We start from the raw sequence: 54,754 nt of genomic DNA on the forward strand, positions 1-54,754 counted from the left end.
GGGGCTTCTGGGGCTTCTGGCCGGTGGCGGGCGAGGAGGCGCTGGGCGCGACCGCCTTCCGGGCCGGGGATCCCTTGGTCGCCTTGGGGGCCTTCGCGGGCTTCGGGGCCTTGCCCAGGGCGCGGCGCTCCACGGTCCGGGTGGTCATGAAGAGCAGCCAGGCCAGGCCCAGCAGGCCGAAGCCGATCCAGACGGTCGGCCTGAAGACGACCCCGGCCGCCCACTGCACGAGGCCGGTCATCACCAGGCCGACCGGCACCAGCGCGTACGCCGCGATCCGCGTGGCGGCGAGGAACCGCCTGCGGTACGCGGTGAGCGCGGCGATGCCCAGGCCGGCCGCGGACACCGCGGAACATATGGTCTCGGCAAGCATGCGGGCCTCCGGCTCTCGGCGCGTGGGTGATCGGTCCCTTCCATCCTGCACCGGTCACGGCCGTTCGGGCCATGCCCGCAGGGCCGGCCGTGCGGATCTCCGGGGCATCTCCGGGTCCGGCCTCCTCCCCAGGTCCCGGTCGGTACCCCTGGCGCGGCCTGGGAGACTGTCCGTATGACCGATTCCGTGATCCTCGACGTCTGGTGCGAACTCCAGTGTCCGGACTGCCACAGCGCCCTGGACGACGTACGCGCCCTGCGGGCCCGCTACGGCGACCGGCTGGACATCCGGCTGCGCCACTTCCCGCTGGACAAGCACAAGCACTCCTTCGCCGCCGCCCAGGCCGCCGAGGAGGCCGCGGAGCAGGGGCATGGCTGGCCGTACGCCGAGGCCGTGCTGGCGAAGGCCGCCGAGCTGGGCGAGCGCGGCGAGGCCGTGCTGCTCGACGTGGCGCGCGAACTGGGCCTGGATGTCGAGGAGTTCGACACGGCCCTGATCGACGGCCGGCACATCCTGATCGTCGACGCCGACCACGCCGAGGGCAAGGCCATCGGCGTGACCGGCACCCCGACCTACGTGATCGGCGGCGAGCGCCTCGACGGCGGCAAGAGCCAGGAGGGCCTGCGCGCCCGGATCGAGGAGATCGCGGACCGCCTGCTGGCCGGGGCCGACGAGGCCTAGTGGTGCTGTGAACCTCGCCGGTCACAGCACTAGATCAGGTCCTTGGCGTGGTTGATGGTGGTGGGCCGGTAGCCGAGGGACTCGTAGAGCCGCAGGGCCGGGGTGTTGCCGGCGAAGACCTGGAGGGCCAGGAGGCGGTAGCCCCCGGCGAGGGCAAGGCGCTCGGCCAGGAGCATCAGGTGGCGGCCGTGCCCCCGGCCCCGGTGCTCGGCTGCGACCTCGATGTCGTAGATGTACGAGCCTTCCTCGTACGGCGCGGTCCAGACGTGGCCGACGGGGGTGCCCGCCGCCTCCAGGACGGCGATGGTGACGCCCGGGGAGGCCAGTCCCCGCGGGAGGTTCCTCTCGTGGTCGGCCGCGGACTTCGCGCGGGCGGCGTCCGCCGGCATGCCGCGGGTGATCCATTCGTCGGCGTACGCCTCCAGCGCCCCGGCGTACCAGACCTCGTACTCGACTTCGGTCATGGGGCGCCCGGCGACCCCCTCGGGCAGGGCGGGCGGCTCGGCCGGGAGGTCCTTGGCCAGGTACCGGCTGTACTCGGTGTACCCGAGGGCCTCGGCCATCCGCAGCCCGCCCGCCGAGCCGGCCGGGACCGCGACCCGTACCCGGCGGCAGCCCCAGCCGCGCAGTACCTCCTCGGCGGCGAGCGCCGCGACCGTCGCCCGGCCGCGCCGCCGGTCGGGTTCGTCGATGGCCAGGTCACGGATCTCGCCGACCGCCGGCCCGAAGGGCGTGTCGGAGGCGATCAGCAGCGCGCCGACGCGCCTGCTGTTGACGCGGACCTCGTACGGGCGCGAGCGCCCGCCGCCGTCGCTCTGCTGAAGCGGCCCGCTCGGCCGCAGGGTGGTGGTCATCAGTCGAGTTCTACCCGCCCTGCGGCCCTGTGGCTACGGAGTTGCCCGGTTACGGGTCGAGGTCGGAGGCGGCCCGCTCGTCGAAGACCCGCATCGCCTTGGCGGTGACGGGGCCGGGGGCGGCCGCCAGGACGCGCCCGTCGAGCCGGTGGACGGCCTGTACGTCGCGCAGGGTCGAGGTCAGGAAGATCTCCTCGGCCTGCTCCAGCGCCTCGAAGGGCAGGTCGGTCTCCTTCGCTCCGGTCCACTGGACGGCGAGGGCCCGGGTGATGCCCGCGAGGCAGCCAGAGGCCACGGGCGGGGTGTGCAGTTCGCCGTCCAGGACGACGAAGACGTTGGAGCCCGTGCCCTCGCAGAGCCGCCCGACGGTGTTGGCGAAGAGGGCCTCGGAGGCACCCGCCCGGTGCGCCCGGTCCAGGGCGACCACGTTCTCCGCGTACGAGGTGGTCTTCAGGCCGGTCAGCGCGGAGCGCTCGTTGCGCACCCACGGCACGGTGATCACGGCGGTGCTGTCGGGGCGCCGGGCGGTCTCGCCGACGGCGACGACCAGGGTGGGCCCGGCCTCGCCGCGGTCGGAGCCGAGCGGGGACAGGCCGCCGGTGTAGGTGATCCGCAGCCGGCCGAGCGGCATCGGGTTGGCCTCCAGGACGGCGGCGCAGGCGCGGCGCACCTCGTCGAGGTCCGGGTCGGGCAGGCCCAGGCCGCGGGCCGAGCGGGTCAGCCGGTCCAGGTGGCGGGTGAGTGCGAAGAGCGTCCCGTGCTGGGCCTTGAGGGTCTCGAAGACACCGTCCCCCACGGTCAGCCCGTGGTCCAGTACGGACACCTTGGCGTCCTCGGCGTCCCGCAGTGTTCCGTCGAGCCAGATCCTCACCGTACGGTCCCTCCACTTTCACTCAGCCCGGGGGCGTGTGTGCCCGACGCTACCGCGAGCAGCCGGGCGGCCTTGAGCTCGGTCTCCGCCCACTCGCGGTCGGGGTCGGAGCCCCAGGTGATCCCGGCGCCCGTGCCGAAGCAGAGCCGGGGGCCGCCGGGCGCCTCGCGGTCGATCCAGAAGGTACGGATGCCGACGGCGAGCCCGGCGGTGCGCCGGTCCGCGTCGACCCAGCCGATGCCGCCGCAGTAGGGGCCGCGGGGGGCGGTCTCCAGGGCCTCGATGATCCGCAGCGCGGAGGACTTGGGCGCGCCGGTGACGGAGCCGGGCGGGAAGGTGGCGGCCAGCAGCTCGGGCCAGCCGGCCCCGTCGGCGAGCTCGCCGCTGACGGTGGAGACGAGGTGCACCAGGCCCGGATGCTCCTCCACGGCGCACAGCTCGGGGACGGTGACGGTGCCGGTGGCGCAGACACGGCCGAGGTCGTTGCGTACGAGGTCCACGATCATCACGTTCTCGGCGTGGTCCTTGGGCAGCAGGTCGGAGACGGTGCGGCCGGTGCCCTTGATGGGGCCGGACGTGACGTGACGGCCGGAGCGGCTCAGGTACAGCTCCGGGGAGGCGGTGGCGATCTCCACGCCGTGGGCGGGAAGCCGAATCGTTCCGGCGTAGGGGGCCGGGTTGCCGCGCGCGAGGACGGCGGTGAGCGCGTCGACGTCGCCGTCCAGGCCGGTCGCGGAGGTCCGCGGGAGCGGCGCGGACATCACCCGGCAGAGATTGGCCTGGTAGACGTCGCCGGCGGCTATGTGCTCGCGGATGCGGCGGACGCCGGCGACGTACGCGGCACGGTCGAGCGAGGAGGACCACTGGTCGGGGTCGGGGCCGCGCCAGGCCCCGGGGACGGGCGCGGGCACGGGATCGGGGCGCACGTCCCCGAAGCGCGCGCAGACGAGCCGACCTTCGAAGTCGGCGGCCACCGCCCAGAACCCTGTGGAGTCGAGGGCGGCGGGGTCACTGGTGACATCTCGGAGGTCGGTCGCGAGAAGGCCGCCGAAGCGGGCCAGAGGAGGCAGGTCGTGCACGGCTGCGAGTCTATGACCGGTGACGCGATGGCGCCGGTGAGGTGATGGCGAGGTGATGGCTAGGTGACTGCTGGTGATCGAGCGGCAGCACGCTGCGGAAACGCGTTTTTGAGCTGGCCCGGGAATCCGCTAGAGTTCAACTCGTCGCCAGGGAGCGAAGGGGCAAACCCCCGGAGCGACCACGGTGACCTGCGGACGTAGCTCAGTTGGTAGAGCACCACCTTGCCAAGGTGGATGTCGCGAGTTCGAGTCTCGTCGTCCGCTCGAAGTGGGGGATTTCTTCCCGAGAACCCCTGCGGCTCCATGGTGGAGTGGCCGAGAGGCGAGGCAACGGCCTGCAAAGCCGTCTACACGGGTTCAAATCCCGTCTCCACCTCCAAGGACGATTAGCTCAGCGGGAGAGCGCTTCCCTGACACGGAAGAGGTCACTGGTTCAATCCCAGTATCGTCCACTGGTCCGCGAGGATCCCCGCGCGATTAGCTCAGCGGGAGAGCGCTTCCCTGACACGGAAGAGGTCACTGGTTCAATCCCAGTATCGCGCACGCAGCACCCGCAGTACTCGCTTCACCTGTTCCACCTGCGGCTTTCCAGCCGTGCCCGCGCGATTAGCTCAGCGGGAGAGCGCTTCCCTGACACGGAAGAGGTCACTGGTTCAATCCCAGTATCGCGCACCATCCGAAAGCCCCGGCCGTCTCGACGGCCGGGGCTTTCGCGTTCGGCGCCACGAAGGGCGTGAGAAAGGGTGCTGCCCGTCCGACTCCCCAGCCGTACGGGCAGCACCCTTCACCTGCCGTCCGCCGCTCCCCCGTCCCCACGGGGTACGACGGGCCGATGTCGCGGCCCGGGCCGCTCTCCCGGGCCTGGAGCGCCGCTCAGCGCCCCAGCATCACGCCCACGGACGACGCCTGCGCCACCACCTGCTCGAAACCTCCGAAGAGGAAGAGCAGGACAGCGGCCAGGGGGAGCACCATGGCCGCGGCCACCAGTGGGTGGCGCGTACCGGACTCATGGCCGTTGAACGCGAATGCCTTGCGTCCCTGCCGTGCGATGTCCGCCATGGTCCTCTCCCTGTCGTCTGGCAGCGGCGGGCTTGTGACCTCGGGGGACGAGTGCTCCACCCGCCGCTTGTCCTCAACACTAGGCGCGCGCAAGGCCCCTGGCCTCATGCCCTCGTACCCATTGCCAGGCCTCCGGGAGGATGAGGCCCGGCCCCCCGCGTACTCCCCTGGGTGGAGACCGGTCCCCCGGTATGAGGGTCTTCCCGGAGGGGATGAGCGGAGGGTGGTGACTTCGCTCACTTCCGTCACTCCCCGCACACGCGCGCCCTCCTGCGCCGCGTGGACGCGCCCCTGCGGCCGCCTGCGCCGGTCCGGCCGGCGAAGGCCCGCCGCGTAGGACCGTTCCGGCGCCAATCACCGTGGGGCCAGGGCCGTTTGGGCGTACGGCCGGTCCGTGGCCGATGGTGGCCGCTCCGGCGTCGAAACCCTCAAGTGGCCTGCCCGTACTGACAATCGAATCCCGCGGCGAGGGCGCGGCCTCTGAGCGCGCATGCCGGATGGTCCGTAAGCTGTGCAAGGTCAACAGGACGACCGGTCAGCGGGGTGGACATGGCGATGATGCGGCTCCGGCGCGAGGACCCGCGTGTCGTCGGCTCGTTCAGACTGCACCGACGGCTCGGCGCGGGCGGCATGGGCGTGGTCTACCTGGGATCCGACCGGCGCGGACAGCGCGTCGCGCTCAAGGTGATCCGGCCTGATCTGGCCGAGGACCAGGAGTTCCGCTCCCGTTTCGCACGCGAGGTCTCCGCCGCCCGAAGGATCCGGGGCGGGTGTACGGCGCGGCTGGTGGCCGCCGACCTGGACGCCGAGCGTCCCTGGTTCGCCACCCAGTACGTGCCCGGCCCCTCCCTGCACGACAAGGTGGCCGAGGAAGGCGCCCTGACGGCCGCCCAGATCGCCGCCATCGGCGCCGCGCTCTCCGAGGGGCTCGTCGCCGTGCACGAGGCGGGAGTGGTCCACCGGGACCTGAAGCCGTCGAACATCCTGCTGTCCCCCAAGGGCCCCCGGATCATCGACTTCGGCATCGCCTGGGCCACCGGCGCCAGCACGCTCACCCATGTGGGCACCGCCGTCGGCTCCCCCGGCTTCCTCGCGCCCGAACAGGTGCGCGGCGCCGCCGTCACCCCGGCCACCGACGTCTTCGCGCTCGGCGCCACCCTCGCGTACGCGGCGACCGCCGACTCGCCCTTCGGGCACGGCAGTTCCGAGGTCATGCTCTACCGCGTGGTGCACGAGGAGCCCGCGCTCCAGGGGGTGCCGGACGCCCTCGCGCCCCTGGTCCGCGCCTGCCTGGCCAAGGATCCCGAGGAGCGGCCCAGCACGCTCCAGCTGTCGATGCGGCTGAAGGAGATCGCGGCCCGCGAGGCACAGGGGCTCGGCGACGGGCGCCCGCCGGCGCAGCGCGTGCGCGCCGAGCGGCCCGCGGGCCGGCCGGGCGAGGGGACGGAGCGGACGGAGCGGGCCGACCGGGCCGACCACTACGCAGACCAGCGCACGGAGCGTCGTACGGGGGACGCCACCCCCACCCCGAGAGCGCGGGGGCCGCACAGCGGGCCGCACTCGCGGCCCTCGTCCCCCCGCAACCCCGGCTCCACGGCAGGCCGTACGGGCGGGCGCCCCGCTCCGCGGACGACCGGCACGGGGCGGCGCCCCGCCCGGCCGGATCCGAGGCTGCTGCGGCAGCGGCTGATCGTGTTCGTCGTGGTGACCCTGATCGTGGCGCTGGGCATCGCCTTCGCGCAGAAGATCTAGTAGTAGGTCCGGGGGACCGGCTACGGGCGGCGGGCGGCGGCCACCGCGTAGAAGGCGACGGCCGCCGCCGCGCCCACGTTCAGCGAGTCCACCCCGTGTGCCATGGGGATCCGTACCCATTCGTCGGCGGCGACCAGCGCCTGCGTGGACAGGCCGTCGCCCTCCGCGCCGAGCATCAGCGCGACCCGGTCCTGGGACTGGCGGACGGCCTCGTCGATCGGCGAGGCCTTCTCGTGCGGAGTGAGGGCGAGCAGCTTGAAGCCGGCCTCCCGCACCGAGTCCAGGCTCCTGGGCCAGGCTTCGAGGCGGGCGTAGGGGACGGAGAACACCGCGCCCATGGAGACCTTCACCGACCGGCGGTAGAGCGGGTCCGCGCAGTCGGGCGACAGCAGGACCGCGTCCATTCCGAGGGCGGCGGCGCTGCGGAAGATGGCCCCGATGTTGGTGTGGTCGTTGACCGCTTCCATGATGGCCACGCGCCGGGTCGTGGTGAGGAGTTCCTCGGCCGTCGGCAGCGGCTTGCGCTGCATCGAGGCGAGGGCGCCGCGGTGCACGTGGTAGCCGGTGACGCGCTCGGCGAGCTCCGGGGTGACGGCGTAGACCGGGGCCGGGAGTTCGTCGATGACGTCGCGCATGACGTCGACCCACTTGGCGGAGAGCAGCATCGACCGCATCTCGTAACCGGCGTCCTTGGCCCGTCTGATGACCTTCTCGCCCTCGGCGATGAAGAGGCCTTCCGCGGGCTCGCGCCGACGCCGGAGTTCGACGTCGGTCAGGCCCGTGTAGTCGCGCAGGCGCGGGTCGTCGGGGTCTTCGACGGTGATGAGATCAGCCACAGGGTGATACTGCCTTGTCCTGGGTGCGGTGCCAACGGCCTGTCAGGCGCTGGTGGTGGGGGCGGTGGGGACCGCGGGGGCCGCCGGGACGGCCGGGGTTCCCACGCGGACGACCTCGCCGATGACGATGACCGCGGGCGGGCGGATCTCCTCGGCGCGGACGGTCGCGCCGACGGTGGCGAGGGTGGCGTCCACCCGGCGCTGGGTGGCCGTGGTGCCCTCCTGGATCACCGCGACCGGAGTGTCGGCGGAGCGGCCGTGACGGACCAGGGCCTCGGCGATCAGGCCGATCTTGTCGACGCCCATGAGGATCACCAGGGTGCCGGTGAGCTTGGCGAGGGAGGCCCAGTCCACGAGGGAGCGCGGGTCGTCGGGGCCGACGTGGCCGCTGACCACGGTGAACTCGTGCGCCACACCGCGGTGCGTGACCGGGATCCCGGCCGCGCCGGGCACGGAGATGGAGCTGGAGATGCCGGGGACGACGGTGCAGGAGATGCCGGCCTCGGCGAGGGCCTGGAGTTCCTCCATGCCGCGGCCGAAGACGTACGGGTCCCCGCCCTTGAGCCGGACCACGGCCTTGCCCGCCTTGGCGTGCTCGATCAGGGCGTTGTTGATGGCCTCCTGGGCCATGAAACGGCCGTACGGGATCTTCGCGGCGTCGATGACCTCGACGTGCGGGGGGAGCTCGTCGAGGAGGTCGCGGGGGCCGAGCCGGTCGGCGATGACCACGTCGGCCTCGGCCAGCAGGCGGCGGCCGCGCACGGTGATCAGGTCCGGGTCGCCGGGGCCGCCGCCGACGAGGGCGACGCCGGGGGTGTGGGCGCGGCGGTGGGCGGGCGCGACCAGGGAGCCGTCGCGCAGGCCCTCCACGACCGCGTCCCGGACGGCGGCGGAACGGCGCGGGTCGTTGCCGGTCAGTACGGCCACGGTGACGCCGTCGACGCGGCCGGTGGCCGGGGTCCAGGCGGTGGCCGCCTCGGCGTCGTCGGCGCGCACGCACCACACGCGCCGTGCCTCGGCCTCGGCGGAGGCCCGGTCGTTGGCCGCGCGGTCCCGGGTGGCGATCAGGACGTACCAGGCGTCGGTGAGGTCGCCGTCCTCGTAGCGGCGGCGCTCCCAGCGGATCTCGCCGGTCTCCGCCATCGCGTCCACCGAGGGGGTCGCGGAGGGGGAGATCAGCAGGACGTCGGCGCCGGCCGCGATGAGCGAGGGGAGGCGGCGCTGCGCGACCTGGCCGCCGCCGATGACGACGACGCGGCGCCCGGCCAGGCGGAGTCCGACGGGATAGGCGGGGTATGCCGGGTTTGCCATGGCGGTTGCGGCTCCTGATGCGGCGAGTCTGGGTCAGCGGGGCCGCTGCTGCGCTGGAGCGGCGTGTCGGGGCGTGAGGTGCGGTCGCCCGTCCGGGACCACGATACGACCCATCCCCGCCGGTGGTCCCTGCGGGGCGGCTGCTTTCCCCCGAAACCGGAGCCTGCCGGTGCCCGTGGGCGGGCCTCGCCCGGGGCGGGGGCGGCGGGCCCGGGGCTGCTGCTGCGCGGCGCTCCCCTGACCCCGCCCGGTCCGGCCCGGGCGGCGGCCGGGGGCGGACGGTCGGGGGTGCCGCTGCGCGGGGTGTGTCTCCCGCCGCCCGGGGCGGGTCGGTGCGGGCGTCGTGCCCTGGGGCCGCCTGACAGCCCCGCCCGAGGCTGTCTCCGGAGTTCCGCCCGGGGACGGAACGTGCGGCCTCGACCGCGGCCGGGCCAGGGGCGGCGGGGTCGGGGATGCCGCTGCACCGGGCCTGTCCCCTGGCTGCCCCCGGGACTGGGGCGTTGCTGCCGCCAGGCCGAACCACGGCGGGCCCTGGGCTGCGACTGCCGGGGGCTGGGGGCCGCTGCGCGCGGCTGTCCCGTACCCGGCCTTCCACCATCCCCCGGACTCCGTCCGGGGGGACCCCCAGCCGGGCTCCGCCCGGACCCAGGCCGACCGCCGGCTCCGCCGGACGGGCCGGTGCGGGGGGGTGGCGCGGGGCTGTCCCGTACCCGGCCCGCCACCGTCCCCCCACACTCCGTCCGGGGGGACCGCCAGCCGGGCTCCGCCCGGACCCGGCCGGGCAGGTGCGGGTCTCGGCTGCGGGCGGAGGCGGAGGCGTCGCGCCCCCCACGGGCGGCGGAGGGCGGCGGCGCGGCAGGGGTTATTTCTCCGTGACGCCCGCCGAGTCGAACGTGGCGACCTCGTGCATCGCGCGGGCCGCGCTCTGGACCAGGGGGAGGGCCAGAAGGGCGCCCGTACCCTCGCCGAGGCGCAGGTCCAGGTCGACCAGGGGACGCAGGCCGAGCTTGTTCAGGGCGGCCACGTGGCCCGGTTCCGCGCTGCGGTGGCCCGCGATGCAGGCCGACAGGGACTCGGGGGCGATGGCCCGGGCCACCAGGGCGGCGGCGCCGGCGCTCACGCCGTCCAGGATGACCGGCGTACGCAGGGATGCTCCGCCCAGGAGGAGGCCGACGATCGCCGCGTGCTCCAGGCCGCCGATCGCGGCCAGGACGCCGATCGGGTCCGCCGGGTCCGGCTGGTGGAGTTCGAGGGCGCGGCGTACGACCTCGACCTTGCGGGCGTGGGTCTCGTCGTTGATCCCGGTGCCGCGACCGGTGACTTCCGCCGGGTCGACCCCGGTGAAGACGGAGATCAGCGCCGCGGACACCGTGGTGTTCGCGATGCCCATCTCGCCGGTGAGCAGCGCCTTGTTGCCCGCCGCGACCAGGTCGCGGGCGGTCTCGATGCCGACCTCGATGGCCGCGACGGCCTCTTCGCGGGTCATCGCCGGGCCGACCGACAGGTCCGCGGTGCCCGGGCGGATCTTGCGCGGGAGCAGGCCCGGGGTGGAGGGCAGGTCCCCGGCCACGCCGACGTCGATGACGCAGACCTCGGCTCCGACCTGGTTGGCGAAGGCGTTGCAGACCGCCCCGCCGCCCAGGAAGTTGGCCACCATCTGGGTCGTGACCTCCTGCGGCCACGGCGTGACGCCCTGGGCGTGCACCCCGTGGTCACCGGCGAAGATCGCGACGGCCGCGGGCTCCGGGATCGGCGGCGGGCAGACCCGGGACAGGCCGGACAGCTGCGCGGAGATGATCTCCAGCATGCCGAGCGCGCCGGACGGCTTGGTCATGCGCCGCTGGCGCTCCCACGCCTCGCCGAGCGCCTTCGCGTCGAGCGGGCGGATGCTGGCGACGGTCTCCGAGAGCAGGTCGTGCGGCTCCTCGCCGGGCAGCGCGCGACGCCCGTACGTCTCCTCGTGCACGACCCAGGCCAGTGGACGCCGCTGGGACCAGCCGGCCTGCGCGAGTTCGGGCTCGTCCGGGAACTCGTCGACGTACCCGACGCACAGGTACGCGACGACCTCCAGGTGCTCCGGCAGGCCGAGCTCGCGGACCATCTCGCGCTCGTCGAAGAAGCTGACCCAGCCGACACCGAGGCCTTCGGCGCGGGCGGCGAGCCAGAGGTTCTCGACCGCGAGGGCGGAGGAGTACGGGGCCATCTGCGGCTGGGTGTGCCGGCCGAGGGTGTGGCGGCCGCCGCGGGTGGGGTCGGCGGTGACGACGATGTTCACCGGGGTGTCGAGGATGGCCTCGATCTTGATTTCCTTGAACTGCTTCGCCCGGCCCTTGGGCAGCGACTTGGCGTAGGCCTCGCGCTGGCGCGCGGCGAGTTCGTGCATCGTCCGGCGGGTCTCGGCGGAGCGGATGACGACGAAGTCCCAGGGCTGCGAGTGGCCCACGCTGGGGGCGGTGTGGGCTGCCTCCAGGACGCGGAGCAGCACCTCGTGCGGGATGGGGTCGGTGCGGAAGCCCTTGCGGATGTCGCGGCGCTCGCGCATGACGCGCAGCACGGCCTCGCGCTCGGCGTCGGCGTAGGCGGGGGCCGCCGGCTCGCCTGCGGCGGGGACGGGCTGCTCGGCGGCCACGGGCTCGGCGATGACCGGTTCGGCGGGGACCGGCTCGGCGGCTACGGGCTCGGCGGGCGGCTCGACCGGCTCGGGCCGGTGTTCGGCCGGGACCGGCTCGGGCTCCTCGACGGCCTGGGGCTCAGGAGCGGCCTCCCCGGCGGGTTCCGGCTCCGGCTCCGGCTCGGGCTCCGGCGCTTCGGCGGGGGCCTGGACCACTACCGTTTCCGCCGGGACGGGCTCGACCGTCGCCGCCACGGGTGCGGTCTCAACCGCCGGTGCCTGCGGCTCGGGCTCGGGAGCGGGCTCGACGGGGGGCTCGGGGGCCACCGGCTCCGTCGGGACCTGGGCTGCGGTCTCGGGCTCAGGGGTCTCGGGGGCCGCCTGAACCTCGACGGGCTGCGGGATCTCGACGGGCTGCGGGATCTCGACAGCCTCCACGACGGGGGCCGCCACGGGCTCGGGCTGCGGCTCGGGCGAGGGCTCCGGCTCGACGACGGCTTCGACGACGGGCTCGGCTTCAGCTGCGGCTTCGGGCACGGCCGCCACCAGCTCCGCCGTCCACGGGGTCCCGGCCTGCGGCGGGATCTCGGCGAGCTGCTGCTGCGGCGGCGCGGGCGGGGCCACGGGGGCCTCGGCGCGCGGGATGTCCAGGTACTCGGGGCCGGTGGTCGGCGGACCGGCCTGACGCATCGGCATCGGCATCGGCATCGCCGGCAGGCTCGGCGCGGCCACGGCGGCCGGTCCGCGGTCCGCGAGGGACCGTACGACTCCCCCGGTGGCATCGGGCACGGGCGGGCCCATGTGCAGCGGTCGGCGGGCGGGGGTCACGGGCGCCGCGAGCGGCTCCGGCGCGGCTGCGGCGGGGGCCTGCGGCGGGACGATGAGGCCGCCGAGGTCGAGCGCGCCGGAGTCACGGCCGCCCGTCTCGTGCGCGTCAGCGCCGTACGTGTCGGGATACGAGGCGTCGGGGTACGAGGCGTCCGGGTACGAGGCGTCCGGGTACGACGGCGCCTCGGGGAAGCCGGTATAGCCGACCGCCGGGGGCTGCGAGTACTCCGGGTAAGCGGACTCGGCGGGGTATTCGGCCGGGTACTCGCCGGGGAAGGCGGGTACCGGCGGGACCACCTGCGGGTCGCTCCACGAGCCCTGGCCGCTCGGCATCAGGAGCAGTTCCTCGTCCTCCGCCTCGGCCGGGTCGTCCACGAGGTCCTGGAAGGCGTAGCCCGCCGGAGCGTGTGGCGTCAGGGGCGGCAGCGGGGGAAGGGACGGGACCGGAGCGGGGATGCCCTGCTGATCCACCATGCCCCCGTTGTCCGGGTGGCCCTCGCCCGGAACCTGGCCGGTGTCAGTCATGCGTACCCCTCGCCCATCGGTGTTGCCTCTTCGCACAACAACTCCTGAGCATTGTCGCGCTCGTCAGCCACCATGACGTCCATAAACCGGCACGGTCCGTTGTGGACTGCGCCACGTCGAGGATCAGTCAGGGCAGTACGACGATCGGCCAGCCTACCCCGGCCCGCGCTCGGACACCTTCTGACGGTTCGCGGGGCGTTCGGCTGCCAGCAGGAACACGACGGAACGGTCCTGTTCGGCCCAGGTCCGGGTGTCGAGGCCGACGGACTGGAGCAGCGCGCACTCGACGGCGTACCCGTGTTCGGTGAGTACACGGCCGATGGCCTCGGCTTCGTCGCGCGTGGAGGCGTGGCTGACGATCCGTTCGGGACGGCGGTCGGCGACGGCCGCGACGACCTCGGCGCCCCCGCCGCCGACGCGGACGACATCGGGCTCGGGCAGGCTTTCCAGTACGTGCGGCGCGCGGCCGGGGACGACCTGGAGCTGCACACCGCGCAGACGGGCGGCGGCGGTTACGCGTTCGCAGGCGCGGGGGTCGGCGTCGACGGCGATGACGGCGGCGCCGAGCGCGGCGGCGTCCACGGCGAGGGCTCCGGAACCGGCGCCGATGTCCCAGAGGAGGTCGCCGGTGCGCGGGCCGAGCCGGGCGAGCTGGACCGCGCGCAGTTGCGCCGACTCCCCTTCCCCCGCGTCCTTTCCCGCGTCGGCCCGCGGCCGTGCCCAGCCGCGCCCGCCGGCGAGGCCCTGGTTCTGGTTCTGCCCCTGGCCGAGCAGCCAACCCGCTTCGTCGGTGGCGGAGAGCTGTCCCCCGCCGCCGATGACGATGACGACGTTGGGGTCGCGCCAGCTGTGGTCGGCGGCCTTGTCGGAGGTGAGGACGGTGACGCGTTCCTTGGCGGTGCCCAGTTCCTCGCAGATGACGAAGGTCCGGTGGACTCCGTCGAGCAGCAGGGCGAGTTCGGCGGGGCCGGCGCCCGGTGAGGTGAGGACGGCGACCTTGCTGTGGGCCCGGCAGACGTTGACGGCGCGGCGCAGGGTACGGGGGTGGGCGACGACCACGTGGGCGTCGTCCCAGGGCATCCCGGCGCGGGCGAAGGCGGCGGCGACGGCGGAAACGGCCGGGACGACCTCGACCTCCAACCCGTGCTCCGGGGCGCGCAGCGTGCGTACGACGCCGAAGAAGCCGGGGTCGCCGTCGGCGAGGACGACGGCGGTGCCGCGGTGGCCGGCGATCCGGCGGGCGGCGAGGCCGAGGCTGCCGAGGCGTACGCGTTCGGCGCCGGGCGGGACTTCGGGGAGCGCGAGGTGGTGGGCGGCGCCGGCCACCAGGGTGGCGGCGGAGAGCGCGGACCGGGCGGCCGCGGTCAGGGGCGAGCCGTCCCAGCCGATCACCGTGACCCGGTCGGCCATCGTCTCAGTCTCCTGGGGTGGGGGCAGGCGAAAAGTCGTCAGGGGGTCGGGCACGGTGAGACTACCTGGTCATCGGGTCAGTTCCAGTCGGCGCCGACGGCGTAGCCGTTGGCGTCGGCCCGCTGCCGGAAGGCGTACCGGTCGTCGTAGCCGGGGTAGCCGTGGGCGCCCTCGTAGCCGGGGTACTCGTCCTCGGCGTCGTCGAGGTCCTCGGGAACCAGGCTCCAGACGATGAGGTCGGTGCGGGTGTCGGCCCAGCTGCCGTCGGCCGCCTGGGTACGCACTATCCAGGCGTTGCGCAGGACGCCCTCGCTGATGCAGCCGATCTTCTGGGCGACCTGCTGGGAGGCGGTGTTGTCGGCCGCGGTGCGCACTTCGAGGCGCTCGAAGCCCTGGTCGCGGAAGAGCCATTGGGCGACGGCGAGTACGGACTCGCTCGCGTAGCCCTCGCCCCGGGCCCAGGGGGCGGTGACGTAGCCCGCCTCGGTGGTGCGGGTGCGCCAGTTGGTGTTGTGGAGGTGGACGATGCCGACGAGGCGCTGGGTGAGGAATTCGGTGACGGCGAAGACGATGCCGCGGCCCTCGGTGCGCTGCGCGTGGGACTGCCGGGTGGCCCAGTCGTGGGCGTCGGCGCGGGTATAGGGGTGGGGTACGGAGGTCCAGGCGGTGATGTGCTCGTCGTTCATCATCTCGGCGAGCGCGGTGACGTCCTCTTCCTCGAAGGAGCGCAGCACCAGCCGGTCAGTGCTGATGGTGACGTCCGGGAAGGTGGTAGTCATGCGCAGCTCCATGCCTGAGACCGTGGTGCGACCGTGGTGCGGGACCGTTCGTGCGGGTCGTAGGCCACAGCATGCAGCATCGGCCCGGGGATGTGCAGGGTCGGGTTGCCCGGAAGCGGGCAGCGCTCGGCCCCGCGCCCCCTGGTGGGTGCGCGGGGCCGGAGATCAGGCCTCGACCAGGCAGTTTTTGGTCAGATGCCCGTCAGACGGTGCCCGTCAGAAGACCCGTCGGCAGCAGTCCGTCAGGAGGCGGCCGGGGCGCCGAAGGCCGGGGTGACCGAGCCCTGGTACTTGTCGGCGATGAACTTCTTGACCTCGTCGGAGTTCAGGAGCTTGGCGAGCTTCTGGACGCGCGGGTCGTTCTGGTTGCCGTCCTTGACCGCCAGGAAGTTGGCGTACGGGTTGCCCTCGGCCTTCTCCAGGATCAGGGCGTCCTTGGCGGGCGCGAGGTCGGCCTCGATGGCGTAGTTGCCGTTGATGACGGCGGCGTCCACGTCGTTCAGTGCGCGCGGGACCGTGGCGGCCTCCAGCTCCTTGAACTCCAGGCCCTTCTTGTCGGTGATGTCGGACAGCTTCGCGCTGGTGCCGACACCCTCCTTGAGGGTGATCAGGTTGTTCGCGGCGAGCAGCTGGAGCGCGCGGCCCTCGTTGGTGGTGTCGTTGGGGACGGCGATGGTCTGGCCGGCCTTGATGTCGGTGAGGGCCTTGACCTTCTTGGAGTAGAGGCCGAGGGGCTCCAGGTGCACGTTCACGACGGGCACGACGTGCGTGCCGTTCTTCTTGTTGAAGTCGTCGAGGTACGGCTTGTGCTGGAAGTAGTTGCCGTCGACCTGGCCCTGCTCGGTGGCGGTGTTGGGCAGGACGTAGTCCGTGAACTCCTTCACCTCCAGCTTGAGGCCTTCCTTGGCCGCCAGCTGGTCCTTGACGAAGTTCAGGATGTCGGCGTGCGGGCTCGGGGAGGCCGCGATGACGAGCGGCTTGCTCTCGTCGGCCTTGCCGCCGTCGGCCTTGGCGGAGGACGGGTCCGAGGAGCTGCCGCAGGCGGTGAGGCCGAGGGCGAGCGCGGCGGAGGCGGCGGCGAAAGCGGTGAGCTTGATGTTCTTACGCACGAAGAGTGCCTTTCTTGCTGCACAAGTACGGAGACTTGCTGGTGGGGTCGGCCCAAGCACGACAAGTGCGGGCTCTTTGAGGGGAAAGTCTGTTCAGGCGGTCCGGCCGCGCCGGGCGAGGACGCGGACCACGCCGTCGCCGATCAGCTGGATCACCGTGACGAGGGCGATCAGGACCACGACGGTGGCGACCATGAAGCCGGTCTCGAAGCGCTGGAAGCCGTACGTGATGGCCTTGGAGCCGAGTCCTTCGCCGCCGACCGCGCCGGCCATGGCGGAGTAGCCGACCAGGGTGATCACGGTGGTGGTGACCGCCGCGACCAGGGAGGGCAGGGCCTGCGGGAGCAGCACCTTGCCGACGAGGGTCGGGATGCCGCCGCCCATGGACTCGACGGCCTCGACCAGGCCGTGGTCCACCTCGCGGACGGCCGTCTCGACGAGCCGGGCGAAGAAGGGGATGGCGCCGATGGCGAGCGGGACGATCATGGCGGTGGGGCCGATGAAGGTGCCGACGACGGCCGTGGTGACCGGGATCAGGAAGATCAGCAGGATGATGAACGGCAGCGAGCGGCCGATGTTCACGATCACGCCGAGCACCTTGTTGAGCGGCTGGTTGCTCAGGAGGCCGCCCTTGTCGGTGAGGACCAGCAGGATGCCGATGGGCAGTCCGCCGAGAACGGTCACCAGGGTGGACCACAGCACCATGTAGAGGGTGTCGTAGGTGCCCTGGGTGAGCAGGGGCTGCATCTCGGACCAGGTCACTTGGCACCATCCTTGACCAGCTCGGCCAGTTCGTCGTCGATGTCGTCGACCACGTCGACCTGGAGGCCCTGCTCGCGCAGGAAGCCGACCGGGACCACGTTGTCCTCGTAGCGGCCGGGCAGCTCGATGCGCATGCGGCCGATCTGGCGGCCGGCGACGGTGTCCATCGCGGCGCCGAGGATCGAGATGTCGATGTTGTAGGTCCGCGACAGCTGGGAGATGACCGGCTGGGTGGCGGCTTCGCCGTGGAAGGTGACGTCGACGACGGTGTGGTCGGGGCCGGTGGCGGCGCCGCTGACCGGGAAGAGTTCGGCGGCGAGCTCGGATCCGGGGGTGGCGAGCAGTTCGGCGACGGTGCCGGACTCGATGATCCGGCCCCGCTTCATCAGGGCGGCGGAGTCGCAGACGGCCTTGACGACGTCCATCTCGTGCGTGATGAGCAGGACGGTCAGGCCGAGCTGCTGGTTGAGGTCGCGCAGCAGTTGGAGGATCGAGCGGGTGGTCTCGGGGTCCAGGGCGCTGGTGGCCTCGTCGGAGAGCAGCACCTTGGGGTCGCCGGCCAGGGCGCGGGCGATGCCGACGCGCTGCTTCTGGCCGCCGGAGAGCTGGGTGGGGTAGGCCTTGGCCTTGTCGGCGAGGCCGACCAGGTCGAGGAGTTCGGCGGCCTTGCGGGAGCGCTCGCGGCCACAAACGCCGAGGATCTCCAGGGGCAGCTCGACGTTGCCCTGGACGGTGCGCGAGGACAGCAGGTTGAAGTGCTGGAAGACCATGCCGATGCGGCTGCGCGCCTCGCGGAGTTCCTTGCCGGCTCGCCGGCCGCGGCCGGCGAGCGCGGTGAGGTCGACGCCGTCGACGGTCACGGTGCCGGTGGTGGGGCGCTCCAGCAGGTTCACGCAGCGGATCAGGGAGGATTTGCCGGCGCCGCTCTGGCCGATGACTCCGTAGACCTCGCCCTCGCGGACGTGCAGGTCGACGCCGTCCAGGGCGGTGACCTCACGGCCACGGGACTGGTAGACCTTCGTGAGGCCCGATGTGGTGATCACAGGATTTCCGTCGCTGTCGAGTGCACGGCGCAGCGGGGTGCCGTGGCACGGGGCAAACATCTGGGACGCGATACGGGTCGAACCGTCACCCATGGATTACGTCGACGCGTGCGCGGGGCATGAGCGGTCCGTACTGCCGGTCAACGGGTGACGGAGCGGCTCGGCCGGTCTCGCTTCGGGGCGCGAGACTGCGGGAAAGGGGCCCTCAGAAGGCGCGCATTCGACACATACAACGAGCACCGGGCGTCATCGTCGCCTCGGTCGCAAGGGTGCGGCTGCTCGTCGTGGTCATGGGCCAAGTAAAGCAGACCAGATGACTCACCGATCAATGCTGTCCGCATAGCGGACGGAATCCGGCCGCATTCCGGACGAGACCGGTCAGTGCGAGCCGTCGGTCCCCACCGTCACTCCGGCGTCCGCGACCAGCGCCGACACGGCCGGGAAGCCCTCCGTACGGCCACGCCCGCGTCGGGCTTCGCGGCGGCGTGCGCTGTGGCCAAGGCCACGGTCCGCCTCCTCCTGGGGCTGTCCGGGCGGCCCGGGGCGAGGGGTGAGCGCATCGGGCCTTTCAGCCCGTAATACCCTCGCTGCATGTTCGACGCCCTGACGGTCGCCATCGGTGTGGCCGCTCTCGCCCTCGCCGCCTGGTGCGGCCACGCCGCATGGCGCGACCAGCCGACCAAGGACTGGCACTTCATCGGCATGGCCGTGGTGACCGTCCTGGTCCTGGCCCAGCTGGTGGTCGGCCTGGTCCGGCTGTCCGGCGGCGAGAAGCCCGACGAGGGCACGGTGATCTTCGTGGCCTACCTGCTGGGCGCCTTCGCGGCGGTTCCGGCCGCCGGGATGCTCTCGCTGACCGAGCGGACCAAGTGGGGTTCGGTGACGGTGGCCGCCGGCGCGGTCGTCCTCGCCGTGCTCGAAGTACGGCTCTACGACATCTGGGGAACCGCCGGTGCCTGACACCAAGACCAGCACTCCCGCCGGGCGCAAGCGACTGGTCTCCGGGCCGGGGCTGCTGCTGGTGTGGCTGTACGGGGTGATGGTGGTCGGCGCGGTCTCGCGGTCGGCCTACGAGATGTCCACCAAGTTCGGCCAGGCGCCGCTGGCGTACTCGCTGTCCGGGGCGGCGGCCCTGGCCTACGCCTTCATCACGTACTCGCTGGTGCGCGGCGGGGAGAAGGCCCGCAAGGCGGCGCTGGCGTGCTGCGCCGCCGAGCTGGCCGGCGTCCTGGCCGTGGGCACCTGGACGCTGGCGAGCCCCGAGGCCTTCCCCGACACCACGGTGTGGTCGCAGTTCGGGATGGGCTACCTGTTCATCCCGGTGATCCTGCCGGTCACCGGGATGCTCTGGCTGCGCGCGCGCCGCTAAGGGCTGTCCCTGGCCGTGCCCCGGCCAGGGTCAGGCGCTGACCGCGAAGTCGGTGGCGTCCTCGGCTTCCTTCTCCAGGATCACCAGGTGCACGCCGTCCGAGGCGGTGCGGTTGCCGACCGCCAGGTAGCCGGCCTTGCGGTAGAGCCTCAGGTTCGACTCGCTCTTGTGGCCCGTGTGCAGGCGGAAGCGGGTCGTGCCGCCGCGGCCCGCGAGGGCCTCCTCGACTCCGCGCAGCAGACGGCCGCCGAGCCCGTGGCCTTGCAGGCGCGGGTGGACGCACAGCTTGGTGATGCTCGCCGTGCCGTCCTCGCCGACGCTGCCGCGCACCGCGCCGACCACCTCGTCGCCGAGCCGGGCCACCAGGACGCAGTCCGTGGCGAGTTCCGCCTTCAGGGAGTCGAGGGACTGGGTGAGCGGCTGGATGAGGTAGTTGCCGTACAACTCGGCCTCACGCTGGAACGCCAGATACTGCAGCTTGAAAATCTGCTCGGCGTCTTCGGCGGTCGCCGCCGAAATGTTCACGCTCATGCCCATGTGTGCATGCCTCCCGCTCACCTGGTGGCCTTCTGGTCTACCGCTCCTTTCCCCGAAGGCCAGGAGCCGCAACCTCTGCAGCGAGCATTCTGCGCAGACATCCCAGGCAACGGGAACGGACGGGCCCCAAACTTCCTTGTGAGATACCCAACTCTCCTGCGATTTCACGGTAGGTGAGGTCTCTGGGCGAAAGAAGTGCGCCCATCAGCTCCGGACAGCGCCCCGGCAACCGGGCGACGGCCGATCGGAGAGCGCGGTTCTCCTCGCCGTGCAGGAGGGCATCCTCCGGTTCGCCGTCCGCGACGCGGGTGCGGTGACGGTCGGCCGACTGGTGGCGGTGGTCGTCCACGGAGTGATGACGGTAGTCATACGGGATCTCCCGCCGCGCCCGCCGCCGGGCGACGCGGACCTCCGCCCGCACCGCCCGGCGCAGCCACCGGGCCCGGCCGGTGGCGTCGGGGTCGTCGCGCGGGCCGTGCTCCAGCAGCCTTACCCAGACCGCTTGTTCCAGGTCGGCGGCTTCCATGCCGGCGCCCGGGGCTTCCGCTGCCGCCTCGGCGGAGAGCAGTGGGCCCAGTTCGTCCAGCCAGTCCAGTTCTTCTCGCACGTCCATGCCGGGCGGGACGCGCGGGCCGGGCCGGGCGGTTTCCCCGCCGGGCCCGGCCCACCCGTACGGGGACGCGGGGCTACCGGTTGACGCCGCGGCCCGGGCGGAACGCCTCCGCCGCGAGCAGCCCGGTGTCCGGGTTGTCGGTGAAGATGCCGTCGATGCCCAGTTCGAAGTACGTGCGGAAGGCTCCGAGGGAGTCACCGTAGGCGGCCGGATCGGTGCCCTTGCGGTACTCGGCCGGCAGGAAGCTGTTCTCGTTGCGCGCGGTGTAGGGGTGCAGCACCAGGCCGCGGGCGTGCGCGTCCTTCACGAGGGTGGTGGGGGCGCCGAGCCGGCCGTCCGCGCCGCGCGGCACGACCAGGTCCAGGGTGGGGCCGATGCCCTGGGCGAAACCGGCGATCCAGCTGAGCCCCTCGGGCTTGACGAGGTCGGCGACCGTGCGGGGGTCCTTGGCCACCTCGAAGTCCCAGGGCCGGGTGTCCGCGGCGGAGAGCAGCACCACGCGCGGCGCGGAGACGAGCCGGGAGAGCCGCCGCACGCTGGACGGCTCGAAGGACTGGAGGAAGAGGGCGGCATTGCGGCCGTCGCGGCCGTAGCGGCGCAGCAGCTTGGCGAGGGGCTCCTCCAGGGCGAGTCCGAGGCCGCGGAAGTAGCTGGGGTGCTTGGTCTCGACGTGCAGCCAGACCCGCTTGCCGCGCCGCTTGCCTTCACGGTCGGCCCAGCGCAGCACCTCCTCGAAGGTGGGTACCGCCCACTGGCCGTCGTAGAGGGTGTTGCGCTGGCGGACGGCGGGGATACGTTCCTTCGCGCGCAGGGTCTTCAGCTCGGCGAGCGTGAAGTCCTCGGTGAACCAGCCGGTGACCGAGACCCCGTCGATGGACTTGGTGGTCCGCCGGGCCGCGAATCCGGGGTGGTCGGCGACGTCGGTGGTGCCGCCGATCTCGTTCTCGTGCCGGCAGACCAGGTGGCCGTCCTTGGTGGGGACGAGGTCCTGTTCGACGATGTCGGCGCCGAGGTCGAGGGCGAGCTGGTAGGCGCCGAGCGTGTGCTCGGGCCGGTAGCCGCTGGCACCCCGGTGGCCGATGACGGTCGGGACGGGGAGTTCCCGGTAGCCGCCGTGGTCCCGGCCGTGGCCGCCGCCGGTCGCGGACGCGGTGCCCGCCGCGAAGGCGGTCATTCCGGTCCCGGCCGCCAGGACCGCCGCTCCCAGGACCGTGCGCCGCGCTGCCCCACCCTGCGTCATGAGTGCCACTCCTCGTTCTGACCGGGCCCGCGGTCCGGGATCTCGGATGTCCCGGCGTCCTGCGGCCCGAATCGGCGTGCCGATGGTAGACAAGGGGGGATGGCCGGGAGGCGTTGATCGCGGGAACATGGCGGAAACGTGCGTCAACACTGCGTAACCACCTCGTGAACCCGATGTGCGATCACCGGAGACCCGCGAGTATCGTCCTCACCTGCACTACCGCCGCGTGGTGCGAGAACCGCTTGTCGATGCCGGAGGGCTCACGTTGTTCCGTACCGCGCTCATCAAAGCCACTGTCGGACCGGTCATGCGCATGATGTTCCGCACCCGCGTGGAGGGCATCGAGAACATTCCGGGCACCGGTCCCGTCATCCTTGCGGGCAATCACCTCACCTTCATCGACTCCATGATCCTGCCGCTGGTCTGCGACCGCACGGTCCACTTCATCGGCAAGGACGAGTACGTGACGGGCAAGGGCCTCAAGGGTCGGCTGATGGCGTGGTTCTTCACCGGATCCGGCATGATCCCCGTCGACCGTGACGGCGCCAACGGCGGGGTCGCGGCCCTGATGACCGGTCGCAGGATCCTCGAAGAGGGCAAGATCTTCGGCATCTACCCCGAGGGCACCCGCTCCCCCGACGGCCGCCTCTACCGCGGCCGCACCGGCATCGCCCGCCTCACCCTGATGACCGGCGCCCCCGTCGTGCCGTTCGCGATGATCGGCACCGACAAGCTCCAGCCCGGCGGCGCCGGGATGCCCCGCCCGGGCCGGGTCACCGTCCGCTTCGGCGAGCCGATGGAGTTCTCCCGTTACGAGGGCATGGACCGCGACCGCTACGTGCTGCGCGCCGTCACCGACTCGGTGATGGCCGAGGTCATGCGGCTGTCGGGCCAGGAGTACGTGGACATGTACGCGACGAAGGCCAAGGAAGCGGCCTGATCCCTCGGTCCGACCGCCTGGTCACTGACGCTGGAGTGACCGGCTGACGCCCGCCGCCGTCGTGGTGGCGAGGATCCAGCCGGTCACGATCAGCAGGTACGACAGCCACTGGTGCCAGCCGCTCGGCGCGTACGCCTGCTCCTGGCCGAAACCGATGATCGGCAACATCAGGTCGAGCGTGTAGAACACGGGGTTGAAGTCGGGCGCCTCCCCCGTCTTCAGCGCCGGCGGCGGATCGATCCCGAAGGCGATGGCCCCGGTCAGCAGCAGCGCCAGCAGCCAGCCCGCCGCGCGCAGCGGCCGGAATCCGTACCCGACGGTGACGTCCTGGAGCAGCCCCCACGCCCGGGCGTGCCGGGGCAGGGTGTGCCGGTGCCGGCGCAGCTTGGCCAGCTGTACGGTCCGGGCCGCCGCCTCGTCGCCCGCCGTACGGTAGGCCGCGGCGAGCTGTTCGTAGGCGAACGGGAGGTAGCCGGACTGTTCCCGCTCCAGGGCGGGCAACCGCTGTTCGGCGGGGAGGTGCGGGGCGAGGGTGCGGTAGGTCAGGCCGTCGATGCGCAGCTGGTCCGGCCAGGTCTCGGGGGGCATGTGCAGCCGGTCGAACTGGGAGCGCCGCAGGTTCAGCCCGCCCTGGATGGTCTCGCAGGACCGCAGCCACACCTCGCCGATCACGCAGCTGGAGGCCCGCAGGGCGACGCCGCCGGGATTGATGAACCGCGCATAGGCGAGGTTGAGCTGGCCCGGGATGCGGGAGCCGGTGAGGTTGACCCGGCCGTGGGCCTCCATCCGCATGGCCCGCAGGTCGGTACCGACCGTCAGCGTCTCGGCGTGGAGGGCGGTGTCGCCGGGGGCCAGGAGGCGGGCGTCGTCGAGGTTGACCTGGCCGCCGACGGTGGCGCCGTTGATGCGGGTCTGGCCGTACACGGTGAGGCCCGTGGCGATGACGTCGGTGCCGATGTCGGCGTGGTTGAACTGGAGGGGCGGCTCCTCGCCCTCCTCGGCGGCGTCGGGGTTGCCGATGACGGCCTCTGTGAGGAAGAGGCCGCCGGCTATCCGGGCGCCGGCGAGGCGCACCGGCCCGGTGATCCGGCAACAGGACAGCCTGAGCACGATGTCGACGCTGACGGTGGGGCCGGTCAGGCCGGGCAGCGCCGAGTCGCTCAGGATGAGGGCTCGCAACTGGGCCCCGTAGACGAGGGGTTTGCGCTCGAACCAGCATCCGCGCAGCCGGATCGCGTGCTCGACGACGGCGTACTTGAGGTTGAGCTTGCCGGTGATCCGGGCGCCCCGGACGTTCAGTCCGGCGACCTGGCCCGTGGCGCTCCTGCCGTTCAGCAGCAGGGCGGTGAGCACCTCCGCGCGTACGGTGCGCTCGGGTCCCCAGCCGTGCCCGTCGGAGGCGTCCTCGGCGGCGTCCGGGCTGAAGTCGACGCGCTCACCGCTCGGGAAGGCGTCCCATACGCGACGTTCGGCCGGGGTCAGATCGTTGATCTCCATCGCGGGGATGGTGTCCCGCCGCCCGACGGGCTGTCAACTGTGGCCGGAACACCACCCTTTGGAGGGGTCAGTGCTCGACGCCTCCCTGGAGTTCCTGCCCCTTGAGCAGGAACCACGCGGCCACGGCGGTGGCCAGCAGGACGACCGCGCCGACGCCGGAGGCCAGCCGCAGGCCCTCCGTGAAGGCCTCCTGGGCAGCGCCCACCATGGACTGGGCGGTCTGCGGGTCCAGCGCGCGGGAGGCTTCGACCGCGCCGCCGAGCGACTCGTGGGCCGCGTCGGCCACCGGGGCGGGGACGCCGGCGGGGGCGGTGAAGCCCCGGTAGACGCCGGTCACGATCGAGCCGAGGAGGGCGATGCCGAGAGCGGCGCCGAGTTCGTACGCCGTCTCGGAGACGGCCGAGGCGGAACCGGCCTGCTCCTTGGGCACGCTGGAGAGGATCACGTCGGCGGTGACGGTGAAGGAGAAGCCGGCGCCGAGACCGACGAGGAGCAGGGCCGCGCCGAGCAGCGGGTAGCCGGTCTCCTTGTGGATCACGGTGAGCGCGGCGAGGGCGAGGCCCATCGCGCCGAGGCCGCCGGCCACGATGACGCGTACCGAGTACCTGCGGGCGTACCTCCCGGCGACCAGACCGGTGGCCACCGCGCCGACGGCGGCGGGCAGTTCGGCCAGGCCCGCCTCCAGCGGGTCGCGGCCCTGCACGAGCTGGAGGAACTGGGAGAGGAAGAAGACCAGTCCGGAGAGGCCGAAGACGGTCAGCAGGTCGGCGAGGACCGCGCCGGAGAAGCCGCGGTGCTTGAAGAGCCGCATGTCGAGCAGCGGGGCGGGCAGCGTGAACTGGCGGCGGACGAAGGCGTACAGGCAGGCGGAGCCGATGACGGCGGCGGCCCAGACGGACCAGCTCATGCCGTGGGTGGCGGCGTCCTTGACGGCGTAGACGACGCCGATGACGCCGATGAGGGAGAGGGCGACGCTGAACAGGTCCCAGGGGCCGGAGACCGGGTTCTTGGACTCGGGCAGCAGCTTGATGCCGACGAGGACCAGGACGGCCATCACGGGGAGGTTGATGAGGAAGACCGAGCCCCAGTAGAAGTGCTGGAGCAGGGCTCCGCCGACCACCGGCCCGACGGCAGCGCCGGCGGAGGCGCTGGCGCCCCAGATGCCGATGGCGAAGCTGCGTTCCCTGGCGTCGTGGAAGATGTTGCGGATCAGCGCGAGGGTGGACGGCATCAGGGTCGCGCCGGCCACGCCGAGCAGCGCCCGGGCCACGATCATCATCTCGGGGCTGGTCGCGTAGGCGTTGAGGACGGAGACGGCGCCGAAGGCGGTGGCGCCGACGAGCAGCAGCTTCTTGCGGCCGATGCGGTCACCCAGGGAGCCCATGGAGACGAGCAGTCCGGCGATGACGAAGGAGTAGATGTCGCCGATCCACAGCAGTTGGGTGCCGGACGGCTTGAGGTCCTCGCTGAGGGACGGGGTCGCGAGACCGAGGACGGTCGCGTCCACCGCGACCAGCAGGACGGCCAGGACGAGCACGGAGAGCGCGAGCCAGCGTCCGGGGCTCTTCCCCTCCGTCCCCTCCCGCCGTTCGAGCTGTTCGGTTCGGCTCATCACTTCACACTCCGCCGTGCGCCCCCGAGCAGCAGCTCGGTGACCATGTACTGGAAGTCCTTGGCGGCGACCCGGCCGTCCATGACGGCCCAGGCGCAGGTGCCGATGAGGCCGTAGAGGGCCTCGGTGAGCCAGGCGGGGCTCAGGTCGATCCGGATGTCGCCCTCCTGCTGGCCGCGCCGGAAGAGGGCGCTGACGCGGGCGTCGAGGCGGGCCCAGCCCTCGTTGACCTGGTCGCCCTCGAAGAGCTGGTTCTCGGTGACGAGGAAGGCCAGCAGCTGACCGTTCGGCTCCGCTTCCGCGACGAGCCGTTTGAGCGCGTCCACCGCCGTGCCCTCGTCGAGGCGGGCGTTGTCGAAGGCCACCTCGAACTCCCGGATGCCGAGCTCTTCGAGGGCCCGTACGAGGGCGTCGCGCCCGGCGAAGTGCCGGTGGAGGGTCGCGCGGCCGATGCCGGCGGCGCGGGCGACCTCGTCCATGGTGGCGGTCGATTTGCGGGAGAGCAGCGCGGCGGCGGCGCGGAGCACCTGGTCACGATCCATAGCCATGAGACAAGCATACCCCGAATGAGACGTTGACGTCTCAGTCGCTCCCGAAATGGGCTGCCTCCGGGCAGCCGGAACGGAATCCTGTCCCCATGAAGCCCGTGAAGCCCCGCAAGCCCTTGCTGCTCATCGACGTCGACGGCCCCCTGAACCCCTACGCGGCCAAGGCCCAGCGCCGCCCCGAGGGCTACACCACCCACCGGATGCGCCCGACGGGCTGGCGGGAGTCCGAGAGCGCCCGGCCGCTGCGGGTCTGGCTCGACCACGGCCACGGCGCGGAGCTGCTGGCGCTGGCGGACGTATACGAACTCGTGTGGGCCACGACGTGGAAGGACGAGGCCAATGACTGGATAGGCCCGCACCTGGGCCTGCCCAGGCTGCCGTACATCGACTGGCCGCAGATGCACGGGCGGGCCCCGCGCGGGACGTTCTGGAAGACCCAGTACATCCTGGAGTACGCGGGAACGCGGCCCTTCGCGTGGGTCGACGACGACATCACGGCGATGGACCGCGAGTACGTCGACCAGCGCCACCCCGCGCGGACGCTGCTGCTGCGCGTCGACGAGCGGATCGGCCTGACCCGGCCGGACTTCGACGCGCTGGCCGCGTGGGCGGCGTAGACGCCGAAGGGGGCGGCGGGGGCCCATGGCCTCCACCGCCCCCTGCGGGACGTCAGTTCTTGTGGGCCGCCCAGGCGTGCTGGATGACCAGGTCGGCCTTGAGCTCGGTCAGCTGGACCGCGACCGCCGAGGGGGCGGTGCCGCCACGGCCGTTGCGGGAGGCCAGGGCGCCCTTGACGTTGAGGACCGTGCGGACCTCGGGCGTCAGGTGCTCCGAGATCTTCGCGAACTGGTCGTCGGTGAGCTGGTCGAGCTCGATGCCCTCGGCCTCGCAGACCTTCACGCACTCGCCGGCCACCTCGTGCGCCACCCGGAACGGGACGCCCTGCTTGACCAGCCACTCCGCGATGTCGGTCGCGAGGGAGAAGCCCGCCGGAGCCAGCTCCTCCATCCGCTCCCGGTTGATCGTGAGGGTCGCCATCATGCCCGTGAAGGCGGGGAGCAGCACCTCAAGGGTGTCGCAGGAGTCGAAGACCGGCTCCTTGTCCTCCTGGAGGTCCCGGTTGTAGGCGAGGGGCAGCGCCTTGAGCGTCGCCAGCAGGCCGGTCAGGTTGCCGATGAGGCGGCCCGACTTGCCGCGCGCCAGCTCCGCGATGTCCGGGTTCTTCTTCTGCGGCATGATCGACGAGCCGGTGGAGAAGGCGTCGTGCAGGGTGACGAAGGAGAACTCCTTCGTGTTCCACAGGATGATCTCCTCCGCGATCCGGGACAGGTTGATCCCGATCATCGCGGTGACGAAGGCGAACTCGGCGACGAAGTCACGCGAGGCCGTGCCGTCGATGGAGTTGCCGACCGAGCCGCGCTCGAAGCCGAGGTCGGCGGCGACCTGCTCCGGGTCTAGGCCGAGGGAGGAGCCGGCGAGGGCGCCCGAGCCGTACGGGGAGACCGCGGTCCGGGTGTCCCACTGCCGCAGCCGCTCCGCGTCGCGGGACAGCGCCTGTACGTGGGCCAGTACGTGGTGGGCGAAGAGCACCGGCTGCGCGTGCTGGAGGTGCGTCCGGCCCGGCATCGCCACGTCGGCGTGCGTCTCGGCGAGGCCGACCAGCGCGTCCTGGAGGTCGGCGATCAGCGCGCCGATGGTCCGCGCGTGGTCACGCAGGTACATCCGGAAGAGGGTGGCGACCTGGTCGTTACGGGACCGGCCGGCCCGGAGCTTGCCGCCGAGGTCGGCGCCGATCCGCTCCAGCAGGCCCCGCTCCAGGGCGGTGTGCACGTCCTCGTCGGCGAGGGTGGCGACGAGGGAGCCGTCGGCCACGTCGGCGGCGAGCTGGTCGAGACCCGCCGTCATGCGGTCGAGCTCCTCGGCCGTGAGCAGGCCCGCCTTGTGCAGGGCGCGGGCGTGGGCGCGCGAGCCCGCGATGTCGTACGGCGCCAGACGCCAGTCGAAGTGCACCGAAGCGGACAGCTTCGCGAGGGCCTCCGAAGGGCCGTCGGCGAACCGGCCGCCCCAGAGCCGGACGTCTCCGTTGTTGCTGCTCACTGCTGCTCCTCAAGACTGCGCATGACGTGGACTGCTGTAGGGCTCACTGCTGTAAGGCCCGGATGTGCAACCTCCCCCTAGGCCCTTGCGGACCTGGGGGGACCCCCACCCCGCCGCGGAGGTAACGGGGAGGCGGTCCTCCTGCGTGTGCGAGACCGAGGCCGGTCAGGCCAGGTCGCGGCGGGCTGCGATCTTCGAGGAGAGACCGAAGATCTCGATGAAGCCCTGGGCCTTGGACTGGTCGAAGGTGTCGCCCGAGTCGTAGGTCGCGAGGTTGAAGTCGTACAGCGACTCGTCCGACTTCCGGCCGGTGACGACGGCGCGGCCGCCGTGCAGGGTCATCCGGATGTCACCGGTGACGTGCTGGTTGGCCTCGTTGATGAAGCCGTCCAGCGCCCGCTTCAGCGGGGAGAACCACAGGCCGTCGTAGACCATCTCGCCCCAGCGCTGCTCGACCTGCCGCTTGTAGCGGGCCAGCTCGCGCTCGACGGTGACGTTCTCCAGCTCCTGGTGGGCGGTGATCAGCGCGATCGCGCCCGGGGCCTCGTAGACCTCACGGGACTTGATGCCCACGAGGCGGTCCTCGACGATGTCGATCCGGCCGATGCCCTGCGCTCCGGCCCGCTCGTTGAGCTGCTGGATGGCCTGGAGAACGGTGACGGGCTTGCCGTCGATGGCGACCGGGACGCCCTCCTTGAAGGAGATGACGACCTCGTCGGCCTCACGCGGGAGGGCCGGGTTCGAGGTGTACTCGTAGATGTCCTCGATCGGGGCGTTCCAGATGTCCTCCAGGAAGCCCGTCTCGACGGCGCGCCCGAAGACGTTCTGGTCGATGGAGTACGGGGACTTCTTGGTGGTGGCGATCGGGAGGTCCGCCTTCTCTGCGAAGGCGATCGCCTTGTCCCGGGTCATCGCGTAGTCACGGACCGGGGCGATGCACTTGAGGTCGGGGCCGAGGGCGGCGATGCCGGCCTCGAAGCGGACCTGGTCGTTGCCCTTGCCGGTGCAGCCGTGGGCGACGATCGAGGCGTTGTGCTTCTTCGCGGCGGCGACCAGGTGCTTGACGATGGTCGGCCGCGACAGGGCCGAGACCAGCGGGTACCGGTCCATGTAGAGGGCGTTCGCCTTGATCGCCGGGAGGCAGTACTCGTTGGCGAATTCGTCCTTGGCGTCGGCGACCTCGGCCTCGACGGCACCGCAGGCGAGCGCGCGCTTGCGGATGACGTCCAGGTCCTCGCCGCCCTGGCCGACGTCCACGGCCACGGCGATGACCTCGGCGCCCGTCTCCTCGGCGATCCAGCCGATGGCGACGGAGGTGTCCAGGCCGCCCGAGTAGGCGAGTACGACGCGCTCGGTCACGGGTTTCTCCTTACGGTGCATTCAACGACAGGCATAACTATGCACTACTCCGTATGTTTCGTCAATCACGGCCTGGTTCGACCCTCTGGCCTGCGGCAACATCAGGGGCGGCGGCGGGAACCGGCACGGGCCGACAGGGCGCGACAGCGCCCGGTGCCTGTCGGCCGGTGGGGCCGAGGCGCGGCCTGGCGGCCCTTCCCGCCGGACGCGCCGGGCGTGGATCGCCTTCGACGAGGAGGTGCGGGCGGATCCGCCCCCGTACGTACGCCCCCGTACGTACGCGCCCGGCCGGACCGACCGGGCGGAGGCCCGGCGGTGCCACCCCGGGGGCCGGACCCGCGAGCCCGCGCTCGGCGCGCCGGACGCGCGGCCCGAACCTCTCGTCGCGATCCGCTGCCCCGACAGGGCGGCCAGCCGTACGGAGCGTGGCCAGGGGCGCCCGGCCCCACGCGCCGCGCTCCCGCCGACCGCCGTGCGGACGCGCGACTCGTGCGGGTGCCGGCCGGGACGACGGTCCGGGGCCGGCATCCTCGCCGGCTGGGTCTCAAGGGGTGAAATTCCCCGACCGATTCCGGCCAGTGTCACAATCGGATCATGGGAAAACACTACGAACGCATAGACGGCCGACTGCGCACCTTCATCGAGGAGCAGCCGGTCTTCTTCACCGCGACCGCCCCCCTCGCCGGTGACGGGCACGTCAACCTGTCCCCCAAGGGCCGTGCCGGAACCCTCGTCGTCATCGACGAACAGACTCTCGCCTACCTGGACTTCGGCGGCAGCCACGCCGAGACCATCGCCCACGTGCGGGAGAACGGCCGGGTCACGCTCATGTGGTGCGCGTTCACCGGGCCGCCCAAGATCGTGCGCGTGCACGGTGAGGGTGAGGTGGTGTTCCGCGACGATCCCCGCTGGGCCGGGCTGATCGGGCTGTTCGGCGAGGCCGACGGGCCGTCAGCCCGTGCCGTGATCGTGGTGCGCGCCCGCCGGATCTCCGATTCCTGCGGATACGCCGTCCCCTCCATGGAGTACCAGGGCGAGCGCACCCTCCACGCGGAGTACTTCGGCCGCAAGACGGACGAGGAGTTCGCGGAGTACTGCGAGAAGAAGGATTTCATCGGGACGAGCCTCGACGGCCTGCCTGCGCTGCCGTTGCCCCTTCCGGCCCGTACGGTCTGACGTGTGCTGCGTAACGCTCTACTGTCCGGACTCACCGGCGCGCTGATCCTCGCCGGCCCGTTCCCCTCCGGCTCAGCCCCGCTGCCCGCCCGCCTCGCCGACACCGGCGGCGGCAGCCAGCTCATCACCGCCGTCGCACCCGCCGCCGGGTCCACGACGGGCCGGCTGACGTGGTGGGACCGGCGCGCGGGCCGATGGTACGAGGCCGGGAGCGCGCCCGCCCGCTTCGGGGCGAACGGCCTCACGGAGGGCGCGACCCGCACGCAGGGCACCAGCACCACTCCGACGGGCCTGTACGACCTCCCGTACGCCTTCGGAATCCGGCGGGCGCCGGCCGGGACGGCCTACCGCTACCAGCGGGTGACCGGCGATTCGTGGTGGTGCCAGGACAACGCCTCGACCAGCTACAACCGCTGGGCCGAGCCGCTGCCCGCCGACTGCGCGCCGGGCGAGGCCGAACACCTCGTGACGTACGAGGCCCCGTACGCGCACGCGCTGGTGATCGGCTTCAACTACGACCGGCCCGTACGCGGCCGGGGCGCCGGGATCTTCCTGCACGCCAACGGCGAGGGCGCGACGGCCGGTTGCGTGTCCGTACCGGAGCGGGCCATGCGGGCGATCCTGCGCTGGGCGGACCCCCGCCGCCGCCCGCACATCGCGGTCGGCACCGCGTCCGGGGCCCTGGCCGTCACGCGATACTGACCGGCGGTCAGCTCTCCTTCTGCGCCAGCCGCAGCAGGTGGTCGGCGAGGGCCTGGCCGCCCGCCGGGTCGCGGCTGATCAGCATCAGGGTGTCGTCGCCCGCGATCGTGCCGAGGATCTCCTGGAGTTCGGCCTGGTCGATCGCCGAGGCGAGGAACTGCGCGGCGCCCGGCGGGGTGCGCAGGACCACGAGGTTCGCGGAGGCCTCCGCCGAGATCAGCAGTTCCCCGGAGAGGCGCCGCATGCGCTCCTCCTTCGCGGACTCGCCGAGCGGCGCCTGCGGGGTGCGGAAGCCGCCCTCGCTGGGAACCGCGTAGATCAGCTCGCCGCCGGTGTTGCGGATCTTCACCGCGCCCAGCTCGTCGAGGTCCCGGCTGAGCGTCGCCTGGGTGACGCTCAGCCCGTCGTCGGCGAGCAGCTTGGCCAGTTGGCTCTGGGAGCGGACCGGCTGCCGGTTGAGGATGTCCACGATCCGGCGGTGGCGGGCGGTGCGGGTCTGCGGGACGGCCTGGCCGCCGTGCTCGTTGTCCTGGGCCTGGCTCATCGTCGTCTCATTCTCCGGATCCGTCCCCGTGGGCTGCGTCGAGGATGCCGGGCAGGGCCTGGAGGAACGCGTCCACCTCGGCCTCGGAGAGTACGTACGGGGGCATGAGCCGTACGACGTCGGGGGCGGGCGCGTTGACCAGGAAGCCGGCGTCCTGAGCCGCCTGCTGCACCTGGGCTGCGAGCGGCTCGGTCAGCACGATACCCAGCAGAAGGCCCGCTCCACGGACATGGGAGACGAGCGCATGGCCGTTCCCGTCGCTCAGGTGCTCGATTCCGGAGCGCAGCCGCTCGCCCCGCGCCTTGACCTGGTCGAGCAGTCCGTCGGCGGCGATGGTGTCGATCACGGCGAGGCCGGCGGCGCAGGCGACCGGGTTCCCGCCGAAGGTCGTGCCGTGCTGGCCGGGCCGGAGCAGCTCGGCGGCGGCCCCGAACGCGAGCACGGCGCCGATCGGCAGCCCGCCGCCCAGGCCCTTCGCGAGGGTGACCAGATCGGGCTCCACACCCTCGTGGGCCTGGTGCTCGAACCACTGGCCGCAGCGCCCGATGCCGGTCTGCACCTCGTCGAGGACCAGCAGCGTGCCGGTGGCGCGGGTGATCTCGCGGGCGGCCGTCAGATACCCGGCGGGGGGCACGACGACGCCGTTCTCGCCCTGGATCGGCTCGATGACGACGAGCGCGGTGTCCTCGGTGACGGCGGCCCGCAGGGCCTCCACGTCGCCGTACGGGACGTGCGTGACGTCGCCGGGCAGCGGCAGGAAGGGGGTCTGCTTCGCCGGCTGGCCGGTGAGCGCGAGGGCGCCCATGGTGCGGCCGTGGAAGCCGCCGGTGGTGGCGACCATGTGGGTCCGCCCGGCCAGCCGGCCGATCTTGAAGGCGGCTTCTACGGCCTCGGCACCGGAGTTGCAGAAGAAGACCCGGCCCTCGCGGCCGGAGAGCTGGAGCAGCCGCTCGCCGAGCGCGAGGACCGGCTCGGAGGCGTAGAGGTTGGAGACGTGGCCGAGGGTGGAGATCTGCCCGGTCACGGCCGCGACGATCGCCGGGTGGGCGTGGCCGAGGGCGTTGACCGCGATGCCGCCGACGAAGTCGGTGTACCGCTTGCCGTCCGCGTCCCACACTTGGGCGCCTTCGCCGCGTACGAGCGCGAGCGCCGGGGTGCCGTAGTTGTCGGTCAGCGCACCCTGCCAGCGGGCGCTGTACTCCTGGTTGCCGCCGGTCCCCGTCGTCATGCCGCTCCCCCTTGCCGCTCGTCGGGCACGACCATCGTGCCGATTCCCTCGTCGGTGAAGATCTCCAGCAGGATCGAGTGCTGGACGCGCCCGTCGATCACCCGGGCGGTGCCCACGCCGCCGCGCACCGCGTGCAGGCAGCCCTCCATCTTGGGCACCATGCCGCTCGACAGGTCCGGCAGCAGCTTCTCCAGCTCGCTGACGGTGAGCCGGCTGATGACCTCGTCGCTGCTCGGCCAGTCCGCGTAGAGGCCCTCGACGTCGGTGAGGACCATCAGCGTCTCCGCGCCGAGTGCGGCGGCGAGCGCCGCTGCTGCAGTGTCAGCGTTGACGTTGTACACATGGTGGTCATCGGCGCTGCGCGCGATGGAGGAGATGACCGGGATCCGGCCGTCCGCCAGCAGCGCCTCGATCGCGCCGGTGTCGATCGCGGTGATCTCGCCGACCCGCCCGATGTCGACGAGCTCGCCGTCGATCTCCGGGCTGTGCTTGACCGCGGTGATGGTGTGGGCGTCCTCGCCGGTCATGCCGACGGCGAGCGGCCCGTGCTGGTTGAGCAGCCCGACCAGCTCGCGCTGGACCTGACCCGCCAGGACCATCCGTACGACGTCCATCGCCTCCGGCGTGGTGACGCGCAGGCCGGCCTTGAACTCACTGACCAGGCCCTGCTTGTCGAGCTGGGCGTTGATCTGCGGGCCTCCGCCGTGCACCACGACGGGCCGCAGGCCGGCCTGCCGCAGGAAGACCACGTCCTGGGCGAAGGCCGCCTTCAGGTCCTCGTCGATCATGGCGTTGCCGCCGAACTTGATGACGACGATCTTGCCGTTGTGCCGGGTGAGCCAGGGCAGGGCCTCGATGAGGATCTCGGCCTTGGGCAGCGCGGTGTGCTTCCTGGCGGTACTCATGAGCTGTACGCGCTGTTCTCGTGGACGTACTCGGCCGTCAGGTCGTTGGCCCAGATGACGGCCGACTGACTGCCGGTGGCCAGGTCGGCGGTGATGCGGACCTCGCGGTCCTTCATCGAGACCAGGTCGCGGTCCTCGCCGACGGAACCGTTCTTGCACACCCAGACGCCGTTGATGGCCACGTTCAGCCGGTCCGGGTCGAAGGCGGCCTTGGTGGTGCCGATGGCGGAGAGCACCCGGCCCCAGTTGGGGTCCTCGCCGTGGATGGCGCACTTGAGCAGGTTGTTGCGGGCGATGGACCGGCCGACCTCGACCGCGTCGTCCTCGCTCGCCGCGCCGACGACCTCGATGCGGATGTCCTTGCTCGCGCCCTCGGCGTCGCCGATGAGCTGGCGGGCGAGGTCGTCGCAGACCGTCCGTACGGCCTCCGCGAACTCCCCGTACGCCGGCACCTGGCCGGACGCGCCGGAGGCGAGCAGCAGCACCGTGTCGTTGGTCGACATGCAGCCGTCGGAGTCGACCCGGTCGAAGGTGGTGCGGGTCGCGTCGCGCAGCGCCTTGTCGAGGGTGGCGCTGTCCACGTCGGCGTCCGTGGTGAGGACGACGAGCATGGTGGCCAGGCCCGGAGCGAGCATGCCCGCGCCCTTGGCCATACCGCCCACCGTCCAGCCGTCGCGGGAAACCGTGGCCGTCTTGTGCACGGTGTCGGTGGTCTTGATGGCGATGGCGGCCGCCTCGCCGCCGTCGGCGGACAGGGCGGCCACGGCGGTGTCGATGCCGGGCAGCAGCTTGTCCATGGGGAGCAGGACGCCGATCAGGCCGGTGGACGCGACCGCGATCTCCCCGGCGTTGTGCTCGCCGCCCAGGGCCTCGGCCACCTTCTCCGCGGTGGCGTGGGTGTCCTGGAAGCCCTTGGGGCCGGTGCAGGCGTTGGCGCCGCCCGAGTTGAGGACGACGGCGCTGACGGCGGCGCCCCGCAGGACCTGCTCGGACCAGAGCACCGGCGCGGCCTTGACACGGTTGGAGGTGAAGACGCCCGCGGCGGCCAGACGCGGCCCGTTGTTGACCACGAGGGCCAGGTCGGGGTTGCCGTTTGCCTTGATCCCGGCGGCGATGCCCGCCGCCGTGAATCCCTGTGCTGCCGTGACGCTCACGGTGCCACTCCGATCGTGGAAAGACCCAGGCCCTCGGGGAGCCCGAGGGCGATGTTCATGCTCTGCACCGCGCCGCCGGCGGTGCCCTTCGTCAGGTTGTCGATGGCGCTGATGGCGATGATCCGCTGCGCGGCCTCGTCGTACGCCACCTGGACATGGACGCCGTTGGAGCCGTAGACGGACTGGGTGGACGGCCACTGCCCCTCGGGGAGGAGGTGGACGAACGGCTCGTCGGCGTACGCCTTCTCGTAGGCGGCGCGGACCGACTCGGCGGTGGCGCCCGGGAGGGCCTTGGCCGAGCAGGTGGCCAGGATGCCGCGGGGCATCGGCACCAGGGTCGGGGTGAAGGAGACGGAGACCTGGCGGCCCGCGAGCGGGGACAGGTTCTGCACCATCTCGGGGGTGTGCCGGTGCCCGCCGCCGACACCGTACGGACTCACGGAGCCCATCACCTCGGAGCCGAGCAGGTGCGGCTTGAGCGCCTTGCCCGCGCCCGAGGTGCCGGTGGCGGCGACGATCACGGCCTCCGGCTCGGCGAGCTGCGCCTGGTAGGCGGGGAAGAGCGCGAGCGAGACGGCGGTCGGGAAGCACCCGGGGACGGCGATGCGCTTGGTGCCCTCCAGGGCGGCGCGGGCGCCGGGCAGCTCGGGAAGGCCGTACGGCCAGGTCCCGGCGTGCGGGGCGCCGTAGAACGCGTCCCAGTCGGCGGAGTCCTTCAGCCGGTGGTCGGCGCCCATGTCGACGACGAGCACGTCCTCGCCGAGCTGCGCGGCGACGGCGGCGGACTGGCCGTGCGGCAGCGCCAGGAAGACGACCTCGTGCCCGGCCAGGACCTCGGGCGTGGTGGCCTCCAGGGTCCGCCCGGCCAGCGGCACGAGGTGCGGCTGGAGCGCGCCGAGAGGCTGTCCGGCGTTGGAGTTCCCGGTCAGCGCGCCGATCTCCACCTCGGGGTGCGAGAGCAACAGGCGCAGCACTTCTCCGCCCGCGTACCCGCTCGCTCCGGCCACCGCTACACGTACCACCATGGGACCTCCTCCTCGATGGCATGACTATACGTAACTCTGCAGTTTTATGCAAAGGCCTTTTCGCCGGTGGCCGGGCAGGCAGTACCGCACTCGCCCCCGCGCCCCGGCCTTCACCGACGCGGACCGAACTGGCGTTTCGGCGTGCGTGGGGCTCCTTCATGGGGGACCGTGATGGCGCCCTGCCGCACGATCCGAGGAGAGTTTTCATGAACTGGACGCTCGAAGTCGTCCCGGTGCCCGTCAGCGACATGGATCGGGCGAAGGAGTTCTACGCCGACAAGGTCGGCTTCAAGGTCGACCTCGATGACGAGGTCGCCCCCGGCGTGCGCATCATCCAGATGACCCCGCCCGGCTCGCGGTGTTCGGTCGCGATGCTGGAGGGGATGCCCCCGGCGCCCGGGACGAAGGCGATGGCTCCCGGCACGCTGCAGGGTCTCCAGATCTGTGTCACCGACATCGAGGCGGCCCGGGAGGAGCTGGTGAGCCGGGGCGTGGACGTCTCCCCGGTGCGCCACGTCGGCGCGACGGGCTGGGAGGACGGCAAGGGCGACACCTGGAACTCGTTCATGTCCTTCGAGGACCCGGACGGCAACGGCTGGGTGGTCCAGGAGGCCCCGTCGGAGCTGTCGGAACGCTGACGGGACGGCGCCCGCGGCCCCGGCCCCACGGCCTCAGGTCGGCGTGACGGGTACGGCGCCCTCGGGTGCCGGGGTCGCCGGGCCGGCCGGTTCGAAGCCCGCGAGCATCTGCTCCAGGGCCTGCTGGTCCGGGCCGATGAACGGGTCGGCGTCCGGTGCGGCGCTCACCGTCTCGATCATGCGGGCGGCGATCCCGGTGGCCGGCGGCAGGTGGGTTGAGAACACGAACTGCGCGTCCATCACCCGCAGCGGCTCGACGGTGGCGAGGTACTTGTCGCGGTCCGTGTTGTGCACCCACGGGCTGTCCACCGCCGCCCACAGCAGTTGCCCCGCCCTCAGCTGCTCGGCGTCGACCGCGCCCGCGTCGCCGCCCGCCGCGAGCTCCTCGCTCGCCATGGGCGCGCCGAAGCAGTCGGAGCTGAAGACGGCCTGCGAGCGGTCGTCGTAGAAGCCGACGGTCGCCGGGTTGTCGAAGAGCGGCGGCCGGAAGGCGGTGAGAGAGCGGTCGCCGACGTCGAGGGTCTGACCGGGGTTGAGCAGGAAGACCCGGTCCAGGGGCAGCGGCCGCTCGGTGGACATGATGCCGGCGCCGATGAACGTGGTGACCACCCTGGCCCGCGGGGCCGCCTCCAGCAGGGCGAACAGGCCTCCGGTGTGATCCCGGTCGGGGTGGGTCAGCCAGATCCACCGGACGTCCGCCGGGTCGATCGCGGAGCCGAGCGTCCGCAGGAAGTCCCGGTCGGGCAGCCCCAGGCCGGTGTCCACGACGACCGGCTCCCGGGCGTGCAGAACGAACGCGTTGACCGGCAGGAAACCGAGTCCGGGGACTTCGAGGGCGTCCCCGAGGACGGTGATGTCGCGGCCGATCCTCTGGTTGGTCATGGCGCAGCTCCGATGGCCCCCTGGATGAGATCGATCGCGGCCTCCGGGAGGATTCTCCCCTCTCATCGTCCCTTCGCCGCGAACCGCGCGCACGCCGGCTGCCGCCTCGGCGAGGTCAGCGCCGCCACATGAACCCGGGCACGCTCACAACGCCTGAACGCGTTCAACCCGAACGCGTCAAGCGGCGGATCGCCCCCGTGGCAGCCCCACCGGCGGCGCCGCTACAACGCGCTGAGCGAATGGCGCACCCACACGTTCGGCTCGACGTACACCGCGTAGCCCTGCTCCAGTTCGCACCGGACCGGTGTCAGCGCCCCGGGCACCCGTACCGGCCCCGACGCGTCGAAGGGCAGTCCGGTCCACTCCCGCCACTCCTCCAGCGAGCCGCTGATGGTCATCGACAGCGGGGCCACCGAGTCGATGACCGCCCCCGCGCGCGCGTGGACCCGTAGCCACGGGTCGTACGGGAGACCGTCCTCGCGGACGCGGTACGCGTACTCCTCGATGGGAGTGTCGGGCTCGGCCGGCTTCCCGCTCGGCCTGACCGGGGCCACGAGCTCCGTGAAGCCGGCGGCGCGGACGCTCTCGCGCATCGCGGCCAGCATCCGGCCGGACAGTCCCTCGCCCTGCCGGTCGGTGGCGATGCTGACCTCGATGGCGCTGACCGTGTCGGGCCGGATCCCGCGCCGCAGGTCGGAGGAGGCCCACATGAAGATCTCTGTTGATTCGGTTGTAGGCCGTCGTCGGCCACTGGTTCGCTCGTGTGGGTGACGTGGATTGCCGGGAAGGTGGGCTAGGGTCGGCTTCGATCGTGGTTCCGGGTTCCGGCCGCTATCGCCTTGGTGTGACTGGGTGCGTCCAGAGAGATCGCACCGAGAGAGCTACCCGGCGGGCTGGAGCCAATGGCCACGGCAGGCAGGGACCACCGGACCCGTGAGGATGCCGCGCACCGCAGCCAGCGGAGAAGACGCGAGTACGCCAAGCTCGATCCCGGCCCCCGCGCCCCCGAAGACCGTTCGCGGGGCACCAGACCGAAACGTCTGGAATACGGGGAATCGGCCAACACCGGCCAATTCCCCTAGGAACGGTAGAGCAGCCAGCCGAGGGGTCGGCCTCAACCGGGATTTCGGCGACGGCGCCCGCTACGCCGGGGCCTGGAGGGAGAGGTGCCAGGCGCCGGACCAGCCCGTCAGGGTGAGCGTGGACAGCGGGCGGACGTCCACGTTCCAGTACGTCATCGGGGGCGCCTTCAGGGCGTAGACCAGGGCGGCGCGGACCACCGTGGGCTCCGCCACCGCCACGATCGCGCCGCCGTCGTCGGCGGGCCGGGTGTCGAGCCAGCCGCCGACGCGGGAGATGAAGGCCAGCAGGGATTCCCCGCCGTGCGGGGCGGCCCGCGGATCGGCGAGCCAGAGTTCCACCGCCCCAGGCTCACGGGCGGTCACCTCGGCCAGGGTCAGCCCCCGCCAGCGGCCCATGTCGCAGCCGCGCAGTGCGGGCTGGGCGAGCGGGGCGTACCCGAGGGCCTCCCCCGTGGCCCGGCTGCGCGGGGTGGGGGAGCAGTAGCGGAGTTCGGCGGCGCCCAGCGGCAGCAGCCCGCGCGCGGCGGACTCCACCGCGCGCCACCCGGCCCCGTCGAGCGGGCGGTCTTCGTCGAAGCGCTCGGCGAGCAGCGAGGAACCACGGGCTGCGGCGACGAGCGAGACCCGAACATGCATGCGGCGATGGTGAGCCGCAGGCCGCGCGGGGTCAAGCGTCCGGACGCGGCGGTTCAGGCGTCCGCGCGGTCCGCGCCCGGCACAGCGCGCGGAAGCCCGCCGCGCAGGCGCTGGACGGCCTCCACCAGTTCCCCGGGGCCCGAAACCCCGGCGAAGCTGAGCCGGACGTACGCAGCCGGCGGCTCGGCGCAGAAGTACGGGCGGCCGGGCGCGACCGCGACCCCGGCGCGCAGGGCCGCCGCCGCGAAGGCCGCGTCGTCGCCGCTCCCGCCGGGGCGCACCCACAACTGGTAGCCCCCGGCGGGCAGATGCGGCAGTTCGGCGTCCGGCAGTTCCCGCCGCAGGGCTCCTGCGAGCACGTCGCGCCGGTGGCGCAGTTCGGCGGAGACGGCCCGCAGGTGGCGCGGCCAGGCGGGCGCGCCGACGAGTTCGAGGGCGGCTTCCTGGAGCGGCCGGGGTACGAAGAAGCTGTCGACGACCTGGATGGCGCGCAGCCGGTCCAGCACCGGGCCGCGGGCGGCGAGCGCCCCGACCCGCAGGCTCGGCGACGTGACCTTGGTCAGGGAGCGGACGTGTACGACCACGCCGTCCGTGTCCTCGGCCGCCAGCGTGGCGGGCAGCGGCCCGGCGTCCTCGTGGGCCAGCGCCCGGGCGTAGTCGTCCTCCACGACGAAGGCTCCGGCGGCGCGCGCGATCCGCAGCACCTCGGTCCGCCGCGCGGCGCACAGCACGGCGCCGGTCGGGTTCTGGAACAGCGGCTGGCATACGAAGACCCGCGCGCCCGTCGCTTCGAAGGCGGCGGCCAGCAGCTCCGGCCGGACGCCGTCGGCGTCCACCGGGACGGGGACGGGCCGGCAGCCGGAGGCTCGGGCGATGGCCAGCAGCCCGGGGTAGGTGGGCGATTCCACCAGGATCGGCGCGCCGGGCGGGGCCAGCGCCCGCAGGGCGGTGGTCAGGGCGCTCTGTCCGCCCGCGGTGACCAGTACGTCGGCGGCCGCGACGGCGCCGCCGATCTCCCGGGCGAACCAGTCGCGCAGTTCGGGCAGTCCCTCCACGGGAGGCCGCCCCCAGGCTCCGGGCCGGCGGCCGGCGCGGGCCAGGGCCGCGGCCATGGCCCGCTCGGGCTGGAGGGACGGGTGCAGGTAGCCGCTGTTGAGCTCGATGACGCCGGGCGGCGGCGCGGTCAGTGAGATCAGCACGCCGGAGGCGTCCACGGAACGCGGGACGATCTCCCCGGCCCCGTCGGCGCTGAGCGCGACCTCCTGCCAGGAGGTGTCCCCGGGCGCGGGCTCCGCCGTACGCGGGCGGGCGCGGAACACCCCGGCGCCGGGACGGGTGACGACGAGGCCTTCGGCGGCGAGCTGGGCCAGGGCCCGCGAGACCGTGACGGGGCTGACGCGGTAGCGCTCCACGAGGGCCCGGCTGGAGGGCAGCTTTCCATCTACCGGGTAGCGGTCGACTTCCGACCTCAGGGATTCTGCCAGTTCCGCCATGCTGCTACGCTCATACATGACAGCACAGAATAGCGCTACTCACCGGACTGCGATAGCGGTTGGAGCCGACGCCACCATCGCAGGCGACACCGGATCCGCCTTCGGCACCAGCGCACGCACCGGTACGGCCCTCGCCGCGCTCGGCGTCGTCGCCTTCTCGCTGACCTTCCCCGCCACCGCCTGGGGCCTGGAGAGCTTCGGCCCCTGGTCGCTCGTCGCCCTGCGCAGCGTGCTGGCCGCCGTCATCGCGGGTGGCTTCCTGCTCGCCGGCCGGGTGCCGCTGCCCGCGCGCGAGCACTGGGCGGGGCTCGCTGTCGTCGCCGCCGGGGTGGTCGTCGGCTTCCCGCTGCTCACCACGCTCGCGCTCCAGACCTCCACCACCTCGCACGCCGCCGTCGTGGTCGGCCTGCTGCCGCTCACCACGGCCGCCCTCTCCGCCCTGCGCACCGGCGCCCGTCCCCCACGCCGGTTCTGGGTCGCGGCCGTCGCCGGGGCCGCCGTCGTGCTCGGCTTCACGCTCGCCCAGAGCGGCGGCTCCCTGTCGGGCGGGGACGCCTACCTCTTCGGGGCGCTGCTGGTGTGCGCGGCCGGATACACCGAGGGCGGACGGCTCGCGCGGCTCCTGCCCGGCTGGCAGGTGATCGGCTGGGCGCTGGTGCTGTGCCTGCCGCTCAGCCTGGCCGGCTCCGCGCTCGGGCTCGCGTACGAGCCGGTGCACCTCACCGGCCACGGGCTGGCCGGGCTGCTCTGGGCGGCGGCCGGCTCCACCTTCCTCGGCCTGTACGTCTGGTACCGGGGCATGGCGGCGATCGGCGCACCCCGGGCCAGCCAGCTCCAACTGGCCCAGCCGCTGCTGACCCTGGTCTGGTCGGTGGCGCTGCTCGGCGAGCAGCTCTCCCCGGCCACACCGGTGGCCGCTTGCGCGGTGCTGATCTGCATCACCGTGACCCAGCGGGTCAAATAGCCCCGATTCGCCCTAAACTGCTAACACCGGATCGGATCGGAACAGATCAGACCGCCATGAGGAGGTCACCATGCGTGCGACCGAAGGCGACCAGCTGGTGCAGCACGGCAATGTCGTCGGGAAGGCCGACAAGGTGGGCGAGATCACCCAGGTGCTGGGCGAGAACGGGACCCCGCCCTACCGGGTCCGCTTCCAGGACGGACATGAAGCGCTCATGGCTCCCGGACCGGACTGCACGATCAAGCACCCGGACGAAGCCGCCCACTGACGGGCCCCGGCCGATTCAGCGCGGCGGCGCCGCCGTCGGGTAGTGGTCGGCGACGACCCTGGCCATCGCTCCCGTGGGATCCGCGACCACCTGCTTCGCCGAGAAGTAGCTGTGGCCGCGGACCTCGGCATGACCCCGGGCCAGCCGCACGTGCCGCGACAGCTCCGCCGGATCACGCCAGGCGGGGGTGGGACTCTTCGGATCGCAGCGGTACAGCCCCTCCCCCATGTAGAGGTCCACACCCGTGCCCGCGACCGTCCGCGCCCACCACGGCACGATCTTGGCGTAGTCGGCGCTCGGGTGTCCGATGTGCCAGTACGCCTGCGGCACGACGTAGTCGATCCAGCGCTCGGTGACCCACTTGCGGGTGTCCGCGTAGAGGTCGTCGTACGTCGCCACGCCCGCCCGCGTGCGGGAGCCGAGCGGGTCGACATCGTCGTTGCGCCAGACCGCGAACGGGCTGATCCCGAACCGCACCGCCGGGTGCCGCGCCCGCAGCCGGCCCGACATCTCGCGGACGAGGGTGTCGGTGTTGTGGCGGCGCCAGTCGGCGCGGGAGGCGAACGAGCCTCCGTACAGCTCGTAGGCCTCGTCGTCGTCGAAGTACTGCCCGCTCACCGGGTACGGGTAGAAGTAGTCGTCCCAGTGCACCCCGTCGACCGGGTAGCGGGCGACGGCGTCGAGCACCACCTCCTGGACGAAGGCCCGCACCTTCGGGAGGCCGGGGTTGTAGTACAGCTTGCCGCCGTAGCGGACGAGCCAGCCGGGATTGAGGCGGGCCGGGTGCGAGGGGGCCAGGCGTCCCGGGTCGTCGTGGTTGGCCACCCGGTACGGGTTGAACCAGGCGTGCAGCTCCAGGCCCCGGGCGTGCGCCTCGGTGACCGCCGTACCCAGCGGGTCCCAGCCCGGATCGCGGCCCTGCTGCCCGGTCAGCCACTGCGACCAGGGCTCCCGCGCGCCGGGCCACATCGCGTCGGCCGTCGGCCGGACCTGGAGGATCACGGCGTTCAGTCGGCGCTCGACGGCGGTGTCGAGGAGCCCGAGCAGTTCGTCGCGCTGCTTTCCGGCGGACAGACCGGTCCTGGAGGGCCAGTCGACGTTGTGTACGGACGCGATCCACATCCCCCGGAACTCGGCGGCCGTCACCGCGCCCCGCGCACCACCCGCCCCCGCCGCCGCCGAACCCGTCGCCGAAGCCGCCGCCGAAGCCGCCGTGCCCACGGCCGCCGAGGCCAGCGCCCCCGCAGCGCCCCCCAGCAGACTGCGCCGTCCGATGTACACCATGTGATGCCTCCATTTCATAGCGTGACATTGCAATGTGTGCGCTCAGCATGCCTGCCCCGGCCCGCCACGCGGCTGAAGGTCGGGGGTAACGTCGGGGGGCGTGGCGGGCGCCGGAATGCAGTTACCACTGCCGATACGGGGGACCCGCGATGGATGAGCAGCGAAAGGCACGATGTGACGGACCTCTCTACCCTCCCGACCGACATCGCACGCGTCGGCGTGGTGGGCTGCGGCCAGATGGGCGCGGGCATCGCCGAGGTGTGTGCCCGCAGCGGTCTTGAGGTGAAGGTCGCCGAGACCACCGGCGAGGCCCTGGAGATCGGGCGCACCCGCCTGCACAATTCCCTGACCAAGGCCGCCGAACGCGGCAAGATCAGCGAGGAGGAGCGGGACGCCACCCTGGCCCGCCTCAGCTTCACCACCGACCTCGGCGAGTTCGCCGACCGTGACCTCGTCATCGAGGCGGTCGTCGAGAACGAGCAGGTCAAGACGGAGATCTTCCAGGTCCTCGACCAGGTGATCACCCGCCCGGACGCGATCCTCGCCTCCAACACCTCCTCGATTCCGCTGGTCAAGCTGGCCGTCGCGACCTCGCGGCCCGACCAGGTCATCGGCATCCACTTCTTCAACCCGGCCCCGGTGCAGCAGCTCGTCGAGCTGATCCCGGCGCTGACCACGGGCGACGAGACGGTCAAGCGGGCCGAGGCCCTGGTGCGGGACGTGCTGGGCAAGCACGCGATCCGCGCCCAGGACCGTTCCGGCTTCGTGGTCAACGCGCTGCTCATCCCGTACCTGCTGTCCGCGATCCGGATGTTCGAGTCGGGCATCGCGAGCCGCGAGGACATCGACAACGGCATGGAGCTGGGCTGCGCCCACCCGATGGGCCCGCTGAAGCTGGCGGACCTGATCGGCCTGGACACCGTGGCCTCGGTGGCCGACAGCATGTATGCCGAGTTCAAGGAGCCGCTGTACGCCGCTCCCCCGCTGCTCCAGCGGATGGTCGACGCGGGCCGCCTGGGCCGCAAGACGGGCTCGGGCTTCTACCCGTACGCCTGAGTCCCGGCCCTACGGCCGGCCGAGCCGCAGGTGGTGCAGCAGGAGCAGCCCGGCCGCCATGTTGGCGGCCGGGATCTCCCCGCGCGCGATCATGTCGGGTACGAGTTTCAGCGGGACCCATTCCCGGCGTGAGGACTCGAAGGCGTCCTCCGGGTCGCCGATGTACGTGGCCCCGTCCGCCCAGTAGAGGTGGTGGCGGGCGTCCGTCAGCCCGTTGGAGGGCTCCACGGTCATCAGGTGGTGGAGCGGGCCGGGCCGCCAGCCCGACTCCTCCTCCATCTCCCGCGCGGCCGCCGACTCGACGGACTCGCCGTCCTCGACCACCCCGGCGGGCAGCTCCCAGCCCCAGCTGTCGGTGATGAACCGGTGCCGCCACAGCAGGAGCACCTCGTTGGCCGCGTTGACGGCCGTGGCGACGGCGACCGGCCGCAGCCGGATGACGAAGTGGTCCAGGTGCCGGCCGTCGGGGAGTTCCACATCGGCGAGGTTCACGTCGAACCAGCGGTTCTTGTACACGGTCTGCTCACTCAGGTTCATCCACTGCACGGTTCTGCCACCTTCCGATCCGTAGGTGGCAACATGGCAGCAGTTCAAGCCGTCACAGGGGAACGCGCAGCGCCCCGTCGATGAGCTGCGCGGTCTCCTCGGCGTCCGCGCAACCGCTGGTCAACAGCTGTTCGCGGACCGCCCGCAGCCGGTCGCGAAGCCGCTGCGACTCCATCCCCTTGGCCCGCTCGGCCATTTCGGCCGCGGCCGCCACGGCCCGGTCGGCCTCCCCCTGGCGCAACTGGATCTCGCACAGCATCGCCAGCCGGTGCACCCGGCCCCGGTCGTGCGCCGGAGTCCCCACCGCCTCGGCGGCCTGCTCGTGCGCGGCGTCCAGTTCCCCGAGGCTGAGCAGCGCCTCGGCCACCTGTACGTTGACCAGCCCGGGCTCCACGTAGCCGGTCTCGTCCGGCTCCGTGCCGGGCCGGATCCGCTCGGCGGCCGCCTCGGCGCGCCGGATGCAGGACAACGCCGCGGCGGTGTCGCCGAGTTGGGCGTACGCCTTGGCCTGCATCGCGTAGAGGTCGGCGGCCAGCGCCGGGGTGGTGTGCCGCCCGGCGGCCCGCAGCGCGGCCTCGGCGAAGGCGACGGCCTGGCGGTACTCCCGCAGGTGCAGCGACTGGTTGACCAGCAGGGCGATCACGTACGCCCCGAGTCCCCGGTCCCCGCTGGCCTTCGCGAGCCGCAGCGCCTGGTGGAAGTACCGCTGGGCCAGCCCGTGGGCGTCGGAGTCGTACGCGCAGATCCCCGCGACCGCGACCAGCGATCCGGTGGCCCGGTGCAGCAGCCGGCCGAGCTGGTCGGGGTAACTCCCGCGCAGCATCGGCGCGGTCTCCGTGCCGAGGAAGCGCACGATGCGGGCCCGGGTGGCCATCCCGCCGGCCCGCCGGTACATCAGCTCGTAGTGGGCGCGGGCGGCCCGCAGGATCTCGATGTGCTCGGGTCCGACGCGGTGCGGGCCCTCGCGGGAGACGTCGGCGTCCTCGGGCGGGTTCTCCCACTCCCACACCGGGATCACGGCCGGGGTGCCGGTGACCGCCTCGGCGGTGAACTGCGCGGGCCGGCCCAGCTCGTCGGAACGCCACAGGGCGGTGGCCCGGTCGACGAAGCCGCTGAGCCGGGTCGTGTGCGGCCCCGGCTGGCCGGGGATCCCGAACCCGATGTCGTCGAGCCCGACGGGCCGGTGCAGCCGTCCTCCCAGGACCTCGCAGATCAGGTCCGGCACCTGGCCGCGCGGGCGCTGCCCCTTCAGCCAGCGGGAGACCGCCGTGTGCTCGTAGCGCAGCGCGAGTCCACGGGTCCGGCCCGCTTGATTGACGTGCGCGGCGAGCCCGGCGTGGGACATGCCCGCCTCGGTGAGGAGGGCGTCGAGCAGGTCGTTGGGCTGCATGTGCCCCTCCAAGGGCTCGTCGGATTCAGGCTAATGGGTATCCGATTCACACGGGTTGTACAGCAGCTGATTCACACGGGGTGTACAGCGCCTGATTCACACGGGGTGTACAGCGCCTGATTCACACGGGGTGTGAACTGAGTACGCGCATAAATGCGATACGCACCCTCCCGCGGAAGGGCCGTTCGGCGCTTCACTGAAGAGCCTCGCCAAAGAGGCCGTCCGGGTCGTCGGCTCCCCCTCGTACAGTGCGACGACCCGGCACCGCGTCGCCCGTCCTGCTGTCTGCCCGACACTCCATGGCGGACGGGCGGCGCGCCACGGTTCCGCCGTGGCCCGGTTGGTCGCCGGGTCCCGGACGGAGCCCGGCCGAATCCGCACCGGGTCCATCCACCGGCCCGGTGCGCGGTTCGGCTCCACCGGCCCGGTCAGGACCGGTCGTTGGCAGGCCGGCAGCTCGGCGTGCACGCCCGCCACCAGCCGCGCGGGCGTGAGCGCCGGTTCCGGTGCCCCTGTGAGATCCCCCCGGCCGGAACGATTGTTCCGACCTCCTGACGTACCCGACACGGGTCCCCGGGTTCTCACCCCAATGAGTGAGCGGGTGTCCCCCCACGCCGCCAACGCGCAAGGGCGGGTCCGGTGGTCCGGACCCGCCCCTCAACAGCCCTTGAACAGGGCGTACAGCCAGGCGATCACGCGCCCCGCAGCACCGCCCCGGTCCGCTCGCCGGCCAGCGCCACCGCCGCGTCGCGCGCGGCCGTGGACTCCTCGGCCGTCAGCGTGCGGTCGCTCGCGCGGAAGCGCAGCGCGTACGCGAGGGACTTCTTGCCCTCGCCCACCTGCTCGCCGGTGAACACGTCGAACAGCCGCAGGGACTCCAGCAGTTCGCCCGCGCCCTTGCGCAGCGCGGCCTCCACGGAAGCCGCGGGGACCGACGCGTCCACGATCAGCGCGACGTCCTGGGTCGCCACCGGGAAGGTGGAGATCCGGGGCGCCTGGAGGGCTTCGCCGCCGGCCGCCGCGAGGCGGTCCAAGTCGATCTCCATGGCGCTGGTGCGGGCCGGCAGGCCCATCGCCTTGACGACGCGGGGGTGCAGCTCACCGGCGTGGCCGATGACCGTCTCCACGCCGTCCAGGGTGACGAGCAGCTCGGCGCACCGGCCGGGGTGCCAGGGGCCGTACTGGCCCTGGCGGACGACCAGTTCGGCGCCGGCCTCGACGGCCAGCGAGCGGGCGGCCTGGACGGCGTCCGCCCAGTCGGCCGGGTAGCCCTTGCCCCACCAGCCGGCCTGCTCGCGCGCACCGGCCAGCACGACCGCGGCGTACCGCGGCTGGGCGGGCAGGGCCGCGTTCAGGGTGGCGATCTCCTCGTCGGTGGGACGCCGGTCGACGGGCAGCCGTACGGCGACACCCGGCTGCGCGGCGGCCCGGAAGACCGAACCGGTCTCGAAGAGCGCGAGGTCGTGGCTGCCCCGGCTGTCGTTGCGGCGCAGCGCGCCCAGCAGACCCGGCAGCAGCGTGGTGCGCAGCGCCGGCTCCTCGTCGGAGAGCGGGTTGACCAGCTTGACCACCTGGCGGGTGGCGTCGTGCGCGGACAGCTGGAGCTGGTCGAAGACGCCCTCGCCGAGGAACGGGTAGCTGAGGGCCTCGACGTAGCCGGCGCCTGCCAGCGCGCGGCCGACCCGGCGGTGGAGCTGCTGGCGGGCGGTCAGACCGCGGCCGGAGGGCACCTGCGGGAGGGTGGACGGGAGGTTCCCGTAGCCCTCCAGCCGGATGATCTCTTCGGCGAGGTCGTTGGGCTCGGCGAGGTCGGGCCGCCACGACGGGACGGTGACGACGAGTTCGTCCTGGCCGTGGACGTCGCAGCCGATCTCCTGGAGGCGGCGTACGACGGTCTCGCGGCCGTACTCCATGCCGGCGACCCGGTCAGGGTGGTCGGCGCTCATCGCGATGGTGCGCGGGGCGCCCGGGGCGGTGAGCTCGGTGACACCCGCCTCGGCGGTGCCGCCCGCGAGGAGCACGAGCAGGTCGACGGTGCGCTGCGCGGCCGCCGCGGCGGCCTGCGGGTCGACGCCGCGCTCGAAGCGCTTGGAGGCCTCGGAGGAGAGCTTCAGGCGGCGGGCGGTGCGCGAGATCGACACGGAGTCGAAGTGCGCGGCCTCGATGACCACGTCGGTGGTGCCCGTGACCCGGCCGGTGCCGGAGGGGTCGAAGGGCTCGGTGACGGAGTCGGCGATCTCGGTGTTGGCGCCGCCCATGACACCGGCGAGCCCGATGGGGCCGCTGTTGTCGGTGATCACCAGGTCCTCGGCGTCGAGGGTGCGCTTGACGCCGTCGAGCGTGACCAGCTCTTCACCCTGCTCGGCCCGGCGCACGCCGATGGGACCGTTCAGCCGGGAGCGGTCGTAGGCGTGCAGCGGCTGGCCGAGTTCGAGCATCACGTAGTTGGTGATGTCGACGGCGAGCGAGATCGGGCGCATGCCCGCCTTCTGGAGGCGGCGCGTGAGCCAGATCGGGGAGCGCGCCTCGGGGTCGAGGCCGGTCACCGTGCGCGCGGCGAAGCGGTCGCAGCCGGCCGGGTCGTCGATCTTGACCAGGTAGCCGTAGGAGTTCGGCGCCGGGACGTCGAGCAGTGCCGGGTCACGCAGCGGCAGACCATATGCCGTTGCAGTTTCACGTGCGACACCGCGCATGGACATGCAGTAGCCGCGGTCCGGGGTGACGTCGATGTGCAGGACCTCGTCGACGAGCTGGAGCAGCTCGATCGCGTCGGTACCGACCTCGTGCTCGTGCGGCAGCACGATGATGCCGTGCGTGCCGTCGTCGCCCATGCCCAGCTCTTCGCCGGAGCAGATCATGCCGTGCGACGTGCGGCCGTACGTCTTGCGCGCGGCGATCGCGAAGTCGCCGGGCAGCACCGCGCCGGGCAGGACCACGACGACCTTGTCGCCCACGGCGAAGTTCCGGGCGCCGCAGACGATCTCCTGCGGCTCGCCGGTGCCGTTGGCCTGGCCGACGTCGACCGTGCAGAAACGGATCGGCTTGCGGAAGCCCTCGAGCTCCTCGATCGTCAGCACCTGGCCGACGACGAGGGGGCCCTTGAGCCCGCCGCCGAGCTGCTCGACGGTCTCGACCTCGAGGCCGGCGTCGACGAGCTTGGCCGCCACGTCACGACCGGTCTCGCCCGCGGGCAGGTCGACGTACTCCCGCAGCCAAGAAAGCGGGACCCGCATCAGATCTCCATCCCGAACGGCCGGGTGAAACGAACGTCACCCTCGACCATGTCTCGCATGTCTTCCACATTGTGACGGAACATCAGCATCCGCTCGATGCCGAACCCGAAGGCGAACCCGCTGTACTTCTCCGGGTCCACACCGCACGCGATGAGCACCTTGGGGTTGACCATCCCGCAGCCGCCGAGCTCGATCCAGCCTTCGCTGGAGCAGGTACGGCACGGGCGGTCGGGGTTGCCCACCGACGCGCCGCGACACACGTAGCACTGCATGTCCATCTCGGCGGACGGCTCGGTGAAGGGGAAGAAGTGCGGACGCAGGCGCGTGGTGGTGCCCTCGCCGAACAGCTCCTGGACCATGTGGTCCATGGTGCCCTTGAGGTCCGCCATCGTCAGGCCCTCGTCCACGGCGAGCAGCTCGACCTGGTGGAAGACCGGCGTGTGCGTCGCGTCGAGCTCGTCGGTGCGGTACACCCGCCCCGGGCAGACGATGTAGACGGGGGGCTTGCGCTCCAGCAGCGAGCGCGCCTGCACCGGGGAGGTGTGGGTGCGCAGCACGACGCCGGACTCGTCGCCCTCGGTGCCTTCCGGCCCCTGGACGAAGAAGGTGTCCTGCATCTGGCGCGCCGGGTGGTCGGGCGTGAAGTTGAGGGCGTCGAAGTTGAACCACTCCGCCTCGACCTCGGGCCCCTCCGCGACCTCGTAGCCCATGGCCACGAAGATGTCCGCGATGCGGTCCATCAGCGTGGTCAGGGGGTGACGGGCGCCGGCGGGCACACGGTCGTAGGGCAGTGTGACGTCCACCGCCTCCTCGACGAGCACCCGCTCGTCACGCTCGGCCTCCAGCTCGACCGTGCGGGCCCCGAAGGCCTTGTTCACGGCGCCGCGGGCCTGGCCGACGCGCTTGCCCGCCTCGGCCTTCGCCTGGGGCGGCAGGGCTCCGATCTCACGGTTGGCGAGCGCCAGGGGCGAGCGGTCGCCCATGTGCGCGGTCTTCGCCTCGCGAAGCTCGTCGAGGTCGCCGGCGGACGCGAAGGCGGCGAGCGCCTCGTCCCGCATGCGCTCGATCTCTTCCGGTTTCAGTGCCTCGACCTCGACAGGGTCGTACGACTTGTTCGGTGCCGACATCTCTTCCCGTACTTCCGATGGCTGGCTGGTGGTCCCCGACGACTCGATCGACCCGATCGGACAAGGACACAAAGGTGCCAAAGGACGAGTCTAAAGGTCGCTGGGGGTGGAGGAGCCCGTAGGCCGCCTGGCGAGACGCTCCGCAGGACTACTGCGTGAGGTAGGCCGGGGCGGCGACGGGCAGGATAAATCGGAACTCGGCGCCGCCGCCGGGCCCGCGCCCGACCGTGATGGTGCCGCCGTGGGCCTCGACGATGCCCTTGACGATGTACAGGCCCAGGCCGGTGCCGCCGCGCTTGCTCCCCCGCCAGAAGCGGGTGAAGACGCGCGCCATCGACTCCTCGGGGATCCCGGGTCCTTCGTCGGTCACGGTGACGGCGGTTCCCTTCTCATGCGGCGATACGTCGATGGTGACCGTTCCGTCACCGTGTCGCACCGCATTTTCGAGGAGGTTGCCGAGGATCTGGTCGATCTTGTCCGGATCGGCCCACAGGTCGGGCAGCGGGCGGCTCACCCGTACGAGGAACCGGTCGGGCGCCTGGCCGTTCGCGGTGAGCGCCTGGACGTGCCGGCCCACGGCGGCGGCGACGTCCACCGGCTGGCGGCGCACCTCCAGGCGTCCGGAGTCGATGCGGGAGATGTCGAGGAGTTCGGCGATCAGCCGGGTGACCCGGTTGGCGTCGGCGTCGACGGTCTCCAGCATCAGCCGCTTCTGGTCGTCGGTGAACCGCTCCCACTTGGCGAGCAGGGTCGCGGTGAATCCCTTGACGGAGGTGAGCGGGGAGCGCAGCTCGTGCGCGACGGTCGCGATCAGCTCGGCGTGGCTGCGCTCGGTGCGGCGCCGGGCCTCGGTGCCGCGCAGGGTGACCACGAGGCGGCGCAGCGGGCCGGTGGGGTGGGTCCGTACGTAGCGGGCGGAGACGAGCACCTCGCGGCCGCCCGGGAGGAGCAGGTTCCGCTCGGGCTGTCCGCGCCGGGTGGCGAGGCCGCCGTAGGGGTCGGTCAGGGCCCACCAGCGGCGGCCTTCGAGGTCCTCCAGCGGGAGCGCGCGGTCGATGCGGGCGCCGAGGGCCTGTCCGGGGTCGGTGGCGGTCATCCGGGCCGCGGCCCGGTTGAAGCAGATGACCCGGCCGGCGTGGTCGGCGACGACGAGCCCGTCCGGCAGGTCGTCGGGGTCGATGCCGTAGGAGGTCCCCTCGCCGGAGCCGTGCGCGGTCGTGGTCGTGGGCGCGGGCGCGGGAGTCGTGGGCGCCGGGGCCGTGGGCACCGGGGTCCGGCGCTCGGCCGCCGCCTGTGGCGGTACGGCGCCCAGCGCGTCGGCGGCGACGGGGTACCCGTTCCCGGCGACCTGTGCGGCTTCGCCGGCCGGACGCGGGGCGAGGGGTTCCGGGATCTCCCGGCACGGCTCCTGGGCCGCGTCCGCGGCCCGCGCGGCCCCCGGCGAGCTGTTCGTACCGACGGTCATTTCCCCGTACCCCACATCTCCGAGTAGCCAGTGGGCCCCCGGGCGGCCACATTACTAGCTGGAGGTCACGGAGCGGCACCCTCCGGGCGCCCGCTGTGCACGCGCGGAGGCGTAGAGGCATACGGCGGCGGCCGTGGCGAGGTTCAGACTCTCCGCCCTGCCGTGGATCGGGACCCGTACGACGGCGTCCGCGAGGGCCCTGGTCTCCTCGGGCAGACCCCAGGCCTCGTTACCGAAGACCCAGGCCGACGGCCCGCCCATGGTGCCCGCGTCCAGCTCGGCGTCGAGGTCGTCCTCGCCCGCCCCGTCGGCCGCGAGGATCCTCAACCCTGCCGCCCCCAGGCCCTCCACGGCCTGGTCCACCGGCACCCCGACCGCCACGGGCAGGTGGAAGAGGGAGCCCACGGAGGCCCGTACCGACTTGGGGTTGTACAGGTCGACCGAGGCGTCCGTGAGGATCACCGCGTCGGCGCCGGCGGCGTCGGCGCAGCGCAGCACCGTGCCGGCGTTCCCGGGGTCGCGCACGTGCGCGAGGACGGCCACCAGCTTGGGCCCGGCCTTGAGGATCTCCTCGAAGGGCGAGTCGAGGAAGTGGCAGACGCCGACCAGCCCCTGCGGGGTGACGGTCTGCGAGACCTCGGCGAGCACCTCGTCGTCGGCGTAGTGCACGCGCGCGCCGCCCAGCAGCGCGGCCTCGACGATGTCGGCGTAGCGCTCTGCGGCCTCGACGGTGGCGAACAGCTCGATGAGGGTCGCGCCCTGGGCTCCGCGGTGCTCGACGGCCTCACGGACCGCCTGCGGACCCTCGGCGAGGAACCGGCGCTCCTTGGTGCGGAAGTTGCGCCGCGCCAGGCGTTTCGCGGCGGCCACCCGGGGGGACCGGGGGGAGATCAGCTCGGCGGGGTGACCCATGGTCTCAGCGGTTCTCTCTCGGGATTGCGGGGCGAAAGCACACGGACCCGCAGGCGCGGGGCCTGCGGGTCCGTGGGGGCCGGTCCTGCTCGCGCGGGGCCGGCAGAGCCTTACGCGGCGGCCTTGGGGGCGTTGACGTCGGCCGGGAGGGCCTTCTGCGCGACCTCGACGAGGGAGGCGAACGCGTTGGCGTCGTTGACGGCCAGCTCGGCGAGGATCTTGCGGTCCACCTCGATGTTGGCGGCCTTCAGACCCTGGATGAGGCGGTTGTACGTCATGCCGTTCTGGCGGGCAGCGGCGTTGATGCGCTGGATCCACAGCTGACGGAAGTCGCCCTTGCGCTTCTTGCGGTCGTTGAAGTTGTAGACCAGCGAGTGGGTGACCTGCTCCTTGGCCTTGCGGTACAGGCGCGAACGCTGACCGCGGTAGCCGGAGGCCGCCTCGAGGATCGCCCGGCGCTTCTTGTGGGCGTTTACTGCCCGCTTGACGCGTGCCACTTTTTAACTCCTTGTAGCGGGGCCGTGGTCGTCTTCACACGGCCCGAATTCGATGGGGGTCCCGGTCTTGACGTCCCGCTCCCGACAGAGGGGAGCGGAGGACGTCACTTGCCGAGAAGCTTCTTGATCTTCGCGGCGTCGCCGGGGGCCATCTCCGCGGTGCCGGTCAGGCGGCGGGTGACACGGGACGACTTGTGCTCGAGCAGGTGGCGCTTGCCGGCGCGCTCACGGAGCACCTTGCCGGAGCCGGTGATCTTGAAGCGCTTCTTGGAACCGCTGTGCGTCTTGTTCTTCGGCATAGCGCCGTTATCTCCTCGTCGGTGGCGCCCCCGCCGGTCCGGTACGGGACCGGCGCCCGGGGGCGTCATATTGTGTCGGTAGATCCGGGACGGGCTGCCCCTGGATCAGGCCTGGGTGTTCGTCTCGTCGGAGGGAGCCTCGTCGGAGCCGGCCTCTTCGGCAGCGGCCTCTTCGGAGGGAGCCTCGTCGGAGACGACCTCGGTGGTCTGCGCCTCGTCGAGGGCGGCCTCCTCGGAAGGAGCCTCCTCGTCGGTGGCGCTGAGACCCTGGCGCTCGGCCTTGCGGGCGGCCTGCGCCTCGCGGGCTTCGGCCATCGCCTCGGTCTTCTTCTTGTGCGGACCGAGAACCATGATCATGTTTCGGCCGTCCTGCTTCGGGTTCGACTCGATGAACCCGAGGTCCTCGACGTCCGTAGCGAGGCGCTGCAGCAGTCGGTAGCCGAGTTCCGGCCTGGACTGCTCGCGACCACGGAACATGATCGTGATCTTGACCTTGTCGCCCTGCTTGAGGAACCGGACGACGTGACCCTTCTTGGTGTCATAGTCGTGCGGG

The 54,754-nt window shown here is 72.3% G+C and carries 51 protein-coding genes, 5 tRNA genes and 1 pseudogene (2 of these 57 running past the window's edge); 17 read left to right on the forward strand and 40 right to left on the reverse strand.

Annotated features, from left to right (window positions below; genetic code table 11):
* Window positions 1–373 carry the 5' portion of a hypothetical protein gene (locus tag ACWDYJ_RS10850; protein WP_451565179.1) on the reverse strand. The gene continues 71 nt to the left of window position 1, outside the view, so 373 of the gene's 444 nt are visible here — the first part of the coding sequence; its start codon is at window positions 371–373; its stop codon lies off the left edge, out of view.
* A gap of 174 nt (window positions 374–547) precedes the next feature.
* Between ACWDYJ_RS10850 and ACWDYJ_RS10855 the strand changes: the two genes are divergently transcribed.
* On the forward strand, window positions 548–1,054 hold the full coding sequence (locus ACWDYJ_RS10855; RefSeq protein ID WP_451565180.1) for a DsbA family protein: 507 nt from the start codon (window positions 548–550) through the stop codon (window positions 1,052–1,054).
* 29 nt (window positions 1,055–1,083) lie between these two features.
* Here ACWDYJ_RS10855 and ACWDYJ_RS10860 read toward each other — a convergent pair whose 3' ends face one another.
* The 3 genes from ACWDYJ_RS10860 to ACWDYJ_RS10870 are packed head-to-tail and all read right to left on the reverse strand — an operon-like array spanning window position 1,084 to window position 3,858.
* Complete coding sequence (locus tag ACWDYJ_RS10860; RefSeq protein ID WP_451565181.1) at window positions 1,084–1,908, reverse strand: GNAT family N-acetyltransferase; 825 nt, start codon at window positions 1,906–1,908, stop codon at window positions 1,084–1,086.
* 49 nt (window positions 1,909–1,957) lie between these two features.
* Window positions 1,958–2,779: an aminotransferase class IV gene (locus ACWDYJ_RS10865; protein ID WP_451565182.1), complete on the reverse strand. Its 822-nt coding sequence runs from the start codon at window positions 2,777–2,779 to the stop codon at window positions 1,958–1,960.
* Window positions 2,776–3,858: a chorismate-binding protein gene (locus tag ACWDYJ_RS10870; RefSeq protein ID WP_451565183.1), complete on the reverse strand. Its 1,083-nt coding sequence runs from the start codon at window positions 3,856–3,858 to the stop codon at window positions 2,776–2,778. The genes ACWDYJ_RS10865 and ACWDYJ_RS10870 overlap by 4 nt, the downstream gene beginning before the upstream one ends.
* Window positions 3,859–4,049: 191 nt before the next feature.
* On the opposite strand from ACWDYJ_RS10870, the gene ACWDYJ_RS10875 reads away from it, so the two are divergent.
* The 5 genes from ACWDYJ_RS10875 (at window position 4,050) to ACWDYJ_RS10895 (ending at window position 4,533) form a co-directional block, all read left to right on the forward strand.
* Window positions 4,050–4,122: transfer RNA gene (locus tag ACWDYJ_RS10875), tRNA-Gly, on the forward strand.
* 41 nt (window positions 4,123–4,163) lie between these two features.
* Window positions 4,164–4,237, forward strand: a tRNA-Cys gene (locus tag ACWDYJ_RS10880).
* 1 nt (window position 4,238) lies between these two features.
* A tRNA-Val gene (locus tag ACWDYJ_RS10885) sits at window positions 4,239–4,310 on the forward strand.
* Between the two features lie 19 nt (window positions 4,311–4,329).
* Window positions 4,330–4,401, forward strand: a tRNA-Val gene (locus tag ACWDYJ_RS10890).
* 57 nt (window positions 4,402–4,458) lie between these two features.
* Window positions 4,459–4,533, forward strand: a tRNA-Val gene (locus ACWDYJ_RS10895).
* A gap of 198 nt (window positions 4,534–4,731) precedes the next feature.
* Here ACWDYJ_RS10895 and ACWDYJ_RS10900 read toward each other — a convergent pair.
* Complete coding sequence (locus ACWDYJ_RS10900) at window positions 4,732–4,941, reverse strand: hypothetical protein (RefSeq protein ID WP_451565229.1); 210 nt, start codon at window positions 4,939–4,941, stop codon at window positions 4,732–4,734.
* Between the two features lie 525 nt (window positions 4,942–5,466).
* On the opposite strand from ACWDYJ_RS10900, the gene ACWDYJ_RS10905 reads away from it, so the two are divergent.
* Window positions 5,467–6,669: a protein kinase domain-containing protein gene (locus ACWDYJ_RS10905; RefSeq protein WP_451565184.1), complete on the forward strand. Its 1,203-nt coding sequence runs from the start codon at window positions 5,467–5,469 to the stop codon at window positions 6,667–6,669.
* A gap of 20 nt (window positions 6,670–6,689) precedes the next feature.
* Here the strand turns inward: ACWDYJ_RS10905 and ACWDYJ_RS10910 are convergent, their stop codons facing one another.
* From ACWDYJ_RS10910 to ACWDYJ_RS10945, 8 genes are all read right to left on the reverse strand, one after another.
* Window positions 6,690–7,505 carry a TrmH family RNA methyltransferase gene (locus ACWDYJ_RS10910; protein WP_451565185.1) on the reverse strand — a complete coding sequence of 272 codons (816 nt, stop codon included), beginning with the start codon at window positions 7,503–7,505 and terminating at the stop codon, window positions 6,690–6,692.
* Between the two features lie 42 nt (window positions 7,506–7,547).
* Window positions 7,548–8,816: a uroporphyrinogen-III C-methyltransferase gene (gene cobA, locus ACWDYJ_RS10915; RefSeq protein ID WP_451565186.1), complete on the reverse strand. Its 1,269-nt coding sequence runs from the start codon at window positions 8,814–8,816 to the stop codon at window positions 7,548–7,550.
* Between the two features lie 862 nt (window positions 8,817–9,678).
* Entirely contained in the window at window positions 9,679–12,780 is a 3,102-nt protein-coding gene (cobT, locus tag ACWDYJ_RS10920; protein WP_451565187.1) for a nicotinate-nucleotide--dimethylbenzimidazole phosphoribosyltransferase, read from the reverse strand.
* Between the two features lie 153 nt (window positions 12,781–12,933).
* Entirely contained in the window at window positions 12,934–14,190 is a 1,257-nt protein-coding gene (gene cbiE / locus ACWDYJ_RS10925) for a precorrin-6y C5,15-methyltransferase (decarboxylating) subunit CbiE (protein ID WP_451565188.1), read from the reverse strand.
* 77 nt (window positions 14,191–14,267) lie between these two features.
* Window positions 14,268–14,969, reverse strand: coding sequence for a GNAT family N-acetyltransferase (locus tag ACWDYJ_RS10930; protein WP_451565189.1), 702 nt, complete (start codon window positions 14,967–14,969; stop codon window positions 14,268–14,270).
* 242 nt (window positions 14,970–15,211) lie between these two features.
* Window positions 15,212–16,078, reverse strand: coding sequence for a MetQ/NlpA family ABC transporter substrate-binding protein (locus tag ACWDYJ_RS10935; RefSeq protein WP_451565190.1), 867 nt, complete (start codon window positions 16,076–16,078; stop codon window positions 15,212–15,214).
* Between the two features lie 93 nt (window positions 16,079–16,171).
* Window positions 16,172–16,840: a methionine ABC transporter permease gene (locus ACWDYJ_RS10940; RefSeq protein WP_451565191.1), complete on the reverse strand. Its 669-nt coding sequence runs from the start codon at window positions 16,838–16,840 to the stop codon at window positions 16,172–16,174.
* Window positions 16,837–17,883 (reverse strand): methionine ABC transporter ATP-binding protein, encoded by a 1,047-nt coding sequence (locus tag ACWDYJ_RS10945; protein WP_451565192.1) that lies wholly within the window; start codon window positions 17,881–17,883, stop codon window positions 16,837–16,839. Before ACWDYJ_RS10945 ends, ACWDYJ_RS10940 begins: the two co-directional genes overlap by 4 nt.
* A gap of 591 nt (window positions 17,884–18,474) precedes the next feature.
* Here ACWDYJ_RS10945 and ACWDYJ_RS10950 point away from each other — a divergent pair.
* Both ACWDYJ_RS10950 and ACWDYJ_RS10955 read left to right on the forward strand, forming a co-directional pair.
* Entirely contained in the window at window positions 18,475–18,843 is a 369-nt protein-coding gene (locus ACWDYJ_RS10950; protein WP_451565193.1) for a hypothetical protein, read from the forward strand.
* The gene (locus tag ACWDYJ_RS10955) at window positions 18,836–19,252 is read left to right on the forward strand and encodes a hypothetical protein (protein WP_451565194.1); all 417 of its coding nucleotides are present in this window, start codon (window positions 18,836–18,838) and stop codon (window positions 19,250–19,252) included. Before ACWDYJ_RS10950 ends, ACWDYJ_RS10955 begins: the two co-directional genes overlap by 8 nt.
* A 30-nt stretch (window positions 19,253–19,282) precedes the next feature.
* Here the strand turns inward: ACWDYJ_RS10955 and ACWDYJ_RS10960 are convergent, their stop codons facing one another.
* From ACWDYJ_RS10960 to ACWDYJ_RS10970, 3 genes are all read right to left on the reverse strand, one after another.
* Window positions 19,283–19,789 carry a GNAT family N-acetyltransferase gene (locus ACWDYJ_RS10960; protein WP_451565195.1) on the reverse strand — a complete coding sequence of 169 codons (507 nt, stop codon included), beginning with the start codon at window positions 19,787–19,789 and terminating at the stop codon, window positions 19,283–19,285.
* A 37-nt stretch (window positions 19,790–19,826) separates the two neighbouring features.
* Complete coding sequence (locus tag ACWDYJ_RS10965; protein ID WP_451565196.1) at window positions 19,827–20,402, reverse strand: sigma-70 family RNA polymerase sigma factor; 576 nt, start codon at window positions 20,400–20,402, stop codon at window positions 19,827–19,829.
* Window positions 20,403–20,475: 73 nt separating this feature from the next.
* Window positions 20,476–21,642 carry a glycerophosphodiester phosphodiesterase gene (locus ACWDYJ_RS10970; RefSeq protein ID WP_451565197.1) on the reverse strand — a complete coding sequence of 389 codons (1,167 nt, stop codon included), beginning with the start codon at window positions 21,640–21,642 and terminating at the stop codon, window positions 20,476–20,478.
* Between the two features lie 307 nt (window positions 21,643–21,949).
* Here ACWDYJ_RS10970 and ACWDYJ_RS10975 point away from each other — a divergent pair, with 307 nt between their 5' ends.
* Window positions 21,950–22,582: a lysophospholipid acyltransferase family protein gene (locus ACWDYJ_RS10975; RefSeq protein ID WP_451565198.1), complete on the forward strand. Its 633-nt coding sequence runs from the start codon at window positions 21,950–21,952 to the stop codon at window positions 22,580–22,582.
* Window positions 22,583–22,603: 21 nt separating this feature from the next.
* On the opposite strand, the gene ACWDYJ_RS10980 is transcribed toward ACWDYJ_RS10975, so the two are convergent.
* The 3 genes from ACWDYJ_RS10980 to ACWDYJ_RS10990 form a co-directional block, all read right to left on the reverse strand.
* On the reverse strand, window positions 22,604–24,079 hold the full coding sequence (locus ACWDYJ_RS10980; protein WP_451565199.1) for a membrane-associated oxidoreductase: 1,476 nt from the start codon (window positions 24,077–24,079) through the stop codon (window positions 22,604–22,606).
* 67 nt (window positions 24,080–24,146) lie between these two features.
* Window positions 24,147–25,691, reverse strand: coding sequence for an MFS transporter (locus ACWDYJ_RS10985; RefSeq protein WP_451565200.1), 1,545 nt, complete (start codon window positions 25,689–25,691; stop codon window positions 24,147–24,149).
* On the reverse strand, window positions 25,691–26,239 hold the full coding sequence (locus ACWDYJ_RS10990; RefSeq protein WP_451565201.1) for a TetR/AcrR family transcriptional regulator: 549 nt from the start codon (window positions 26,237–26,239) through the stop codon (window positions 25,691–25,693). Before ACWDYJ_RS10990 ends, ACWDYJ_RS10985 begins: the two co-directional genes overlap by 1 nt.
* A gap of 89 nt (window positions 26,240–26,328) precedes the next feature.
* Here ACWDYJ_RS10990 and ACWDYJ_RS10995 point away from each other — a divergent pair, with 89 nt between their 5' ends.
* Window positions 26,329–26,856, forward strand: a complete 528-nt coding sequence (locus tag ACWDYJ_RS10995) for an HAD domain-containing protein (RefSeq protein ID WP_451565202.1) — start codon at window positions 26,329–26,331, stop codon at window positions 26,854–26,856.
* Between the two features lie 52 nt (window positions 26,857–26,908).
* Here ACWDYJ_RS10995 and argH read toward each other — a convergent pair whose 3' ends face one another.
* Together argH and ACWDYJ_RS11005 are read right to left on the reverse strand one after the other, a co-directional pair.
* Window positions 26,909–28,336 carry an argininosuccinate lyase gene (argH, locus tag ACWDYJ_RS11000; protein WP_451565203.1) on the reverse strand — a complete coding sequence of 476 codons (1,428 nt, stop codon included), beginning with the start codon at window positions 28,334–28,336 and terminating at the stop codon, window positions 26,909–26,911.
* A gap of 165 nt (window positions 28,337–28,501) precedes the next feature.
* A complete protein-coding gene (locus ACWDYJ_RS11005) occupies window positions 28,502–29,695 on the reverse strand; it encodes an argininosuccinate synthase (RefSeq protein WP_451565204.1) in 1,194 nt (397 codons plus the stop codon).
* Window positions 29,696–30,289: 594 nt separating this feature from the next.
* Here ACWDYJ_RS11005 and ACWDYJ_RS11010 point away from each other — a divergent pair.
* Both ACWDYJ_RS11010 and ACWDYJ_RS11015 read left to right on the forward strand, forming a co-directional pair.
* The gene (locus tag ACWDYJ_RS11010) at window positions 30,290–30,871 is read left to right on the forward strand and encodes a pyridoxamine 5'-phosphate oxidase family protein (protein WP_451565205.1); all 582 of its coding nucleotides are present in this window, start codon (window positions 30,290–30,292) and stop codon (window positions 30,869–30,871) included.
* A 21-nt stretch (window positions 30,872–30,892) separates the two neighbouring features.
* Complete coding sequence (locus tag ACWDYJ_RS11015) at window positions 30,893–31,573, forward strand: L,D-transpeptidase family protein (protein WP_451565230.1); 681 nt, start codon at window positions 30,893–30,895, stop codon at window positions 31,571–31,573.
* A 7-nt stretch (window positions 31,574–31,580) separates the two neighbouring features.
* Here the strand turns inward: ACWDYJ_RS11015 and ACWDYJ_RS11020 are convergent, their stop codons facing one another.
* The 5 genes from ACWDYJ_RS11020 to argC are packed head-to-tail and all read right to left on the reverse strand — an operon-like array spanning window position 31,581 to window position 36,429.
* Entirely contained in the window at window positions 31,581–32,117 is a 537-nt protein-coding gene (locus ACWDYJ_RS11020; RefSeq protein ID WP_355411762.1) for an arginine repressor, read from the reverse strand.
* Between the two features lie 7 nt (window positions 32,118–32,124).
* Window positions 32,125–33,345, reverse strand: a complete 1,221-nt coding sequence (locus ACWDYJ_RS11025) for an acetylornithine transaminase (RefSeq protein WP_451565206.1) — start codon at window positions 33,343–33,345, stop codon at window positions 32,125–32,127.
* Window positions 33,342–34,250 carry an acetylglutamate kinase gene (argB, locus tag ACWDYJ_RS11030; RefSeq protein WP_451565207.1) on the reverse strand — a complete coding sequence of 303 codons (909 nt, stop codon included), beginning with the start codon at window positions 34,248–34,250 and terminating at the stop codon, window positions 33,342–33,344. The genes ACWDYJ_RS11025 and argB overlap by 4 nt, the downstream gene beginning before the upstream one ends.
* Window positions 34,247–35,404, reverse strand: coding sequence for a bifunctional glutamate N-acetyltransferase/amino-acid acetyltransferase ArgJ (argJ, locus tag ACWDYJ_RS11035; protein ID WP_451565208.1), 1,158 nt, complete (start codon window positions 35,402–35,404; stop codon window positions 34,247–34,249). The genes argB and argJ overlap by 4 nt, the downstream gene beginning before the upstream one ends.
* Window positions 35,401–36,429: an N-acetyl-gamma-glutamyl-phosphate reductase gene (gene argC, locus ACWDYJ_RS11040; protein ID WP_451565209.1), complete on the reverse strand. Its 1,029-nt coding sequence runs from the start codon at window positions 36,427–36,429 to the stop codon at window positions 35,401–35,403. The genes argJ and argC overlap by 4 nt, the downstream gene beginning before the upstream one ends.
* A gap of 206 nt (window positions 36,430–36,635) precedes the next feature.
* Between argC and ACWDYJ_RS11045 the strand changes: the two genes are divergently transcribed.
* The gene (locus ACWDYJ_RS11045) at window positions 36,636–37,067 is read left to right on the forward strand and encodes a VOC family protein (protein WP_451565210.1); all 432 of its coding nucleotides are present in this window, start codon (window positions 36,636–36,638) and stop codon (window positions 37,065–37,067) included.
* A 33-nt stretch (window positions 37,068–37,100) separates the two neighbouring features.
* Here the strand turns inward: ACWDYJ_RS11045 and ACWDYJ_RS11050 are convergent, their stop codons facing one another.
* The 4 genes and pseudogenes from ACWDYJ_RS11050 to ACWDYJ_RS11065 all read right to left on the reverse strand — a co-directional run bounded on the left by ACWDYJ_RS11050 (window position 37,101) and on the right by ACWDYJ_RS11065 (window position 41,178).
* Window positions 37,101–37,949, reverse strand: coding sequence for an MBL fold metallo-hydrolase (locus tag ACWDYJ_RS11050; RefSeq protein ID WP_451565211.1), 849 nt, complete (start codon window positions 37,947–37,949; stop codon window positions 37,101–37,103).
* A 221-nt stretch (window positions 37,950–38,170) separates the two neighbouring features.
* Window positions 38,171–38,656, reverse strand: a pseudogene (locus ACWDYJ_RS11055) (N-acetyltransferase); the annotation flags it as partial.
* 435 nt (window positions 38,657–39,091) lie between these two features.
* Window positions 39,092–39,667 carry a histidine phosphatase family protein gene (locus ACWDYJ_RS11060; RefSeq protein ID WP_451565212.1) on the reverse strand — a complete coding sequence of 192 codons (576 nt, stop codon included), beginning with the start codon at window positions 39,665–39,667 and terminating at the stop codon, window positions 39,092–39,094.
* 53 nt (window positions 39,668–39,720) lie between these two features.
* Window positions 39,721–41,178, reverse strand: a complete 1,458-nt coding sequence (locus ACWDYJ_RS11065) for an aminotransferase-like domain-containing protein (RefSeq protein ID WP_451565213.1) — start codon at window positions 41,176–41,178, stop codon at window positions 39,721–39,723.
* Here ACWDYJ_RS11065 and ACWDYJ_RS11070 point away from each other — a divergent pair.
* Both ACWDYJ_RS11070 and ACWDYJ_RS11075 read left to right on the forward strand, forming a co-directional pair.
* Window positions 41,177–42,124: a DMT family transporter gene (locus tag ACWDYJ_RS11070; protein ID WP_451565214.1), complete on the forward strand. Its 948-nt coding sequence runs from the start codon at window positions 41,177–41,179 to the stop codon at window positions 42,122–42,124. The two genes, ACWDYJ_RS11065 and ACWDYJ_RS11070, sit on opposite strands and share 2 nt — an antisense overlap.
* Window positions 42,125–42,194: 70 nt before the next feature.
* Window positions 42,195–42,392, forward strand: coding sequence for a DUF1918 domain-containing protein (locus ACWDYJ_RS11075; RefSeq protein WP_451565215.1), 198 nt, complete (start codon window positions 42,195–42,197; stop codon window positions 42,390–42,392).
* 15 nt (window positions 42,393–42,407) lie between these two features.
* On the opposite strand, the gene ACWDYJ_RS11080 is transcribed toward ACWDYJ_RS11075, so the two are convergent.
* The gene (locus ACWDYJ_RS11080) at window positions 42,408–43,676 is read right to left on the reverse strand and encodes a glycoside hydrolase family 10 protein (RefSeq protein ID WP_451565216.1); all 1,269 of its coding nucleotides are present in this window, start codon (window positions 43,674–43,676) and stop codon (window positions 42,408–42,410) included.
* Window positions 43,677–43,829: 153 nt separating this feature from the next.
* Between ACWDYJ_RS11080 and ACWDYJ_RS11085 the strand changes: the two genes are divergently transcribed.
* Window positions 43,830–44,732, forward strand: a complete 903-nt coding sequence (locus ACWDYJ_RS11085) for a 3-hydroxybutyryl-CoA dehydrogenase (protein WP_451565217.1) — start codon at window positions 43,830–43,832, stop codon at window positions 44,730–44,732.
* A 9-nt stretch (window positions 44,733–44,741) separates the two neighbouring features.
* Here ACWDYJ_RS11085 and ACWDYJ_RS11090 read toward each other — a convergent pair whose 3' ends face one another.
* From ACWDYJ_RS11090 to infC, 9 genes are all read right to left on the reverse strand, one after another.
* Window positions 44,742–45,269 (reverse strand): NUDIX hydrolase, encoded by a 528-nt coding sequence (locus ACWDYJ_RS11090; protein WP_451565231.1) that lies wholly within the window; start codon window positions 45,267–45,269, stop codon window positions 44,742–44,744.
* Window positions 45,270–45,330: 61 nt separating this feature from the next.
* Window positions 45,331–46,668, reverse strand: a complete 1,338-nt coding sequence (locus tag ACWDYJ_RS11095) for a transcriptional regulator (protein WP_451565218.1) — start codon at window positions 46,666–46,668, stop codon at window positions 45,331–45,333.
* Window positions 46,669–47,360: 692 nt separating this feature from the next.
* Entirely contained in the window at window positions 47,361–49,901 is a 2,541-nt protein-coding gene (pheT, locus tag ACWDYJ_RS11100; RefSeq protein WP_451565219.1) for a phenylalanine--tRNA ligase subunit beta, read from the reverse strand.
* Complete coding sequence (pheS, locus tag ACWDYJ_RS11105; protein ID WP_451565220.1) at window positions 49,901–51,028, reverse strand: phenylalanine--tRNA ligase subunit alpha; 1,128 nt, start codon at window positions 51,026–51,028, stop codon at window positions 49,901–49,903. Before pheS ends, pheT begins: the two co-directional genes overlap by 1 nt.
* Before the next feature lie 148 nt (window positions 51,029–51,176).
* Window positions 51,177–52,493: an ATP-binding protein gene (locus ACWDYJ_RS11110; RefSeq protein WP_451565221.1), complete on the reverse strand. Its 1,317-nt coding sequence runs from the start codon at window positions 52,491–52,493 to the stop codon at window positions 51,177–51,179.
* A gap of 54 nt (window positions 52,494–52,547) precedes the next feature.
* A complete protein-coding gene (locus ACWDYJ_RS11115; RefSeq protein ID WP_451565222.1) occupies window positions 52,548–53,405 on the reverse strand; it encodes a TrmH family RNA methyltransferase in 858 nt (285 codons plus the stop codon).
* 110 nt (window positions 53,406–53,515) lie between these two features.
* Window positions 53,516–53,902, reverse strand: coding sequence for a 50S ribosomal protein L20 (rplT, locus tag ACWDYJ_RS11120; RefSeq protein ID WP_451565223.1), 387 nt, complete (start codon window positions 53,900–53,902; stop codon window positions 53,516–53,518).
* A 104-nt stretch (window positions 53,903–54,006) separates the two neighbouring features.
* On the reverse strand, window positions 54,007–54,201 hold the full coding sequence (gene rpmI, locus ACWDYJ_RS11125) for a 50S ribosomal protein L35 (protein ID WP_030387121.1): 195 nt from the start codon (window positions 54,199–54,201) through the stop codon (window positions 54,007–54,009).
* A gap of 105 nt (window positions 54,202–54,306) precedes the next feature.
* Window positions 54,307–54,754: the 3' portion of a translation initiation factor IF-3 gene (gene infC / locus ACWDYJ_RS11130; protein WP_451565232.1), read on the reverse strand. 308 nt of this gene lie beyond the right edge of the window; the window shows 448 of its 756 coding nt (coding positions 309–756); its start codon lies off the right edge, out of view — the gene reads right to left on this strand; its stop codon occupies window positions 54,307–54,309.

The organism is Streptomyces sp. NPDC003042, assembly GCF_053591315.1.

Excerpts from the sequence above, each read along its gene's own strand:
- ACWDYJ_RS10950 (WP_451565193.1), top strand. The coding sequence starts at position 18,475 with ATGTTCGACGCCCTGACGGTCGCCATCGGTGTGGCCGCTCTCGCCCTC.
- ACWDYJ_RS10995 (WP_451565202.1), top strand. The coding sequence starts at position 26,329 with ATGAAGCCCGTGAAGCCCCGCAAGCCCTTGCTGCTCATCGACGTCGAC.
- ACWDYJ_RS10855 (WP_451565180.1), top strand. The coding sequence starts at position 548 with ATGACCGATTCCGTGATCCTCGACGTCTGGTGCGAACTCCAGTGTCCG.
- ACWDYJ_RS10980 (WP_451565199.1), bottom strand. The coding sequence starts at position 24,079 with ATGGAGATCAACGATCTGACCCCGGCCGAACGTCGCGTATGGGACGCC.
- ACWDYJ_RS11095 (WP_451565218.1), bottom strand. The coding sequence starts at position 46,668 with ATGCAGCCCAACGACCTGCTCGACGCCCTCCTCACCGAGGCGGGCATG.
- pheS (WP_451565220.1), bottom strand. The coding sequence starts at position 51,028 with ATGTCGGCACCGAACAAGTCGTACGACCCTGTCGAGGTCGAGGCACTG.
- cobA (WP_451565186.1), bottom strand. The coding sequence starts at position 8,816 with ATGGCAAACCCGGCATACCCCGCCTATCCCGTCGGACTCCGCCTGGCC.
- ACWDYJ_RS11085 (WP_451565217.1), top strand. The coding sequence starts at position 43,830 with ATGAGCAGCGAAAGGCACGATGTGACGGACCTCTCTACCCTCCCGACC.
- ACWDYJ_RS10985 (WP_451565200.1), bottom strand. The coding sequence starts at position 25,691 with ATGAGCCGAACCGAACAGCTCGAACGGCGGGAGGGGACGGAGGGGAAG.
- ACWDYJ_RS11025 (WP_451565206.1), bottom strand. The coding sequence starts at position 33,345 with ATGACGACGGGGACCGGCGGCAACCAGGAGTACAGCGCCCGCTGGCAG.
- ACWDYJ_RS11070 (WP_451565214.1), top strand. The coding sequence starts at position 41,177 with ATGACAGCACAGAATAGCGCTACTCACCGGACTGCGATAGCGGTTGGA.
- ACWDYJ_RS11090 (WP_451565231.1), bottom strand. The coding sequence starts at position 45,269 with ATGAACCTGAGTGAGCAGACCGTGTACAAGAACCGCTGGTTCGACGTG.
- argB (WP_451565207.1), bottom strand. The coding sequence starts at position 34,250 with ATGAGTACCGCCAGGAAGCACACCGCGCTGCCCAAGGCCGAGATCCTC.
- ACWDYJ_RS11115 (WP_451565222.1), bottom strand. The coding sequence starts at position 53,405 with ATGGGTCACCCCGCCGAGCTGATCTCCCCCCGGTCCCCCCGGGTGGCC.
- ACWDYJ_RS10905 (WP_451565184.1), top strand. The coding sequence starts at position 5,467 with ATGGCGATGATGCGGCTCCGGCGCGAGGACCCGCGTGTCGTCGGCTCG.
- ACWDYJ_RS10960 (WP_451565195.1), bottom strand. The coding sequence starts at position 19,789 with ATGGGCATGAGCGTGAACATTTCGGCGGCGACCGCCGAAGACGCCGAG.
- ACWDYJ_RS10990 (WP_451565201.1), bottom strand. The coding sequence starts at position 26,239 with ATGGCTATGGATCGTGACCAGGTGCTCCGCGCCGCCGCCGCGCTGCTC.
- ACWDYJ_RS11080 (WP_451565216.1), bottom strand. The coding sequence starts at position 43,676 with ATGGTGTACATCGGACGGCGCAGTCTGCTGGGGGGCGCTGCGGGGGCG.
- rpmI (WP_030387121.1), bottom strand. The coding sequence starts at position 54,201 with ATGCCGAAGAACAAGACGCACAGCGGTTCCAAGAAGCGCTTCAAGATC.
- ACWDYJ_RS10860 (WP_451565181.1), bottom strand. The coding sequence starts at position 1,908 with ATGACCACCACCCTGCGGCCGAGCGGGCCGCTTCAGCAGAGCGACGGC.
- ACWDYJ_RS10930 (WP_451565189.1), bottom strand. The coding sequence starts at position 14,969 with ATGACTACCACCTTCCCGGACGTCACCATCAGCACTGACCGGCTGGTG.
- ACWDYJ_RS11110 (WP_451565221.1), bottom strand. The coding sequence starts at position 52,493 with ATGACCGTCGGTACGAACAGCTCGCCGGGGGCCGCGCGGGCCGCGGAC.
- argC (WP_451565209.1), bottom strand. The coding sequence starts at position 36,429 with ATGGTGGTACGTGTAGCGGTGGCCGGAGCGAGCGGGTACGCGGGCGGA.
- ACWDYJ_RS11045 (WP_451565210.1), top strand. The coding sequence starts at position 36,636 with ATGAACTGGACGCTCGAAGTCGTCCCGGTGCCCGTCAGCGACATGGAT.
- ACWDYJ_RS11010 (WP_451565205.1), top strand. The coding sequence starts at position 30,290 with ATGGGAAAACACTACGAACGCATAGACGGCCGACTGCGCACCTTCATC.
- ACWDYJ_RS11050 (WP_451565211.1), bottom strand. The coding sequence starts at position 37,949 with ATGACCAACCAGAGGATCGGCCGCGACATCACCGTCCTCGGGGACGCC.
- ACWDYJ_RS11075 (WP_451565215.1), top strand. The coding sequence starts at position 42,195 with ATGCGTGCGACCGAAGGCGACCAGCTGGTGCAGCACGGCAATGTCGTC.
- ACWDYJ_RS11065 (WP_451565213.1), bottom strand. The coding sequence starts at position 41,178 with ATGTATGAGCGTAGCAGCATGGCGGAACTGGCAGAATCCCTGAGGTCG.
- ACWDYJ_RS10975 (WP_451565198.1), top strand. The coding sequence starts at position 21,950 with ATGCGCATGATGTTCCGCACCCGCGTGGAGGGCATCGAGAACATTCCG.
- ACWDYJ_RS11020 (WP_355411762.1), bottom strand. The coding sequence starts at position 32,117 with ATGAGCCAGGCCCAGGACAACGAGCACGGCGGCCAGGCCGTCCCGCAG.
- pheT (WP_451565219.1), bottom strand. The coding sequence starts at position 49,901 with ATGCGGGTCCCGCTTTCTTGGCTGCGGGAGTACGTCGACCTGCCCGCG.
- ACWDYJ_RS10970 (WP_451565197.1), bottom strand. The coding sequence starts at position 21,642 with ATGACGCAGGGTGGGGCAGCGCGGCGCACGGTCCTGGGAGCGGCGGTC.
- cobT (WP_451565187.1), bottom strand. The coding sequence starts at position 12,780 with ATGACTGACACCGGCCAGGTTCCGGGCGAGGGCCACCCGGACAACGGG.
- cbiE (WP_451565188.1), bottom strand. The coding sequence starts at position 14,190 with ATGGCCGACCGGGTCACGGTGATCGGCTGGGACGGCTCGCCCCTGACC.
- ACWDYJ_RS10965 (WP_451565196.1), bottom strand. The coding sequence starts at position 20,402 with ATGGACGTGCGAGAAGAACTGGACTGGCTGGACGAACTGGGCCCACTG.
- ACWDYJ_RS11060 (WP_451565212.1), bottom strand. The coding sequence starts at position 39,667 with ATGCATGTTCGGGTCTCGCTCGTCGCCGCAGCCCGTGGTTCCTCGCTG.